This window comes from Paenibacillus sp. lzh-N1 (assembly GCF_002872435.1).
Lineage (GTDB): Bacteria > Bacillota > Bacilli > Paenibacillales > Paenibacillaceae > Paenibacillus > Paenibacillus polymyxa_C.
On record NZ_CP025696.1, the window covers coordinates 1422844 to 1480514 of the forward strand.

Annotated in this window: 41 protein-coding genes and 4 pseudogenes; 15 read left to right on the forward strand and 30 right to left on the reverse strand. The window is 44.1% G+C overall.

Annotated features, from left to right (window positions below):
• Window positions 1–51: 51 nt before the first annotated feature.
• The gene (locus tag C0638_RS06495; RefSeq protein ID WP_013368925.1) at window positions 52–987 is read left to right on the forward strand and encodes a bifunctional helix-turn-helix transcriptional regulator/GNAT family N-acetyltransferase; all 936 of its coding nucleotides are present in this window, start codon (window positions 52–54) and stop codon (window positions 985–987) included.
• A 123-nt stretch (window positions 988–1110) separates the two neighbouring features.
• Here the strand turns inward: C0638_RS06495 and C0638_RS25590 are convergent.
• Together C0638_RS25590 and C0638_RS06505 are read right to left on the reverse strand one after the other, a co-directional pair.
• Window positions 1111–1680: pseudogene (locus C0638_RS25590) on the reverse strand (IS3 family transposase); the annotation flags it as partial.
• A 23-nt stretch (window positions 1681–1703) separates the two neighbouring features.
• A complete protein-coding gene (locus tag C0638_RS06505) occupies window positions 1704–2585 on the reverse strand; it encodes a LysR family transcriptional regulator (protein ID WP_013368922.1) in 882 nt (293 codons plus the stop codon).
• 122 nt (window positions 2586–2707) lie between these two features.
• Between C0638_RS06505 and C0638_RS06510 the strand changes: the two genes are divergently transcribed.
• The 9 genes from C0638_RS06510 (at window position 2708) to C0638_RS06550 (ending at window position 15204) form a co-directional block, all read left to right on the forward strand.
• Window positions 2708–3667: an NmrA family NAD(P)-binding protein gene (locus tag C0638_RS06510; RefSeq protein ID WP_058711350.1), complete on the forward strand. Its 960-nt coding sequence runs from the start codon at window positions 2708–2710 to the stop codon at window positions 3665–3667.
• A gap of 153 nt (window positions 3668–3820) precedes the next feature.
• A complete protein-coding gene (locus tag C0638_RS06515; RefSeq protein WP_058711351.1) occupies window positions 3821–4342 on the forward strand; it encodes a ClbS/DfsB family four-helix bundle protein in 522 nt (173 codons plus the stop codon).
• Between the two features lie 75 nt (window positions 4343–4417).
• Entirely contained in the window at window positions 4418–5053 is a 636-nt protein-coding gene (udk, locus tag C0638_RS06520; RefSeq protein WP_013368919.1) for a uridine kinase, read from the forward strand.
• Window positions 5054–5289: 236 nt separating this feature from the next.
• Window positions 5290–6855, forward strand: coding sequence for a response regulator transcription factor (locus tag C0638_RS06525; protein ID WP_058711352.1), 1566 nt, complete (start codon window positions 5290–5292; stop codon window positions 6853–6855).
• Between the two features lie 39 nt (window positions 6856–6894).
• Window positions 6895–8709 carry a cache domain-containing sensor histidine kinase gene (locus C0638_RS06530; RefSeq protein WP_058711353.1) on the forward strand — a complete coding sequence of 605 codons (1815 nt, stop codon included), beginning with the start codon at window positions 6895–6897 and terminating at the stop codon, window positions 8707–8709.
• Between the two features lie 290 nt (window positions 8710–8999).
• The gene (locus C0638_RS06535) at window positions 9000–10289 is read left to right on the forward strand and encodes an ABC transporter substrate-binding protein (protein ID WP_013368916.1); all 1290 of its coding nucleotides are present in this window, start codon (window positions 9000–9002) and stop codon (window positions 10287–10289) included.
• Between the two features lie 101 nt (window positions 10290–10390).
• Window positions 10391–11287 carry a carbohydrate ABC transporter permease gene (locus C0638_RS06540; protein WP_013368915.1) on the forward strand — a complete coding sequence of 299 codons (897 nt, stop codon included), beginning with the start codon at window positions 10391–10393 and terminating at the stop codon, window positions 11285–11287.
• Window positions 11284–12108, forward strand: a complete 825-nt coding sequence (locus C0638_RS06545; RefSeq protein ID WP_013368914.1) for a carbohydrate ABC transporter permease — start codon at window positions 11284–11286, stop codon at window positions 12106–12108. The genes C0638_RS06540 and C0638_RS06545 overlap by 4 nt, the downstream gene beginning before the upstream one ends.
• Before the next feature lie 51 nt (window positions 12109–12159).
• Complete coding sequence (locus tag C0638_RS06550; RefSeq protein WP_058711354.1) at window positions 12160–15204, forward strand: beta-galactosidase, LacZ type; 3045 nt, start codon at window positions 12160–12162, stop codon at window positions 15202–15204.
• A 172-nt stretch (window positions 15205–15376) separates the two neighbouring features.
• Here C0638_RS06550 and C0638_RS06555 read toward each other — a convergent pair whose 3' ends face one another.
• The 4 genes from C0638_RS06555 to C0638_RS06570 all read right to left on the reverse strand — a co-directional run bounded on the left by C0638_RS06555 (window position 15377) and on the right by C0638_RS06570 (window position 19680).
• Entirely contained in the window at window positions 15377–16993 is a 1617-nt protein-coding gene (locus C0638_RS06555) for a DUF4179 domain-containing protein (RefSeq protein ID WP_058711355.1), read from the reverse strand.
• Entirely contained in the window at window positions 16977–17495 is a 519-nt protein-coding gene (locus C0638_RS06560; RefSeq protein ID WP_013368911.1) for an RNA polymerase sigma factor, read from the reverse strand. Before C0638_RS06560 ends, C0638_RS06555 begins: the two co-directional genes overlap by 17 nt.
• Window positions 17496–17732: 237 nt before the next feature.
• Complete coding sequence (locus tag C0638_RS06565) at window positions 17733–18671, reverse strand: YwqG family protein (RefSeq protein WP_058711356.1); 939 nt, start codon at window positions 18669–18671, stop codon at window positions 17733–17735.
• Between the two features lie 115 nt (window positions 18672–18786).
• Complete coding sequence (locus C0638_RS06570; protein WP_040102363.1) at window positions 18787–19680, reverse strand: AraC family transcriptional regulator; 894 nt, start codon at window positions 19678–19680, stop codon at window positions 18787–18789.
• 130 nt (window positions 19681–19810) lie between these two features.
• Between C0638_RS06570 and C0638_RS06575 the strand changes: the two genes are divergently transcribed.
• Entirely contained in the window at window positions 19811–22066 is a 2256-nt protein-coding gene (locus C0638_RS06575) for a glycoside hydrolase family 127 protein (protein WP_082689645.1), read from the forward strand.
• Between the two features lie 117 nt (window positions 22067–22183).
• Here C0638_RS06575 and C0638_RS06580 read toward each other — a convergent pair whose 3' ends face one another.
• Both C0638_RS06580 and C0638_RS06585 read right to left on the reverse strand, forming a co-directional pair.
• Window positions 22184–23332, reverse strand: a complete 1149-nt coding sequence (locus tag C0638_RS06580) for an RDD family protein (protein ID WP_058711358.1) — start codon at window positions 23330–23332, stop codon at window positions 22184–22186.
• Window positions 23310–24182 carry a LysR family transcriptional regulator gene (locus tag C0638_RS06585; RefSeq protein WP_058711359.1) on the reverse strand — a complete coding sequence of 291 codons (873 nt, stop codon included), beginning with the start codon at window positions 24180–24182 and terminating at the stop codon, window positions 23310–23312. The genes C0638_RS06580 and C0638_RS06585 overlap by 23 nt, the downstream gene beginning before the upstream one ends.
• 134 nt (window positions 24183–24316) lie before the next feature.
• Here C0638_RS06585 and C0638_RS06590 point away from each other — a divergent pair, with 134 nt between their 5' ends.
• A complete protein-coding gene (locus tag C0638_RS06590) occupies window positions 24317–25306 on the forward strand; it encodes a zinc-binding dehydrogenase (RefSeq protein ID WP_058711360.1) in 990 nt (329 codons plus the stop codon).
• Between the two features lie 86 nt (window positions 25307–25392).
• Here C0638_RS06590 and C0638_RS06595 read toward each other — a convergent pair whose 3' ends face one another.
• The 3 genes from C0638_RS06595 to C0638_RS06605 all read right to left on the reverse strand — a co-directional run bounded on the left by C0638_RS06595 (window position 25393) and on the right by C0638_RS06605 (window position 30402).
• On the reverse strand, window positions 25393–26784 hold the full coding sequence (locus tag C0638_RS06595; protein ID WP_058711361.1) for an MATE family efflux transporter: 1392 nt from the start codon (window positions 26782–26784) through the stop codon (window positions 25393–25395).
• 276 nt (window positions 26785–27060) lie between these two features.
• The gene (locus tag C0638_RS06600; RefSeq protein WP_058711362.1) at window positions 27061–28431 is read right to left on the reverse strand and encodes a glycoside-pentoside-hexuronide (GPH):cation symporter; all 1371 of its coding nucleotides are present in this window, start codon (window positions 28429–28431) and stop codon (window positions 27061–27063) included.
• Between the two features lie 27 nt (window positions 28432–28458).
• A complete protein-coding gene (locus C0638_RS06605; RefSeq protein WP_058711363.1) occupies window positions 28459–30402 on the reverse strand; it encodes a glycoside hydrolase family 127 protein in 1944 nt (647 codons plus the stop codon).
• 193 nt (window positions 30403–30595) lie between these two features.
• Between C0638_RS06605 and C0638_RS06610 the strand changes: the two genes are divergently transcribed.
• Entirely contained in the window at window positions 30596–31471 is an 876-nt protein-coding gene (locus C0638_RS06610) for a helix-turn-helix transcriptional regulator (RefSeq protein WP_058711364.1), read from the forward strand.
• 99 nt (window positions 31472–31570) lie between these two features.
• On the forward strand, window positions 31571–32968 hold the full coding sequence (locus C0638_RS06615) for a phytase (RefSeq protein ID WP_058711365.1): 1398 nt from the start codon (window positions 31571–31573) through the stop codon (window positions 32966–32968).
• Window positions 32969–33047: 79 nt separating this feature from the next.
• Here the strand turns inward: C0638_RS06615 and C0638_RS06620 are convergent, their stop codons facing one another.
• From C0638_RS06620 to C0638_RS06655, 8 genes and pseudogenes are all read right to left on the reverse strand, one after another.
• Complete coding sequence (locus C0638_RS06620; RefSeq protein WP_058711366.1) at window positions 33048–36788, reverse strand: alpha-L-arabinofuranosidase C-terminal domain-containing protein; 3741 nt, start codon at window positions 36786–36788, stop codon at window positions 33048–33050.
• A gap of 260 nt (window positions 36789–37048) precedes the next feature.
• Window positions 37049–38041, reverse strand: a complete 993-nt coding sequence (locus C0638_RS06625; protein WP_040102382.1) for an SPFH domain-containing protein — start codon at window positions 38039–38041, stop codon at window positions 37049–37051.
• Between the two features lie 21 nt (window positions 38042–38062).
• On the reverse strand, window positions 38063–38857 hold the full coding sequence (locus tag C0638_RS06630) for a TPM domain-containing protein (protein ID WP_058711367.1): 795 nt from the start codon (window positions 38855–38857) through the stop codon (window positions 38063–38065).
• Window positions 38854–39888 (reverse strand): TFIIB-type zinc ribbon-containing protein, encoded by a 1035-nt coding sequence (locus tag C0638_RS06635; protein ID WP_058711368.1) that lies wholly within the window; start codon window positions 39886–39888, stop codon window positions 38854–38856. Before C0638_RS06635 ends, C0638_RS06630 begins: the two co-directional genes overlap by 4 nt.
• A gap of 26 nt (window positions 39889–39914) precedes the next feature.
• Window positions 39915–40573: pseudogene (locus tag C0638_RS06640) on the reverse strand (PspA/IM30 family protein).
• A 330-nt stretch (window positions 40574–40903) separates the two neighbouring features.
• Window positions 40904–41104: pseudogene (locus C0638_RS26135) on the reverse strand (aldo/keto reductase); the annotation flags it as partial.
• A 280-nt stretch (window positions 41105–41384) separates the two neighbouring features.
• Window positions 41385–43769 carry a phosphoketolase family protein gene (locus tag C0638_RS06650; protein WP_058711369.1) on the reverse strand — a complete coding sequence of 795 codons (2385 nt, stop codon included), beginning with the start codon at window positions 43767–43769 and terminating at the stop codon, window positions 41385–41387.
• 303 nt (window positions 43770–44072) lie between these two features.
• The gene (locus tag C0638_RS06655; RefSeq protein WP_058711433.1) at window positions 44073–44795 is read right to left on the reverse strand and encodes a GntR family transcriptional regulator; all 723 of its coding nucleotides are present in this window, start codon (window positions 44793–44795) and stop codon (window positions 44073–44075) included.
• Between the two features lie 316 nt (window positions 44796–45111).
• Between C0638_RS06655 and C0638_RS06660 the strand changes: the two genes are divergently transcribed.
• The gene (locus tag C0638_RS06660) at window positions 45112–46263 is read left to right on the forward strand and encodes a glycosyltransferase (protein WP_040102387.1); all 1152 of its coding nucleotides are present in this window, start codon (window positions 45112–45114) and stop codon (window positions 46261–46263) included.
• A gap of 211 nt (window positions 46264–46474) precedes the next feature.
• On the opposite strand, the gene C0638_RS06665 is transcribed toward C0638_RS06660, so the two are convergent.
• The 11 genes and pseudogenes from C0638_RS06665 to C0638_RS06715 form a co-directional block, all read right to left on the reverse strand.
• Window positions 46475–47425: a ring-cleaving dioxygenase gene (locus C0638_RS06665; protein WP_040102388.1), complete on the reverse strand. Its 951-nt coding sequence runs from the start codon at window positions 47423–47425 to the stop codon at window positions 46475–46477.
• Window positions 47426–47500: 75 nt separating this feature from the next.
• On the reverse strand, window positions 47501–47899 hold the full coding sequence (locus C0638_RS06670; RefSeq protein ID WP_013368890.1) for a DoxX family protein: 399 nt from the start codon (window positions 47897–47899) through the stop codon (window positions 47501–47503).
• 69 nt (window positions 47900–47968) lie between these two features.
• Window positions 47969–48196, reverse strand: coding sequence for a DUF896 domain-containing protein (locus C0638_RS06675; RefSeq protein WP_058711434.1), 228 nt, complete (start codon window positions 48194–48196; stop codon window positions 47969–47971).
• Between the two features lie 337 nt (window positions 48197–48533).
• Entirely contained in the window at window positions 48534–48950 is a 417-nt protein-coding gene (locus tag C0638_RS06680) for a DUF4280 domain-containing protein (protein ID WP_025677132.1), read from the reverse strand.
• On the reverse strand, window positions 48951–49469 hold the full coding sequence (locus C0638_RS06685) for a hypothetical protein (protein ID WP_058711450.1): 519 nt from the start codon (window positions 49467–49469) through the stop codon (window positions 48951–48953).
• Window positions 49470–49483: 14 nt separating this feature from the next.
• Complete coding sequence (locus tag C0638_RS06690; RefSeq protein ID WP_058711435.1) at window positions 49484–50734, reverse strand: pentapeptide repeat-containing protein; 1251 nt, start codon at window positions 50732–50734, stop codon at window positions 49484–49486.
• A 77-nt stretch (window positions 50735–50811) separates the two neighbouring features.
• Window positions 50812–52228: pseudogene (locus C0638_RS06695) on the reverse strand (hypothetical protein).
• The gene (locus tag C0638_RS06700) at window positions 52225–52899 is read right to left on the reverse strand and encodes a hypothetical protein (RefSeq protein ID WP_102163389.1); all 675 of its coding nucleotides are present in this window, start codon (window positions 52897–52899) and stop codon (window positions 52225–52227) included. The pseudogene C0638_RS06695 and the gene C0638_RS06700 overlap by 4 nt, the downstream one beginning before the upstream one ends.
• 415 nt (window positions 52900–53314) lie before the next feature.
• Window positions 53315–53593 (reverse strand): hypothetical protein, encoded by a 279-nt coding sequence (locus C0638_RS06705; protein ID WP_158657696.1) that lies wholly within the window; start codon window positions 53591–53593, stop codon window positions 53315–53317.
• Window positions 53594–53727: 134 nt separating this feature from the next.
• On the reverse strand, window positions 53728–54195 hold the full coding sequence (locus C0638_RS06710) for a hypothetical protein (RefSeq protein ID WP_102163391.1): 468 nt from the start codon (window positions 54193–54195) through the stop codon (window positions 53728–53730).
• Between the two features lies 1 nt (window position 54196).
• Complete coding sequence (locus C0638_RS06715; protein WP_102163392.1) at window positions 54197–57310, reverse strand: CdiA C-terminal domain-containing protein; 3114 nt, start codon at window positions 57308–57310, stop codon at window positions 54197–54199.
• Window positions 57311–57671: the final 361 nt, after the last annotated feature.

Sequence of the window (57671 nt, forward strand, 5' to 3'; positions counted from 1 at the left end):
GACATCTCCATTATCATAATATTCCAAATAGTAATTTCAGGAGGTACCTTTATGAATTCAACTTACACGTCAATAGTTCATTCCATTCGAAAATTCAATCGTTTTTATACAAATGTTCTTGGACTGTTAGAGCAGTATTTGCTGGATAGTGAATTTTCTCTATCTGAAGCTCGTGTATTATACGAACTGAATAATATCGAGAATTGTACGTCGAAAAAGTTAATCGAAGCCCTAAGAATGGATTCAGGCTATTTAAGTAGGATGATGAAACGATTTGAGGCATTTAACCTGACTTACAAAGTGCGGTCTGCTGAGGATGGGCGATTATATTTTCTCTATCTCACCGATAAAGGACGGGAGACGCTTGCCAGACTGGACGCGCTTTCCGACCAACAAATTTCCCAAATGGTTGACAAACTGCAAGTACATAACCAAAAAAAGCTTGTGGAGGGCATGGAGATGATCGAAAGTGCTCTCACTGACAACCCTGTTTCCACAGAAGAAAAAATTAGCATACGTTCAGAGATTAGAGCTGGAGATATTGGTTATCTGATTTACCTGCACGGCTGGATATATGCCAAAGAATGCGGATACAATCATGTATTTGAAGGCTATGTCTGCAAAACCTTTTATGAGTTCTTGGAGAACTATAGTCCGGAAAAAGACAGGATATGGCTTGCTGAAGCAAACGGAATAATAATTGGCGCTATTGCGATTATCGGCCATACATCAGAAAAAGCTCAATTGAGATGGTTTATTTTACATCCTGACTTTAGAGGAATGGGGCTTGGGAAAAGGCTGCTGAGTCAAGCGACACAGTATTGCAGGGAAAAAGGTTATCGGCAAGTTTATCTGGAAACAACGGAAGACCAAAAACATGCGATTCATATGTATACACAAGCAGGTTTCAGATTTAAGAAGGAATACCGCAGCAGTGCATGGGGCGTTGACCATGTTGAGCTTACATATGAGTGGAATTTGTCATAATCATTTGCGAGAGCTTAAAATAAAAACACCGCTTTGGTATTATCCCCTTCAAGTAGACAAGATAAAAAAACATCTAGTTGTTGGTCATACCCCTGTCAAGTAGACAGGACTAAAAAGACACTTTTAAGCAGCCGTTTCTCGGTATTCAACCGGGGAACGGTTGTTTAATTTTTTCTGGAATCTACTTTGGTTATAAAATGAGATATATTCACATACCTGTTGTTCTGCCTCAGCAAAGGTTTCGGGTTTGCTTAAATAAATCTTTTCTGTTTTCAGGTGAGAAAAGAAGGACTCTATGCAGGCATTGTCTAGACAGTTTCCTCTCCTGGAATGGCTTCCAAGGATTCCGAGCTTTTAAGCTTGCGGTTAAACGGTTTCGAGGTATACTGAAAACCCTGGTCTGAATGGAGAATAACCCCCTCTATATTTACGTCCTTACTTAGTGCATCTAGTGTTTCGTTAACGAGGGCAAGATCGTTTCGCTGTGAAAGACGCCAAGCGACGATTCCATTGTTAAATAGATCCGGATAACCGACTGAATTCCCCATTTTCTCATGAGTCGGTATACCTTTTTGTGGTTGACCAAGAAGCCTTCCTTACGTAAGGCAACTGCATACGCAGATAACCAAAATAGGGATGAAGACGGTGGATGGACAACATATGAGATTCCAGAAGTTCTTCCTTTTCTTTACGCTATTGTGAGCGAAGAACTTGGTTCAGGTGAGTAATTCTTTTAAAGTTGAAATCCATCGTTTTACTTCTAAGCGCTCTTCACCTCGAAGACAAGCAACGCCATAAATCACTTCTTCAGTGTAGCTTAAAGGAACAAACGAGATCTCGTTATCCTCAACAACCACAAAGTTCGGCAGAACCGAAACACCAAGATCACTTTTTATCATGGTGTGTATTGTATTTATGGTATCTCCATAGGTAAAACTTGACTCAGGACAATTCTCAATAATTTTCCTGTGCATGCTTTTTAGTGTTGGAGGGGATTGGTGCTCGTTAAATAAAATGATCGATTTATGATTTAATTGTTCGAAGGTTAGTTCACGTTCATTCGCAAGAGGATGATTTTGGGGCAAAACACAAACATACGAGCCTTTAAGAACGGGGTAAAAGCAAAAATCAATGTCCTTTCCTAAATTATCTTCTGTAGTAAATATAATATCAAACTTTTGGTTTAATAAGTCATCTTTTTCTCTAGTCAAATTGGATTTTTTTAACTGAATTTGAATCTGTGGATATTTTTCCTTAAATCGCTTAATAATATCCGGCAAAACTTTCTTCTCAAAAACAGTCTCCGTGTAGCCAATGATTAAGGTACTATCATATTTTTCCGAAAGTCGTTTTGCTTTCTTTATGGATTGGTCTAATCTAAATAGAAGCCCTTCAATATCTTCATAAAAACTATTGCCGGCTACAGTCAAATTGACAGTTCTTTTGTTCCGAACGACTAAAACGATTCCCAATTCATTTTCTAAGCTTTTGATGTTGTGACTCACAGCAGGTTGTGTCAAATTTAATTTATTCGCAGTTGTTGAAAAGTTAAGTGTCTCAGCAAGAGAAACAAAGCATTTTAGTTGTTGAATATTCATTTGAAACACCCTTTTAGTAATAAATGTTTTTTATAAATCATAACATAAGGTAATTACACACTTGCGTCAACCTATGATATTCTTTCCTTGTGAAAATTATCACTAGGGAAGAAGGTATCAAAATGCGTTATATTATTACAGGAGTAGATGGTCAATTAGCAAGTCGCGTAGCAGAAACTGTTCTTGAAGAAGTAGATGGTCATAATCTAACTTTCACTTGCATGAAAAAAGATAGAATTCCCAAAGCTAGGGTTCAACGTTGGGAAAATGCAGGAGTAAAAATCTTTGAAATCAATTATGATGACATTCCATCAATGGAACGAGCATTCAAAAATGGTGATCGTATCTATATTGTCTCGGGTCTTGAAGTAGGCAAAAGAGTACAACAACACAAAAATGCGATTGATACGGCAATTAAAGCAGGAATCTCTCACATCACATATAGTTCTTTTATTGGTGCAACGGATCCAAAATATGCTCACGTTTTTGTAACTCCAGACCATACAGCGACTGAAAATTACTTAAAGTCAACAGGTATTGCCTATAATGCAATGAGAAATAATTTATATTTAGAGAACTATCTGACCATGTATCCTATGTTAGCACTAATGTCTGATAATAAATGGTTAAGCACTGCTGGTGAAGGCCGAGCCACTTTAGTTCACAAAGATGACTGTGCAAGAGCCGCAGCCGCAGCTCTCCTTGGAAAAGGCGAAGACAACAAGGCTTATAACATTGTAGGGTCAGAGTCTGTTTCTGTAAGAGATCTTTGTAACCTAATTAAAGAAATTTCTTGTAAAGATCTTGAGTACATTCCTGTCAATCCAGAGCAATATTATGAATACCTGAAAAAGTTACACATTCCCAAAGAAATTACGGGAGATTTCTCTCAATCACCTGTTCCATTCTGTGGCGAAGATCTCATGACCACTGATGCTAGCATTAAAGAAGGTCTTTTAAACGTCGAATCTAATGCAATTGAATTATTGACTGGACAAAAGCCAAAGACAGCTAAAGATATCGTCGAAAAATATAAATATATTTGGGAAGAAAATATCCAAAACTGGCGAGACATGAAATAAAATCTTTAAACACCATCTACACCGTCGCCAGGTATGAGCCCGCACAATGCGGGCTCAATATTTTTATTTTTGAATAAGACATACGGTTGTCATATTGAGAATGGTACATATAAAGGAGTTAGTATCACCCATATCATGTAAAGGAGCGATTAGATGTCTAGCTACGAATATGCTTCCAAATCAGAGTTAAAAGAAGCCATTCATGCCTCCTATTTACGGTTTGACAGTGAGTTCCAAGAGATCGACGAAAGCCATAAGGATACTCGAATCGACGAAGTCGATAAAACACCCACAGAGATGATTGCCTACCAGCTCGGATGGCTTCATCTTGTCATGAGTTGGGACAGAGACGAACGGGAGGGAAAAACCGTCATCATGCCCGCCCCGAATTATAAGTGGAATAGACTAGGCGAACTATACCAATCATTCTACAAGACCTATTCAGACCACTCTCTATATGAATTACGAAATATGCTCAAGCTGGCTGAGCAAACGTGGCTGGATTGGGTGGACACACTCAGTCATGAAGAGCTCTTTACCCAGGGCGTTCACAAGTGGACGGGCACCAATCCGAACTGGCCTATGGCGAGATGGATTCACATCAACTCTGTAGCACCGTTTAAAACATTCAGAGCCAAGATACGGAAATGGAAGAAATACAACGCGCAACAGTGATGAAAAAAAGTGTGCATTGTGCTACAATACTTTAGTTGTATCGGGATACATTTAGGGAAGGGTAAGTGAAACGCCATGCTTATTATTGGTATTGCCGGCGGTACAGGTTCCGGTAAATCGACGGTCGCACGCGCTGTCGTTGAACGTCTGGGATCTAATAAAGTGACTTTCATATCTCAGGATAACTACTATAAAGACCATTCACATCTGAGTTATGACGAACGTGCTTTGGTCAACTATGATCATCCGTTTGCCTTTGACAACGACTTGCTGATTGAGCATCTCCAATGTCTAAAAAAAGGACAAGCGACTCAAGCGCCCGTGTATGACTTTACGGTTCATGCACGCTCCACGGACGAGACGGTAGAGCTTTTGCCAAATCATATCGTTATGTTGGAAGGTCTGCACGTACTGTCAGACGAAAAACTCCGCAGCCTGCTTGATATTAAGGTGTTTGTGGATACGGATCCTGATGTGCGCATTCTTCGTCGGGTTCTTCGCGATATTGAGGAACGCGGTCGCACCATCCATTCGATCCATGATCACTATTTGACGACGGTTAAGCCAATGCACGAGGCATTTATTGAGCCTTCCAAGAAATACGCCGACCTGATCCTTCCTGAGGGAGGACATAACGAGGTCGGTATCCAACTGCTGTCTATTTTGACTGAAAAATATTTGGCAGGAGATCGGACATGGGGTACTGTATAAAGTAATCCCGGTTGTTCAGGCTGTCGAGATTTTCTCGGCAGCCTTTTTTGTCTTTTATATGCCATTTGAACTAAATTATCTTTGGAATCACCGTGTCGTTTATGTTAGCATGTAAAGATTGAATGCATTCGTTTTTAGTTAAAGTTGGAAGCGTTATCAACTATGTCCGTCAGGTGATTAGGCCCTCGCCTTAATGGCGTCTTTTTTGAATAGATATAATTATGGAGAGTGCTGTCATGAATGAGCTATGCAACATTTTGATTGTAGATGATGAGATATTGGTACGACAAGGGATCAAGCATCATTTGTCGTGGGAACAATACGGATTTCGAATTGTAGGTGAGGCCTCCAACGGGAAAGAGGCGCTGGAGCTGATTGAAGCCTTACGTCCTCATATTATCATTACGGATATCGTGATGCCGATCATGGACGGCGAGGAGCTGACACGCATAGTCAGACAGAACTATCCAGATATCGAGGTCATTGTGCTCAGCAGCTACGGCGAGTTTAATTACGTACGCTCCACCTTTCAGCAAGGTGTGGCTGACTATATTTTGAAGCCCAAGCTAGACACAGATGAGCTGCTTCAAGTGCTTCAGCGAACGGCTCGCAAAATCCCATCCATTCAGTATCAGGAAGATGCCGGGAATAATCGAATTACGATAGATCATGTGATCGAAAAATTGATCTCCGGCTATAGCATAGATTATGACGCTGAACTGCTGAAGCAAGCATTTCCTTATCCCCGTTTTGCGCTCATAGGTATAGAACAGTCGGTACAGCAAGATAAGGGGCGCTCTACTACTACCTCTGCTTCGGACCTATTTTCCAAGCTTACAGATCGGTTAGCCTCTGCCTGTGAACATATGGTTCTGCGACAACTGCCATCTGATGTCTATACAGCTGTTTTTTTAGCCAGTTTGGAGCCACGGGAATTAGACGCCTGGATGGCTACGGTTAGGGAAGTTGCTCAAGAGACGAAGCTGGTCGAGCCACAGACAGGCTGGGCGGTCAGCCATCTATTTGATGATTTTAACCAGATTAGCAATGTCTATCAGGATGAGGTGCCGAAGCTGCTAAGTTACAGGTTTTATTTCCCAGAAACGGCGCTACTGATGGAAGATGAACTCCCTCAGCCTGTTCAGGTGAATAGTTCGTTTAACCTAAAACAGTTTACGGAAGAGATGAAGCGTGAGCATTTTGATACGGCTTTTCAGGATTTGAGGTCCTATGTAGCCGCCATGTCCGGCAACTATACCTCTACCGCTTTTGAATTCAAATCGCTGCTCGGAAATATCGTGTTCAACATTACAATTTTGCTCGGGAATCAGGGGTATGATATGAAGGAGCTGGATGCGGCGAAATATTCGTATTTCAAAACAATTAATGATGCTCCTCATGTACATGAAGCCGTGCGGTTGCTGGAGACTTTTTTGGAGGAAGCGAACCGACAGATCCTGGCCAAAACACAGCAAGGAAGTAGTGCAAGCATGAAAAAACTGCTGGAGTATATTGAGGAACATCATGCTGAAACACTCAATTTGACGACCCTTGGGCAATATTTTCATTTTAACCCCTCTTATTTGTCCAGTTATTTTACGGCACACCATACAGAGGGATTTAGCGAGTATCTGAACAAAATCCGGGTTGAGAAGGCTGCTGAATTACTGCGATCGGGGACGCTGCCCATTTCAGATATTAGTAGTACAGTAGGTTATTCGGACCCCAGCTATTTTACTAAAGTGTTCAAAAAAGTGAAGGGCTACTCACCCAGCCAGTACCGCCGGGAGCATCTCCATTAGAGAGCAAGCGCATATCTGCCAGCAGAAAAGAGATTAAATATGAAAAGATATATCCACAAGATCAAATATCAAGGTCTGTTCTTCAAAATCTTTATTGTTATGGTGGTCAGCATCACTGCGGTGTCCTTGCTGACCTCTTTGGTGACGATTCGAATGTCTGAACGACTATTCGCTGAGACATTCAGTATTACGAATGCCAAGGTGCTTAGCCAGATTCAATCCAGCTTTGAATCCTTCAATGACTCTATCGTGAATGCTGTAACCCATGCTTCGGAAAATGGAACCGTCAAAAACTATTTGACTGGCGGCCAATCTGACTCAATTAACTCGGCAAGGATTTACTTTGGTATGGCACAGCAAATGAAGCAAATTAAATCGAACGTCGATGCTTATGATGTCGGTGTCGCTGTAACAGGGATGAACGGTCGGAGCTTTTACTCCGACTCGTCCTATTGGCCTGTAACTGCGGAACAGCTTAAGAGCAGTGCCATTACAGCCCGAAGCGTGGCACGACCAGCACAGCTTATGTATCAAATGGATACGGAGTTGTTTCATCAACAAATGAATAGCACTGCACAGAAGCCAACTCCCTATATTATTGCCTCCAAAGTATTTATGGAGCGAACGAGCGGCACCATGTACGGTATGATCTACATCGCTATCCGAGAGCCGGAATTTCGGCGTTTTTATAACAATTTCACGAGTAATGGTAATGATGTGCTGATTTTGGACAAATCAGGACTGATTGTATCAAGCAACCGCCAGGACCTGATCGGACAACGCTCCAGTGAACTGCTGGGCTATGCCACCAAAATCAATGAACAGGGACTGAACTATATTAATGCAGATGTGATGAATAAGGAGAGTATCGTTCTTTCCAACTATATTCCTTCATTTGATTTTTATCTGGTGAACATGATCGATAGACAAACGGCGGTTGGGCAAATTATTGACGTTAAATCTGTTGTATGGATCTGTATCGCCATCGTACTGATTGCTTTGGTGATTGTTTTCCTCATTTCCCGTCGCCTGATCCGTTCACTGACTCGGCTGGTCAAGCAAATGTCGACGATACGCGAGAAAAATTTTGATAATTATATCCCGGTCACAGGCAGCTACGAGGTCAGACAATTAAGTCATGCTTACAACTACATGCTCGATGAACTAAATGATTATATTCATAAGCTTTTAGAAACGCAAAAAGGCCAACGAAATGCAGAGCTTGCTGCACTACAACGGCAGATCAATCCACATTTTCTGTACAATACATTGGCTTCCATCAAAATGCTAGTGCTCAAAGGAAACAAGGAAACCGCCGCCGAGACGATTAATGCGCTCATTTCCCTGCTGCAAAATACAATCAGCAATGTGAACGAAACGATCACCATCGAGCAGGAAATGGCCAACATGCAAAATTATGTATTTATTAATCATGTACGTTACGGGCAACGGGTACAAGTGAATTATTTTGTATCCCCCGATTGTCTGGAGTACCATGTGCCCAAACTCATCATTCAGCCTTTCATCGAAAACTCCTTTTTCCATGCGTTTAATGAGAAGAATGCAGGGCACATCTATATATTGGTGTCTAAAACAGAGGATACATTAATCTGTGAAGTGGTCGACGATGGAGACGGTATGGATTTGGATGGGCATACAGTGCAAGACGGACTGCCGAATCCCAAGAGCAAACGCCAACTATTTACGGGCATCGGCATCCAGAATGTACACAATCGCATTACCCTTCTGTATGGAGAAGAATATGGCGTAACCATCTCTAGCAAGAAGGGCGAGGGCACCAAAGTAAGAATGACCCTGCCACTGATCCTAAAACCCGTCCCTCCTACCCCATAAAAATATAGGCTGAACTAAACAAAGAAGGTGAAACAAGAACGGAGTGGGCGGAATGATGCTTCGTGAAGAACTTTAGTTCAGTCTATAAAAAGTACCTAAAACTAAAGAAAGTACAAATGTAAGCGGTGCCTTTTTAGATAAATCATAATAATAAGACCAATCTGTATAAAGATATTCCTAACTGCCAGCAAAGCAAGGATGATAAACTAAATTCATAAACAAGGTAACCGCTTTCAAAAAAAGTTTTACATGATTAGTAACATATAAAAAAAGAGTAGGGGTTGAACAAAATGAAAAAAATGTCTTTCCTTCTGCTGATCGCAAGCTTGATCTTGCTATCCGCGTGCTCCAGCAATTCCGAGAAAGCAGCTACGACCACAGATTCAGGCAAGAAAGAAATCACAGTCTGGGCTTGGGACCCGAACTTTAATATCGCAGCCCTGAAGCTGGCAAAAGATCGCTATGTTGCCAAACATCCAGATGTAACCGTAAACATTGTTGAATATGCTCAAAACGATATCGTACAAAAAATGAATGCCGGCCTCAACTCCGGTTCTACTAAAGGATTGCCGAACGTGGTTCTAATTGAGGATTACCGGGCACAGAACTTCCTGCAAGCCTATCCCGATTCTTTCCATGATATGACTAATTCGATCAAAGCATCCGACTTCGCGGATTATAAAATCGGACCGACTAGCTACAACGGCAAGCAATACGGTGTTCCATTCGACTCCGGTGTTATGGGACTGTATGTAAGAACGGATTATCTGGAACAAGCCGGCTACAAAGTAGCGGACTTGACCAATATTGATTGGGACAAATTTATCGAAATCGGTAAAGCTGTAAAACAAAAAACAGGCAAAGATATGCTGACTCAAGATCCGAATGACCTGGGTCTGATCCGTGGCATGATCCAAACTGCAGGTTCTTGGTACCTGAAAGAAGACGGTAAAACACCAAACCTGGCTGGTAACCCAGCTCTGAAGGAAGCACTCTTGACGTACAAATCCTTGTTCGACGCTAACATTGTTAAAATGAATGCCGACTGGAGTCAATTCTTGGCCGCGTTCAACAGCGGTGCAGTTGCTTCCGTACCTACAGGTAACTGGATTACGCCTTCGATTAAAGCTGAAGCTTCGCAATCCGGTAAATGGGCTGTAGTTCCTTTCCCTAAGCTGAAAAATATACCTGAATCCGTGAATGCTTCCAGCCTCGGCGGCAGCTCCTGGTATGTCCTCAACTCGGACGGTCAAGATACCGCTGCTGATTTCCTGAAAGAAACATTCGGTTCAGATCCAGAGCTGTATCAAGATATGCTGAGCAAAATCGGAATTGTCGGTTCATTGAACGCTGCTTCCAGCGGTAAAGCTTATGACGTGGAAGATGCTTACTTCGGTGGCGACAAAGTATACAAGAAGTTTGCTGATTGGACTAAACAAGTTCCAAAAGTCAATTATGGCCTGCACACTTATGCCATTGAGGACATCATGACCGTTGAAATTCAAAACTACCTGAACGGGAAAGATGTAGACACAGTTCTGAAGGACGCTCAAGGACAAGCGGAAGCACAGCTTAAATAAGACAGTCCATCTAGCCAAGGCTAAACAATAAAACGATAAGCACTTAAAACCTTGGGCTTGCGAGTTCAAGGTTTTATTGCTGCATAGGGAGTTGACATGGTATGAAGACAGCCGCGCCCAAAATGACTACAACACGTCTCAAAGCAGGTATGACAGGATGGTTGTTCATATCCATCGCAGTGATCATGATTGCCGCCTTTTATTTTTATCCGATGATTCAGGCGCTGATCTTATCCTTTAAAACGGGTACAGGGTCTAATCTGAGTTTTAACGGCATTGATAACTATAAGCGCCTGTTCACCGACAAAATGTTCATCACCGCCGTAAAGAATACGTTTATCTACTTAATTTTCCAGGTACCTTTAATGGTCATTCTGGCTCTGTTCATTTCCGTATTGTTGAACGATAAAAACCTGAAATTCAAGGGCTTTTTCCGCACTGCCATCTTCTTGCCGTGTATCACATCTCTTGTAGCCTATTCGGTTGTTTTCAAGTATCTGTTCTCATCTGACGGTTTGGTAAACTCCTTGTTGCTGAATCTGCATGTGATTGGTACGCCAATCCAATGGATTACAGATCCTTTCTGGGCCAAAGTAACAATTATTATCGCGATCACATGGCGCTGGACCGGGTACAACATGATCTTTTATCTGTCGGGTCTTCAGAACATTGACAGCTCTATCTACGAAGCAGCCCGCATTGACGGAGCTTCCCCGATTCGGCAGTTTTTCAGCATTACCGTTCCACTGCTTAAGCCGATTATCCTGTTCACCTCGATTACATCGACGATTGGTACACTCCAGCTCTTCGATGAAATTATGAATATTACGAAGGGTGGGCCAGGTAACGCGACATCTTCTATTTCGCAATATATCTATAATCTGTCCTTCAAGTATTCATCCGACTTTGGTTATGCGGCGACCGTATCTTATTCCATCGTCATTATGATCATTATCTTGTCGATTATCCAGTTTAAAGTGGCAGGTGAGAAAAAATGATGAAAACAAAAAGAGCATTTACGTACGCCTTTCTGATTCTTGTATCATTCATTTCGATTTTCCCGTTCCTGTGGATGCTATCCAGCTCCACGAACCTGTCAGTCGATGTGACCAAAGGCAAACTTCTGCCTGGCTCCCATCTGATGGATAACATGCACAATCTGCTGGAACAAGTAGACATCGTTACTGCACTCAGTAATTCTGCAAAGGTTTCCATCTCAACGACGTTGCTAGCTATGCTCATTGCATCACTGGCTGGCTATGGCTTTGAAATTTACAGAAGCAAAGCGAAAGACGTTGTCTTCAATATCCTGCTGATGTCGATGATGATTCCGTTTGCGGCAATCATGATCCCGCTTTACCGGATGTTCGGCAGCATTTCTAATGTCATACCATGGATCGGCATTGATACGCTCTCTTCTGTCGTTATTCCGACTGTAACTACGGCGTTCCTGATCTTCTTTTTCCGTCAAAGCACCAAGATGTTTCCCAAGGATCTGCTGGAAGCTGGCCGGATGGATGGATTATCCGAGCTGGGTCTGTTCTTCCGGGTGTATATGCCTACGATGAAAACAACCTATGCCGCTGCCGCAATCATCACATTCATGTCCAGCTGGAACAACTACCTCTGGCCTCTGATTGTACTGCAAACGCCAGAAAATCAAACCATCCCGCTGTTGATCTCGAACCTCGGCTCCAGCTATGCACCGGACTACGGCGTTATCATGATCGCCATTGTCCTGTCCACACTGCCGACTGCACTGGTATTCTTCCTAATGCAGAAGCACTTTGTCGCAGGTATGGTCGGCTCGGTAAAATAATAGATTTCTGTGTACGATCTTCATTCAATTTAAAAATAAGGAGTGTTCGCCTTGACCATTCATACCCCTAGTCTGGACTGGCTCACCGATGTGACCAAGTTCGCGGTAAATCGCTTGCCTGCCTATTCCGACCATAAGTATTACGCCACGCTTCAGGAAGCAGAGCACCAGGCCGATATGGCCTGGCGTCACAGCCTGAATGGGAGCTGGAAGTTCAACTATGCGACGAATCCGGCCACTCGCCCAGTAGAATTCTATGCCCCTGACTTTGAGTATGGCGGCTGGAGCGATATTCAGGTACCAGGTCATATTCAGACACAAGGCTTCGGCCAAATGCAGTACGCCAATACGATGTACCCGTGGGACGGACATTCAGACGTTCGTCCACCCCATATTCCAGAAGACCACAATCCGGTCGGTAGCTATATCAAAAGATTTGTTTTGCCCGAAAATATGGCTTCTGACGCGCAACCTGTGTTCATCTCTTTTCAAGGTGTCGAGTCGGCCTTCTATGTATGGCTGAACGGACAATTTGTCGGTTACAGCGAGGACAGTTTTACACCGTCTGACTTTGAGCTAACACCCTACCTGCAAGCTGGTGAAAACAAGCTGGCGGTAGAGGTATATCAAAGAAGTACAGGAGCTTGGCTGGAGGATCAGGATTTTTGGCGTTTTTCCGGCATTTTCAGAGACGTATATCTGTACACGATCCCTACTGTTCACGTACGCGACCTGCATGCCAAGGCGGATCTGGATGCTACCTACACGCAGGGTCTGCTGGAATTGAAACTGACTTTGGAACAACCGGCAACGGCCCATACAACTGTCGATGTGAAGGATGCCGCCGGTCATATCGTAGCTTGTTTAAAAGCTGACTTTACAGACGGCATCGCCTCGCTGTCGGCAACCTTGGAGCAAGTAGAGCGCTGGAGCGCGGAGAAACCTTATTTGTACACGTTGTTCATTCAAATTTATGATGCTGATGGATCACTTGTCGAGGTGATCCCACAAAAGGTCGGCTTCCGCAAATTCGAGATGGTCAACAAGGTCATGCATCTGAACGGCAAGCGCATCGTCTTTAAAGGTGTGAACCGTCATGAATTCAACGCTCGTACCGGACGTGCGATTTCCCGTGAAGATATGCTGTGGGATATTCGGACACTCAAGCAGAACAATATGAACGCTGTCCGTACCTCTCATTACCCGAATCAGACACTGTGGTATGAGCTCTGCGATGAATACGGGATATACGTGATTGACGAAATGAACTTGGAAACACACGGTTCCTGGCAAAAACTCGGCGCAGTCGAGCCTTCGTGGAATATTCCGGCCAATCTGCCGGAGTGGCAGGATATCGTTATGGATCGTGCCATTTCCATGCTGGAACGGGACAAAAACCATGCATCCATTCTGATCTGGTCTTGCGGAAATGAGTCGTATGCAGGTGAAGTGCTGCGCAATGTCGCTAACTATTTCCGGTCCACCGATCCGAGCCGTCTGGTACACTACGAAGGCGTGTTTCACAATCGTACGTACGATGATACCAGCGATATGGAGAGCCGGATGTACGCCAAGCCCGCAGATATTGAGCAATACTTAAACGACAATCCACAAAAGCCGTATATCAGTTGCGAATACATGCATGCAATGGGCAATTCCGTAGGCGGCATGCACAAGTATACCGAGCTGGAGAACAAATATGAGCTGTATCAGGGCGGTTTCATTTGGGATTATATCGATCAGGCGGTTATGAAAAAAGATCGCTACGGACGCGAGTACCTCGCGATCGGCGGCGACTTTGACGACCGTCCAACAGACTATGGTTTCTGTACAGACGGAATTGTCTATGCAGACCGGAAGGTTTCACCGAAGATGCAGGAGGTCAAATTCCTGTACCAAAATCTGAAGCTCATCCCGGATACCAAAGGTGTGACCATTCGCAACGAAAACCTGTTCGAGGGTACAGGGGAATACGAGCTGGTATACAGCCTGCTGCATGAAGGTCAAGAGATCGCGCGAAATGTGAGTCATGTGGATGTGGCGGCTCAGACCGAAGCCTATATTCCATTGACGTTCCCAAGCACAGACGAGAAGCCTGGGGAATATGTCATTCACACGGCGCTTGTATTGAAGGAAGCGACGCTCTGGGCTAAGGCTGGGCATGAAGTGGCCTTTGGACAACATATTTTCATTGTGGAAGATCCAAATCCGCTGAAAGCTCCAATAGGTGAAGCCCTACGAGTGGTGCATGGTGATGTAAATATTGGCGTTCACGGTACAGATTTCACCATCATGTTCTCCAAAGGAGCAGGCAGCCTGACTTCACTTCGCTACGCTGGACGTGAGATGATCGCTACGCCTCCTGCTCCGCTGTTCTGGCGAGCGACCACAGACAATGATCGGGGAACGGCACTGGGTTTTGAAGCTGGTGGCTGGTTCGCTGCAAGCCTGACGCGTAAATGTGTGGGTATTGAGGTCACGGAAGAGCAGACAGACCGTGTGACCATTACGTTCCGCTACACCCTAAGCATTCATGCTGACGTACAGGTAACGGTAACCTACACCGTCCTGGCGGATGGCAGTTTGAACGTAAAATCCACCTATGAAGGTGTATCAGGGCTGCCTAACCTGCCGATCTTTGCCCTTTCGTTCAAGGTTCCAGCGGACTATCGCCATCTGGACTGGTATGCGATGGGACCGGAGGAGAATTACATTGACCGAGCCCTTGGTGCTAGACTCGGCGTATTCCGCAACGAAGCTGCGGATAATGTGTCCGGGTATGTCGTGCCACAGGAATCCGGCAACCGTACAGGCGTGCGCCGGGTCGATATTACCGACGATTCCCAGCGAGGCATTCGCATTACAGCACCTGCCACCGCACCAGTGGAATGCAATATTTCGCCGTATACAGCGTTTGAGCTGGAAAGTGCAGGCCATCTGTATGAACTGCCCAATGTGTATTACACCGTTGTCACCGTAGCTGGCAAGCAAATGGGCGTAGGCGGCGACGACAGCTGGGGTGCTCCGGTACATGAGGAATATCAAATTCCGGCTGATCAAAAGCTGGAATTCGAGTTTACCGTGCAGCGGATATAAATAAACTCTCCGTATAGACAAGTATATGTAATAAAAGCCCTTCCGCTGCTTCCCTCATGGAAAGCCGGAAGGGCTTTAATATTTACGTACCAAATAGTTGTACTTATCCTAATCGTATGGACTACTCTTCCTAAATTGACCTTATCTGTAGAATAGGCGGTGAACACCCTATCTATTTCAAAACAACTTCAATATTACGTCCAGGATCGCTGTACTTGTAGAGGCCAGGATTTAGTTCCAATTTTCCGTCTAATTCAATATCTTTATAACGGTCAACATTAACTCCTGTGGATACCATACCCTTCGCAATGATCTCAGGTACTACTTCTTTGTCGTTAATTCGCATCGTTGTTTGGTTGACACCTTTGAAGCCAGGGGAAACGGATTTCGATTCGACAATCAAATCTTTTCCCTCTGTATAGTATGTGAAATCAATTTGATAACCGTCTACATTAAGCTCAGCGAACTGTTTTTCTTCTTTGGGTTTATGAAGAGTAATCCAATTCTTGGAAGTATCACGTTTCTGGATGACAGCATCTTTCAATATAAGTTTCATTGGAACATCAGACCAGTCCTTATACCACTCTGAGGATTCAAATTGATATAAGTGTTGATAATTTTCAGGACCAGCCCCTTTAAGATTCCATCCTCCGTTAATTTTTTTATCACCTATAACCAACTGAGCCGTTTTATAATGGACATTTCCTTTTTTAAGTGAATCACGCTCTGTTACTAGAATTTCAATATCCAAGGGGGTAATAATCAGTTGGTCTAAGGTAGCGCCTGTATTTTCCCGGAATTCAGCGCTGCTATGCAGCTTCTTAGAATAAATCGCTTCACTTGCTTTTTTTCCATCCGCTTCAAATTCGAACTTCCAAGTACCTTCAATTCGTTTTGCTTCCTCAATGTAACAGAAATGAAGGTTTGCCTTTCTCCAATCTTGTGCAGTCATGTTGAATACCTGCTCAATATGCAACTCTGGGCTGTCACTAGGTAGAATGGTTGGGATGGCGTCTATTTCTTTGTCTCCCACTTTCATTACCAAATGCGGGTTCCCACGTCCTAAATCGGATGGAGCTGCAGCAACTCTAAAGCGGACAACAGTCTTGTTATTGGTTTGTCGAACGGATTCTATATATATGTTAGGATACTGCTTGGTCCCCGTAACGAGGGTATCCCCAGCTTGATGATTCGTCTTTAAAGGAATATCCTGATTACGATAAAAAATTAGATTCTGTGCCTCAAGTGTATAATTTTTTTTACGATCCTTTAATGTATCAACAGTTTCATAAATGCCTAGGAGTTTCTTGCTTTTAGGATCGTAATTCAAATATCCGTGTGCTCGTTCCTTGTTATTAGAATTGCTAGTTACCATAGTTTTCTCTATAGCAAACCCAATATAACTGCTTGGGTCGGTTCCCGGATCCAGAGAGATGAGCATTTTCATTTTTTCGCCATCTGTTACAACACCATTCAAATTCATCGTAATGCCTGCATTGGTTGCTTTTAGATCATACCGCTGGCCAATACCATTATTTATCGCATTGGTTACACTACGTCCGCCTATTCTATCCCAATTGATAGTCACACTAGCGAATACAGGGATGGCAATGAGCAGAAAACATGAGAATACAATACTCGCAGGAACAATTTTTGTTCTATGCATAGGTGCTTCCTGTGACTGTTGCAGAGTTGCTTTTCGTTTGGTTGCTTCCTGTTCTATATTTACCCACATTGCATCATATTCGGGTTGAGGAATGTGCTGTTCTTTCTCAAAATACCGACTCACTGCTATTCATCTCCTTTACTTGGGATACCACCATTTTTTTTAGCAGTTTAAGCCCTCGATTTAATCTGGATTTAGCTGTTCCTTCGGGTATATTTATAACTCTAGAGATCTCCGGCACAGTCAATTCGTTTACATAACGAAGGACCACGACCATTCGAATTTTATCTGGAAGCTTGTTATATAGCTGGTGTAGCTCTGTCTTAGTTTCTCGATGATATAAGCTCTCTTCCACCGGATTAAATGAATGAGGACGTGACAATAAAAAAGTTCGTATTTCCTTCATCAGCCCAGTTTTTCGCCTTCTAAGCACATTGCTGCACTCATTGGAAGCAATTCGTAAAATCCATGATTTGAGATCTTGTACTTTGGACCTGTCGGCCAAGATTGCTTTGACAAATACCTCCTGGCAAACATCTTCTGCATCTGCTTGATTTTGCATCAGATAATAACAAAAATAATATATCTGTTCCTTATATAGTTCAAACAGCTCTCGATCAGTCATATACGTGCACCTCCCTTGTTGTGGTCTCATCTATTAAGACTATTAACGGAGTACAATCGTTCATTTACATCGAAAAAAGGCAGTCCTATATAGGACCACCTATTATTGATCGTTCAATTCCCAACGCTCGGATACTGTGCCACATGCTCAATTCACTTCTTTTATCAATCAAAAAAACCACCCTGCTCTAACCCCTGTCATTAGCCTCCAAAATAAACATGAGTCCTGGCGACCCGGCTAGCTTGTAGCCAGATTAACATATGTTCGCGAGAAATCAAGGTTCTTCAAATCCCTTTGATCTATAAAAAACTCCAAATACCCTGCGTCCCACCAGCACATACCAACCTCATTCAAGGATGATACAGAGAGCAAAACATGCCAATTTTCCGAAGCTTGATCGTGCTTTTCCCGATTCGCCTGGTATTCTTGCAGCTGAGGCAGCACTTCGGATCGTAAATGCTCCGCATACTCCGTACTTCCCCTATGCATAGCTTGCTCGGCTTCCTGATGGATCTGACCCTCACTCTTATGCCAATTAAACAGAAGACCCTTTAGCCCGTTACGGCACAGATAAGCATCCCGACGAGTGTTCCCGGCAAAAGACTGATGCTGCCCCCACACCGTGTCGCTATGTTCATATAAAAGCTCATAAAGCTCTTCGTACTGATCTAATAGAATATCTCCTAGCTCACCCTCCGATGGTAGCGTCAGGATCGGATGAAAAGAAATTGCATACGCAGTGAAATCCCGTTGATCCGCCGACACCTCTACGCGCCCAGCGGGCGGTAATGTTTTCTGCAAAGCACTGCTGTCGCCGTTATAATAAAAGATTTTATGCTCAATATCGTAAGCTGGCTCATCCAGCCCAAGAAAAAAGTATAGTATACCTTGATGAGGCAATCCCTCAAATGGTGAAAAAGGCAACTCGCTTAGATTGATTTGCGCAATAAACGTATAATATTCTCCATCTGAATTACACGGCCACTCGATCGAAGGAGGTAAATCTGGATAGCCGGCGATCCGACTATTTCCAACGTGTTCATAGTTTTCCTCATGCTCTAGCTGAAATTGTATAGTAGCTTCGGCTTCCTGATAGATCTCTTCTTTTAACTCATCATCAAGTGAATGCTCTTCGAGTATTCGAGTCAGTTCTTCCTTTAATGGTGGTTGCAGCATCTCACTCGCCCCTTTTGACAAAGTATTATGTATTGATTGCTCTCATTCAATCTCTCTTAAATCAGATTATCAAATTATAGTCTGATAAGCTATGCTGCCGTGAAGCGGAAATGGACTAGACATTGTTCATAAATGTTTTGTGATAGGCATTCCGATACTGTGAAGGAGTCATATGTACTCTCTTTTTAAACAACCGCATAAAATACTTCTCATCCGTGTATCCTGCTTCTTCCGCTACCTGCTTAATGCTCATATCTGTACGAGAAATCAATTCCTTAGCTTTGTTGATTCGAATACTGTGAATGAACTCCAATGGACGCATGCCCGTATTCTGCATGAACAAACGGGATATATAATCCTTATTGTAATTGAACTTCTGAGCCAAATCGGTCACGGTCAGCGGTTCTCCAGCATGAATTCGAGTCCACTCAATAATCTTGTTCATGCTCACATTCCCCTGTGAATGGACAGGATTGGAGATCAAGCGACTGAGGGCCAGTTCGGATATCTCGATCAGCAGTGAGGTGAACAAATAGTTAGCACTGTGATACGTAAGATAATGCGAGTTGGCGACATGCAAGATTTGATTGACGATAATATGAATCCGATCTCCGTTATCTGCCTGTACACTTTGCGGCAAATAGATATCGCGTATCACGCCATGACGCTGTACAAGCCCGTCCATTGCACTTGTTTCCTGCTTCATTTCCTCACTAGATAATACATTCGGGGTCGCAGGTACATCGAAATGAAACCAATAAAATTTAACCCCAGGCAACGATTCCCGGTATCCTCGATGCGTACAACCGGGGTACAGCAATAGAATATCTCCTTCCCCTACTTCAAAATCCTCCTCTTCCTCCCGTATATATACCGTCTCTTGGACTCCAAGGATCAGCTCAAAGTTCTCAATGGAACGGCTCATATGTTTCCATGGCACCTCGGAAACGAACTCGCCTGCCGAGATCAGTTGGATCGGAGCATCTACATTCACTTTCAGATAGGTCATGTTATCGCCTCTTTAGATTCATGTTCGGATTTGTCCACCTATTGTATGGTTAAGCTACTGACATACCGCGACTCCAATGCTAATGTAGTGGAGAAATATACACTTTCATCTTAGCTAAGGAGCGATGATTTTGAAAGCACAAGCTTTTGACTTGCATAAAGTAAGCATTGATTCCGGCCCACTTTACCACGCCATGGAGCTGAATACGACCTATCTGCTGAGTTTGGAACCTGACCGTTTATTGTCACGTTTTCGTGAATATGCGGGATTGGAGCCCAAAGCGGCTCATTATGAGGGCTGGGAGGCACGCGGCATCAGTGGACATACACTTGGTCACTACCTGTCTGGTTGTGCACTAATGTTTGCCTCCACAGGCGACAAAAGACTACTGGAACGAGTAAACTATGTGATCGACGAGTTGGAAATATGCCAAAATAGTCATGGAAACGGATACATTTCCGGCATCCCGCGTGGGAAAGAGATTTTTGAAGAAGTCAAAGCCGGAGATATTCGTTCCCAGGGCTTTGATCTTAACGGAGGCTGGGTTCCGCTATATACGATGCACAAGCTCTTCGCAGGCTTGCGTGATGCCCACCTGCTCGCTCATCATCCCAAGGCTTTAGCGATGGAAATCCAACTCGGCGACTGGCTGGAGGATGTATTCCAAGGACTGAGCGATGAACAGGTGCAACAGGTACTCCATTGCGAGTTTGGCGGCATGAACGAGGTGCTGACCGATCTGGCGGAACATTCCGGAGAAAAGCGCTTTTTGAACCTGGCGGAACGCTTTTATCATGGAGAGGTGCTGAATGATCTGGCAGACAGTCGCGATACGCTGGCAGGACGACATGCTAATACGCAAATTCCTAAGATCATTGGTGCAGCACGGCAGTTCGAAGTGACAGGCAAACCTCTATATGCGGACCTTTCCCGATTTTTCTGGGATCGGGTGGTTCACAAGCATTCCTACGTAATCGGCGGCAATAGCTATAACGAACATTTTGGCGAACCCGGCAAGCTGAATGATCGTTTGGGCGAAGGCACCTGTGAAACCTGCAACACCTACAATATGCTGAAATTAACAAGACATATGTTCGAATGGGACGCGTACGCAGCCTATGCCGACTACTATGAACGAGCAATGTTCAATCATATTCTGGCTTCACAGCAGCCTGTAGATGGACGTGTATGCTATTTTGTATCGCTGGAAATGGGAGGACACAAGTCCTTCAATTCTCAATATGAGGATTTTACATGTTGTGTCGGGTCCGGTATGGAGAGTCACTCCATGTACGGCACGGCGATTTATTTTCACACGGCAAATACAATCTATGTCAACCAATATGTCCCTTCTACCGTGACGTGGGATGAGATGGACATGCAGCTCAAACAAGAAACCCTCTTTCCGCAAAATGGGCGGGGAACGCTTCATGTCATAAGCAAGGAGCCCAAGTTCTTCACGATTAAACTAAGATGCCCGCACTGGGCGGAGCAGGGAATGAAGATTATAATCAACGGAGAAGAGTATGCCGCAGAGGCTTGTCCTACCAGCTATATTGTAATTGAACGAGAATGGAACGATGGGGATACGGTCGAGTACGATATTCCTATGACAGTAAGAGTTGAGGGAATGCCGGATAATCCGCGTCGGATTGCATTCATGTATGGCCCACTTGTGCTGGCTGGAGATCTGGGTCCTGTTGTACAGGAGTCCAACGAGGAACGTCTGCTGGCATCTGTTCTGATCGGATCAGCTGATTCCCTGACAACCAAGCTGATTGCTGACGGGAACGAGACTAACACATTCCATCTAAACGACCTGGGCTATATCGGGGACTTGCAGCTTCGTCCGTTTTATCAGATATACGATCGTTCTTATACCGTCTACTGGGATCTCTTTTCCAAGGAGGAATGGGCAGCAACAGAGGCAGAATACCGTACCGCGTTAGCGTACCAGCTAGAGCTGGAACGACTTACAGTGGATGTTGTGCAGCCTGCCGAAATGCAGCCTGAACGGGATCATGCCTTCACTGGAGAACACGTTGGCCTGGGGTCCATTTATAATCGCAAATATCGCGACACATGGTCTGGGGGCTGGTTCTCTTTTGTCATGAAGGTGCTCCCTGATAAGCCTGTCCAATTAGCAGTGACCTATCTGAAGGACTCCGACCGCTCTCATCGTGACTTTGACATCACTGCAGATGGTCAGAACTTAGGAGAAGGCAAGCTGGAATCCGAAGAAATGAATAAATTCGAGACGTTTATCTATGAGCTGCCTCTGTCTGTGACGAATGAAAAGAATGAAGTTACGATTCGATTCACAGCCCAGCCACAAGGCAAGGTGGCGAGGGTGGCTGGATTGCGAGTGATCAAAAGTCATCTATAGCACCATTCCGTAGCACTATCCCGCCTATATAACAACAAGCAGACGCTTCTATAAGCTGTCTGCTTGTTCTGCTTACCGTCTTATAATTTGAATCATCGTTATTGCTCCATGTTCACTTTACATCATGTTCATTTCACGGAAACTGTCTCTAATCTTGCGCAGCTCTTGCTGTGCCCTGCTGTATCGGGAAGCGTAGGTCCAAGCAAGCACCTGATGATAATGCGAAGGTGTTTCAATTGTGGTCACGTTATACATGGCCAGATTTCCGTCTATTTCTCCTTTTAGGGTAAACTCAATGGCAGGATATCCGTTCACCACCATATCTGAAGCAGTCCCCAATTCAGGGTCCGTAATTCCTGACACCAAATGATCCTCAATGATTCCTTTATATTCTTGAAGGGTCATACTGCTGTCAAAGTCGCTTTTCGGTTCAGACAATACAATCAAATATCTATCGGTAAATTCATTTTTAATGGAAATATCCGCTTCCTCATTAATCCTATTATCTCGTGACCAATTCCACGGAGCCGTAACTGCAAACTGATTATCCTTACTGGTAAATACCTCAGGCTTCACGATTTGAGTAATGAGCGTAGAAATTAAGGATACAGCAAAGACAATCGAAGTGATCGTCATCAGGATGATTGCTCCTGCAATAATCCCGGTTTTCTTTTTGCTCACCTTCCCCAAATCCCGTGTCCTAACTACATATGTATTGGCGGCCATATCTCCAATTCGTTGTTTCCGAGGTGTCACCAGCACACATATACCGGCGGGCAGCCCCCAGAAAAGCAGCGGGTTCGTATCCACCAGATGTATGAGCGTACGGATCAACGATTTAATCATGCCTGGCGGCATTCCTTCTCCATTCACGACCTGAATGCGAAGTACAAACTTGCCCAGCGTATAGCCTGTAAGTCCTTCCAGCAACAGATAATAGCAGAAAGAGCCAATCAAGAAGAGTATCACTATCATACCCATATTTGGGATTTCCGCTTCAGCTACTTTTTTCGCTATAAAATAGACAAGCCCACCATACCCAAAGACGATAAGAATGAAGTCAATCATCCAGGCGGCCCATCTCCTGAAAAAGATAGAGGCTCCGTATGTTTCTGATAATACCGCCATCCTATCTGGTTCTTGTCGTTGATAACCGCCATTCCTCACAAATTCTCCCGGAGCTACTGTAGATGGATTTTTCGATAAATTATGTTCTTCCAAATGATACACCCCTGATGTCAATTTAATCCCAGTTAAGTATAACATCCTTTTTCATCCAGTGGAGCAATCCTGACAGCGCACTGGAGTAAACCGAGTCCCGCCGATGAACAAACCACACCTCTAATTTACGATATGTTTCGGGTAAACGATGCGAAGCAATACTTCCCTCCTTTTTCGCCTTTACAATTGACGAGTGTGGCAGCATGGACACCCCCAGACCAGAGGCTACACCGCCTAAAATGACTTCCAATGTTCCGAATTCCATAATCTGATACGCATCCACACCTGCATCGCTCAGAAAACTTTCCGCTCTTGCCCGATGTGTGCAGCCTACATCGAAGAACAGCATAGGCTTGGTAAGCAACTTGCTCATATCACTTTCTCCCGGTTCCGAAATAAGCACCAACTCCTCTTCAAACGCCGCAACATGCTCTATATTCGGATCATCGACAGGGCCATAGACGAATGCCCCATCTAATTCGTAATTTAATACCTTTTGTACAAGGGCATGCGTCCCCCCGGTCATCAGCGATAGCTGCACATTAGGGTATTCAGCGTAATATCCCGTCAATAAAGTCGTTAGATGCGTAACCGCAGTCGTCTCAATCGAACCCAATCGCAACGGTCCTGCAGGCTGGTCCGAATATTGAGTAGACTTCTCTGCCTCGTCGAGCAAAGTCAATATGGATTCCGCATACTCCAGCAGATTCTCTCCTGCCGACGTTAGTGTCATTCCGCGATTAGATCTGCGAAATAGCGGTACGTTCAATTGTGCCTCAAGCTGCTGAATCCGTGAGGTCACATTGGACTGTACATAGTTCAACACTTGCGCAGCCCTTGTGATGCTGCCCTCGCGAGCAACCGCCCGAAAAATTTTCAAATCACTGCTTTCCATATATACATCACCTGCTTGGTATGATCATTTATGATACTGACGTTCGATTTTGTTCATTTTACCGGATGCTTGCCACTCTGTACAATTCAAGGTACATGCAAATGCATCTAAAATCGACCACAGGAGGCTTTAAAATGAAAGCTGTAATACATACTGTCAAAAATGGCCTTGAGGGCCTGATGTATAAGGACGTTACGGACAGACAGCCGGCGCAGGGCGAAGTGAAGGTCAGACTCAAAGCTGCAGGCTTGAACCATCGGGATCTGTTCCTCATGGCGGATCGAACCGCCAACGATGCTCCACTCATTCTAGGATCGGATGGAGCAGGCGTGATCGAGGCTGTGGGCGCTGGCGTCCCAACCTCACTGGTAGGCACTGACGTAATCATCAATCCATGTATCGGATGGGAGAAGACGAACCACGTTCCCTTGGTTCCTGCCATTCTGGGCGTTCCTTCAGACGGGACATTGGCCGAATCGGTTATCGTTCCCGTTCAAAATGCCGTCAGCAAGCCAGCTTACCTGTCCTGGGAAGAAGCAGGGGTACTGCCTTTGTCTGCCTTGACCGCTTACCGTGCTCTCTTCACTAGAGGCCAATTACAGCAGGGTGACCATGTCCTTATTCCCGGTATTGGCGGTGGGGTAGCCACGTATGCCATGCTTATGGCCTTAGCGGCGGGTGCACGAGTCAGCGTCACATCACGTAGCGAAGCAAAAAAACAGGCTGCCCTCGCCCATGGCGCTCATCATGCATTCGACAGTGATAGCGATTGGAAAGAAAGCATGAACGGAGACACCGTGGATCTGATCCTTGACAGCATCGGACCCGCTACGTTCGACAAATATCTGGATGTCATCAAACCGGATGGCCGGATCATTACATTTGGCGCAAGCTCAGGAGATCACATAGAGATTCCGCTGCGTTCTATATTTTTCCCACAGATTAGCATCATCGGTACCTCTATGGGGAGCGGTGAGGAATTCGCAGATATGCTCCAATTCATGGAGCGCCATTCCCTTCATCCCATTATAGATAGCGTCTTCCCTCTACAAGATACAGCGCAAGCCTTTTACCGTATGCAGCAGGGAGTGCAGTTAGGCAATATAGGGATCAGAATAGAATAAGGCGTACGTAACTTTAAACGTCTATAAAAAAATCCACTACTATAAAGTGCCTCATCCCGAGGTCAATTTTATAGTAGTGGACCTATTCAGTCGATCAAACGATGCTGGACCCATTTGTTGCCACGGAAGCGCCAGAGGAAAACGATCCCCCGCACACCCCATTCAATATCCATGGCCAGCCAGACACCAACAATCCCCAAGTTGAACACAATGCCCAAAACATACCCGAGCACTACCCGACACAACCACATGGACAGCATCGAGGTGAGGGACGTAAATTTGGAATCACCTGCTGCCCTAAGCGCAGAGGGGGTAATAAAGGCGCTGGACCAGAGTGGAATCTGGGCCAGCGTATTAATCAGCATGACCATAAAAATGTCATCTACAATTTCAGCAGGTGGATGAAACAACCCCACCATCGGCTTAAACAAAGGCATTAGGATTAGCCCCATTACAATAAACGAACCGGACGACAGCCAAATAAACGATTTGGTAAACTTGCGGGCATCGTGTACATTTCGCCGTCCCATGCATTGACCCACCACGGTCACAATCGTAAGAGCCAAAGCATTCGCAGGAATTTGGAACACGTTAGCTAGGGATGAGCAAATGGCATTCGTCGCCAATGCATTGGTCCCCAGGTTCACAATGAAGATTTGCGTTAAAATTTTACCTCCATTAAAAAACATCTGTTCCGCTGCAAAAGGAAGACCAATAAACAGGATCTTTTTAAGCATGGCTAGATTAAAATAAAGCATATCTCTAAGCTGAACACGCAAGTCGTCATCTACCCTAACCAAATAAATCAACGCGCAGGCAGCCCCTGCATATCTGGACACATTGACTGCAATCGTCATGCCCAGTACACCCATATCTAACAAGTTAATAAATACGACATTCAGCAGCACATACGAAAGGTTCATGATGAGCGAAAGAGCCAGCGACGCCCTCGTCTTGCCGATCCCTCTCAGCGCTCCACATACGGCCTCAACGATCGCAATCCCCACGAAAGACATACAGCTTCCCAGCAGGTACACCTTGCCGTTAGCCAATACATCAGCCGAGGCAGAGCCAAACAGGACGCTTAAAATGGGATTGTACAACAGGATCATAAACAGACTGATACATAAGGCCAGCAAGGAAACGGAGGATATAGTACCGGATGTTGCTTTAGAGACCATAAGATCGTTGCCGCTCCCCTTATACTGCGCTACAACAACCGTACCCCCGGTAGACACTGCCACAAACACATTAATTAGGAAAATATTTAATGAATCAATCATATTTACGGCACTGACCGCCGCCATCCCTGACGAGCTAATCATTGCTGTGTTCACCAAATTAAGACCCACGATAAAAGCCTGATCAATTAGAAGCGGGATAAACAAGGCAATCATCTGCCGATAATCAATAGACTCTCCAGAAAAATGCCGATTCAGAAAGCCGTGCGTTCTCATCCTTACACTCAGTTGACTCATATCATCACATTCTTTTTATCAAATTGAAAAAAACCCTTCAACAGAAGAGTCTTTCATGGCGAAAAAATGTATAAAGTTGCAAGGCTAGATGTCTCTGGCTCTTGATTCTGTACACTTTTCTCTACATAGAAGTATCACTCCAAAAGAAAATTCTGTCAATGCGTTTGCTCACATTTGAATAGAAAAAAGGTGAAAAACCTGCTCAGCTCGGTGAACAGGTTTTGAAACAGGATTATACCATCCCTCGGTATGCATAACATCTTGTTAAGAGAATATCTATGATCTTCTCGCAATTAAGTCTTGTTGAATAGAAGCTTCATTCTTTTCGAATTTCTTATAGAAAAACATAGGGATAATTCCGATCAAGAAGACGATAAACGGCAGCCAGATGAAGCTGAACTGAATGCCAGACAAAGCAGTCGGGGTCTGAACCTTTCCAGCAATATAGCCCGTGCTACCCATAACCCATGCTGGCAATAATCCGCCAATTCCGCTACCTGCTTTAATACAGAATGCGCTTCCAATAGAAGTCAGGAATCCACTTGCCCGAATTCCATTTTTCCATTCCCCATAATCAACCGTATCGGACAACATGGCAAATGGCATAGAACACGCAAAGCCTGATCCTAATGCACCAATGATCCAGCCAGCAATAATAAGGGTTAAGTTTGTACTTCCCATTAAAATCACAACTTGACCTAATGCAGCTAATATCAATCCGATAATCATGATCGTATTTTTAGTTAATTTTCTGGCAAACAACGGAATCAGAACCATAGAGATTAATTGCAAAGAGGTCAGTCCGTTGATTAAAGGCACCAAGTCCTTACTGTCCAGATTGTATTGCAGATAAAAGATAAGCGTGGCAGAACGAATATTCAAACCGATCCAGTAACACAGGTTAGCAGCTACAACGAGCATCCAGGGCCAGTTTCGCTTGATGGCTGTAAAGCTTTTAGCAATGGGAACAGATTTCGTTTTCACTGCCGCATTTTCACGCAAATCGGCGAACGCTATGAAAAACATAATAATCGCCATAATTCCAAATAAAACGAGCGTTAGAGAAAATCCTTTTTGGTCATTCCCCTGTCCAAAGAAGGCGATCAGAGGTAAGGTGAACGTGGTGGCGATGAAGAAGCCCACGTTTCCCCCGACCATACGGAAAGAGTTCAAGACCACGCGTTCATTGGAGTTGGTGCTCAGGTTAGGCAGAATAGACGTAATCGGTGTACTGATTCCCGTATACAAAATACCCGCTATGATATAAGTGATGGCCGCATATGCAATTTTCCCCGATTCACTCCAATTGGGCGTCGTAAACGTAAGGACCATGAACACGGCAAACGGAACAGCTAGCCATAGAAAATAAGGTCTGCTCTGGCCGTATTTTGATTTGGTTCGGTCAATCAGGATACCCCAGATCGGGGCATCAATGGCATCGATAAAACGGGTGATAAATAGTAATGTCCCGGCAATCCCGATAGAAAGACCGAATACATCCGTATAAAAATATAATAGATAACTGGAAATAACACAGTATAGTAGATTGCCTGCCGTATCCGTTAACGAATAGCTGATTTTACGATGAAAAGGAACGGTACTGGCTGCTTTTTCGGGTGGTTCCGTACTCACAATTCTCGTACTCATGATCTTTCCTCTCCCCATGCGAATGAATTATGATTCATAAACCCATACACGCATTTCCCCTTTGGCCCTGTTGCACCAGGCGTAGTAAGGAATGGCGGTAATTTGTTGAGGAACAAGTTCAGGGGGCTCCGAGCTGTATAATGCATTTGAACCTTTTACCCGATATCCCTCTATGGTCAGCTTTACAATGCCACCCAGCAGATTTTCGCTAAATTCTTCTGTAACGGGATTATCCTTTGGTAATCTTAATCCTGCCAGGTTCGCCCCATTATCCGCTTCTTCCAGACAGTACACAACTGGACCACGTTGAAGAGCAACTTGCTGCTGGTTCATGGAGACAAGCGGATTGCTCCGAATGCGCTCCACCGGCATAGCCAAGTGCAAAGTTACCATATCGCCATCCTTCCAAGTGCGCTGAATCTCGACATAGCCTTTTTCAAGATGGTCTAGTGATATGACTTCCCCATTCACCTTTACCTCTGCCTGCTTGCACCACCCTGGAATTCGCAGTGCCCATTTAAATGCAGTTGGCTCTGTTACATGGATCGAAAGAGCAAGATCCGCATCCCACGGATAATGATGGGTTTGTGTAATTTCAATCTCTTGTCCAGATAAAGTCATGTTCACCTTGCTGGCAATATACAGATGCGTATACAACGTATCCTCGGTCTGGGTGTACATATTGTCCTCCACCGATGCAATCATTCGCGCCAAATTGGGTGGACAGCAGGCGCAGAAGAACCATTTTTGCCGCTCTGTTTTTACATGTTCCTGATCTTTTCTCGATTTTTGGAAACGATTGACTTCCAGCGGATTCACGTAGAAAAACCGTTTCCCATCCAGATCCATCCCACTGATCGTTCCATTGTAGAGCGCACGCTCCAGAACATCGGCATATTTCCGGTCCGGCGCTAAGCGCAGCATACGATTGGCCCAGAAAGCCAGCCCTACAGAGGCGCAAGTTTCGCAGTACATGCTGTCATTGGGAAGATCATGATGGCAAGTGAATGCTTCCGCGTTCACCGTAGATCCGATTCCGGCAGTAATGTACATTTTGTGGTTCGTGACATCATCCCACAGCGTTTCACAGGTTTGTAGCAGAGAAGCATCTCCCGTTTTTGCAGCTAGGTCCGCCATCGCAATATACAGATACACTGCTCTTACCGCATGACCAACGGCCTCTTTTTGTTCTCGCACAGGTTGGTGTGCCTGCTGATATTCGAAGCCTAGGCCAAAATTAATATTGTTATCATCATTCCAGGTGGGCTCTGTTTGAATATGCTTTCTCTTTTCTTGCTCCTCCACAAAATAAATAGGATACTGTCCCCGCTGTTCGATAAAATATTGCGCTAATTTGAGGTATTGATCCTTAGCCGTTACGTCGTATAATTTGATCAAGGCCAACTCAATTTCTTCATGCCCCGGATAGCCTTTCCGCTTCCCTTCTTCTGTACCAAATATCTGCTGAATCAGGTCTACGTATTTCTCCATAATGTGAAGGAGTTTCGTCTTGCCCGTCGTTTCGTAATAAGCAACAGCCGCTTCTATAAAGTGTCCTGCACAATACAGCTCATGATTATCTCTTAGGTTCGTCCAGCGATTGTCGGGTTCCTTCAGCAGATAATACGTATTCAGATATCCATCCTCAGCTTGTGCTCTTCCCAATAGATCAATGACCTCATCAGCCCGCTCTTCAAGCGCAGAATTTGGATGATCCCTTAAGCTAAAAGCAACCGTCTCCAACCATTTGGCAAGATCACTATCTTGGAAAACGGTTCCATAATACTCTCCACTAGATTCCCCGGCCGCAATTCTAAAGTTCTCAATCGCATGGCTGGGTTCTGTATCTGGTAATTCATCATTTAATGCTTTCCACTGATAAGGAATAACCTCTTCCGCCACAACCTGCTTATACTTTTTCCAAAATGAATCATCGACGATGACATGCTTCACTGGTTTTGCCGTTTTCATTGGATAAACATCCCTTCCTGAAAATAGAACGCTTTCATTTTTGAAAAAATAAGGATAAAGTAATGATAATATCGAACAAGCTAACCTGAGCTCCCCTTGCTACAGTCCTTATTTTATCAACCTGAATTTATAAAAAAAATCGCGATCTTTAACTAAAACTTATACGATTTCACACACAAAGGAGCTGACTTCCATGAGCAAAACAGACTTTCTATCTTTCCTTGTCCCTCCATTGCCTTATTTCATTGAGGGGAATTTTACTACATACCAAAAAGGGGACTGGCATCCGAATCGCTATAACTTGGGATATTTTGACGTAATTATTATTAAAGAAGGACTACTGCACATCGGTGAGGAGGATGAGTCGTGGAAGATAACTGAAAATCATGCACTTATTCTTGAGCCGGATAAGCACCATTTCCCCATAGAGGCATGTACAGAACAAACCTCCTTTTACTGGTTTCATTTTCAAACCAATAGCATGTGGTGCGCCCAATCCTCGCCTGATCTTATTATCCCTAGCACCCCCATTCCTGAGTTGCATTTTCATTCAGAACATACCACCATCCATCTCCCCAAATATCAAAAACTAGTTAATCCCCATGAGCTGTTCTCTAAATTGGACTATTTACTAGCCTCTACTTTAAAAACTCGAAAGCTGGCTCTATGGGAGACTCAACAAACATTTGTGAATATTTTTCAGAGTTTGGAATATGATGAGAATTATAAAAGCAGTTCCTCAAAGTTAGCTGAACAGATCGAAATATTTCTAAAGCAAAACTACAGAAATGCCATCACGAATAAAGACCTGGAGACACATTTTCACGTACATCAAAACTATCTTGCCAGATGCATGAAGACCACCTTCCAACGCACGCCGCTAGAGTATTTAATGGACTACCGCCTGGATCAGGGACGCAGTCTTTTGCTGCAAACCGACTGGTCCATCCAACAAATTACAGAGGAAACAGGATTCTCCCAGGCCAGTTATTTTTCTAAGTGTTTCAAGGAAAGGTTTGGAATGTCACCGAAGAATTACAGACAACAATACTGGAAACCAGCCAATTGAATGTTTACGTCTCTTTTACATTTTGATTGCATTCTTTTGATACTGTCACTTTATACTGAGTCGGTTATATCATTTTCGCTTCAGAAAAGGGGCTTACATATGAAGGTAAATAAACTAGCATTATTAACCATGTTAACAGGGATTCTGGTATCACCAGAACTGATCCATGCGGCAGACACTCAGCCATCCGGGTACGCATCACTACGAACACAGGCAGATAAAATGGGGGCAACCATTACATGGGATAGTGATGACCATTCAGTATTGATAAAGCTGAAAAATGGCATTGTCGGGACTTTTACAGTCGGTGAGAAGCAATATCGTCTAGCTGGCCAAAGCGGAAAAGCAGACCGAGAAATTAAGATGATCAATGGAAATGTATATCTTCCTACAAAAGTGATTACTACGCTTGAAGCAGAGAACAGCAAATATACAGATCCCAAGGACGCAGTCCCCACCTATAAAGTGCTCCCCTCTGTCGAAACAGAAGCCGTGGAGGATGGAGAAGATGCAGCTGACGACCCTGCAATCTGGCTTAATCCGGTTAATCCAGATAAAAGCAGAATTTTAGCTACCAATAAGGGCGGCGGAATTTTAGTCTATGACCTGGATGGCAAGCAGCTGCAAAACATGAAAGTCGGAAAAATGAACAACGTGGATCTTCGTTACGGTTTCACATTGGGCGGTAAAAAAGTCGATATCGCAGGCGCAACCAATCGCACCAACAACACGATCGATATCTTTACCATTGATGGTGTATCAGGAACGTTGACCAATGTGGTTGACAAACCTATTAAAGCGACTATGAAAGAAGTATATGGATTCAGCTTGTACCATAGCCTCAAGACAGATAAGTTTTATGCGCTCGCTTTGGGCAAAGAGGGTGAATTTGAGCAATATGAGCTGACGGACAATGGAAACGGCAAAATTGCTGGCAAGCTTGTCCGCCAGTTTAAGCTGGCTACGCAATCCGAGGGCATGGTTGCTGATGATGAATATGGTACGCTCTATATAGCTGAAGAGGATTACGCCATTTGGAAATATAGTGCCGAGCCAGACGGTTCATCCAAGCCGCTGCGACGTGTTGATATTGCAGATGGACGTAGACTTCACGATGACATAGAGGGACTCACATTGTATTACGGCAAAGACGGCAAGGGGTATCTCATGGCCTCCAGCCAAGGCAACAGTAGCTATGCGATCTATGAACGACAAGGCGACAATGCGTATATAAGCAACTTCACAATCGGCGACAGCCCTACCGTAGATGGTACGTCTGTCACAGACGGTATTGATGTTCTGGGTTACGGATTAGGCAAGAATTTCCCCCATGGTATCTTCGTTGCACAAGATGACGAAAATCTCCAAAACGGCAAGAAGTTAAATCAGAACTTTAAAATGGTACCTTGGGAGCGAATTGCTACAGGTGCGGCTACCCCGCTAACGATAGACGATGGCACCAATCCGCGTGAACTGGTGAACAGAAGCACGAAGTAATGCCCGTCAGGGAAATAAAATCAACAACATTCTGACTTGATCCATAGAAAAACCCGCTCAATGAGCGGGTTTTAATTGTTTACGCTTTAAGATCAAGTACGAGTACATTTACCGAGTTAGCTGGTAATTGTAAGAGGACAGAATCCGTATGCAGCGTAATCTGCTGTTCGGTAGGCACTACCTTTTCATCATTTTTCTTATTCACGTTAGGTACATGAACAAGCGAGGAATCGCCGGTTAGTGTAATCAGCTTGGCACTGGATTCAACATTCAAATCTTCCAGATTCAGCTGTGTTGCCTTATCTACGTTATCGGCATTCACAAGCTTCACATATACATGTTCAGCATCTTGGGTCACCGAATTAAATACGTCTCTGTTGTAAGCCTCCAACTTGTAGTCCAGCACTTTACTGGTAGTTTTGCCGTCGGTGTAGGAGCAAATCAGGTTGTTGCCCGTTTCTCCCCCATAGTTCACCGTGATGGTGTAGTCGGTGTTGTCGGCCAACTCTTCATAGCTCGCCGCTCTCAGGTTGCCCGCCGCTGTACTGGAAGAGTAGTCACCCATGGTATAGCCTTCTATACCTTGCTTGTAAACCTTCACGCCGGTAGCATTGCCGCCATAGCCAATCGCGTATTCGATGACGTTCTTTTTCTCAGTGGTAATATCCGTGAGGCCTATACCCACATAAAAACCGTCCGTGCCGGAAAGGCGAGAAGCAACCACCTCTACCTTGTAGTTGTTCCAGCTGTCGTTCAAGATGTACAAGCCATTCAGACCGCTATCTTGGGCTTTGAGGACAAGCCCCTTGCCTTCCTCCAACGTAGATCCTACGGAACCAGGAATAACTTTCCATAATGAATTCAATTCCTTAGTAAAATCTTGATCCAGCAGTACACTGCCGTCCTTATTGGAGGTAACGGTCACACGCTTAACTACAACCTCGGCGTTGCCTGTCGCGATTTCGATTCCACCCTGAGGAATGAGGTCGATCGGCTTGCCATTTTTGTAAGTAGAGAACGAAGTGGCCAATACTTTATCACCCAAATATTGGGCATACATTTGCTGCACATAATAGTTTGGTGTAAACCACACGGTTTCGTCATCGAACCAGATACAATCCGGTGTCCATCTGTAAGTTCCGTCCGTCAGGACTTTGTTAAACAGCGGCGCATAGGCAGCCAACCGGACGACATCGGCATTATTTTCGAAGCCCGTCATCACTGCTGCTTCTGCTACTGCGCCTGCCAATGTATTTTTATCTGTTGAGGCATATTCCCCAACAAAAACCTTCGACGTTTCTTTCCAGTTGACACTGCCATCCGCGTTATAAGCTCTATAGTAGTAATTATAGCGGTCCACATTATTCAACAGATACTCATTAGAACGGTAATAGTGTTCATCGGCAATGGTGTCCATATAGTCTTTTTGCTTTTCATACCAGGTTACAGTCTCTTCCGTCACCTGGTTACCGTCTGCAAAAGCAACCTTGGCTGAGCCCTTCATATTACCGCTCAGGAACTTCCAGCCCTGCTGATAAGCATCGTCGTCTGCTTGAGCGCCAACCGTGGAGATGATATGCAGTTCATATCCCGGATAATTTTTCTCCATGTACTCATCAATTGATGTCTTGAATACCTCAAAGTTGGCGAAGAACTCTGTACCCCAGTTTTCGTTGCCCACGCCCAGATAACGCAAATCGAACGGTGCTTCGTGGCCCATTTTTTTACGCATGGCGGCCCATTCATTATGTTCAAAATCAACGCTGATCGCAAAGTCGATCAGATCCGTAAAATTCTTGATATAGTATTCTCTTAGTGCACCTCCAGCCGGATGAGCATAATCCGAGCGGGCTTGGCAAAGCACACCACAGGCCATAACCGGAAGCGGAGCTGCATTGAGGTCTTCTGCCAACTGGAAGTATTCCATATAACCAAGACCCATGGTCATCATATAGCCCCATACATTAAAGTTTTCCTTGCGCAGCTCGATATCCCCAATGGATTCCTTCCAGTCGTATACATTTTCCCATATAAACGATCCTTCGGAAATACAACCACCTGGAAAACGCAAAAACTTCGGATGCATGCCAACCAGTGCGTTCACCAGATCTTTTCTCAATCGGTAGTTAGGGTTGCCCTGATAGTTGGCGTGTGCCGATGGGGACTGCTCTTCCTCTCCTGCTCCCCATACATCTTGTGGGAATAAGGAAACCATATCAATGGAAATGTCCCCTTCAAATGTAAGTGCCAGCTGTCCCAGCACCGTAGCTGTACCTGTCAGCACCAGCTTGGAGTCGACACCGTATTTTTTCCACGTGCTGCCACCTTCCACCTGTACGGTTACCGAATCACTGATGTCCTTTTCCTTCGAGTCTTGAAGTTGCAGTGTGATGGTACCCGTCGAATCGGCCTTTGCCCAGATGGTGAACTCATACTTGGCCCCCTCTTGGATGGACATGGCACAATTCTGGTTAGAATCGGAGAAGCCTTTGTTCCGGATCGTTGCCCCATCCGCTACCGTCACATAATAAGAGTTCACATCCTTATCCTTTGCGCCCAAAAATTCATTCAATCCACCGCTATGTTGTGGATTCATCTTGTCCGTATCACCAGACCAGGCGAACAGCGGATTGCGATTCCGTCCTGTAGAGCAGCCGCATTCACCCGAAGCATGGGAATACGTATCAAACTCGAAGGATTCGAATGAGCGATTTTGTACAAGTTCTGCATATATCCCGCCATCTGCGGCGTTATTGATATCCTCATAGAATAAGCCGTACATCACTTCGCTGACATCCACAACTTCTTTATTCCCATGAATGGTCAGCGTGTATGGAGGCAATTGTTCTGGGAGAACGGATACTTCAAAGCTTTCTTCAATCCGGCTCGAACCTCTGGTCAAGAGAGCCGTAACGGTGACCCCCTCTGCGGAAGTAATCGCCTGAACCTGTCCATTGTCAGAGAGTATGCTAGGTTGGCTGGATTTCCAGGTCACTTCTACTCTTCCACCCATCAGAACCGTTGGTAGAGATATGTCTTTGGTTATAATCGTCGTCGGAAATGATAAATACTTATCGCGGGCAAGCTTCACAATCTCCTCATCTGTCAATGAATCGCACATGACCTCAATGACTTCATCCGCCGTCAAGCCTGCTTTATAAATTCGGAAATCCGAAACCAAGCCAGCAAAGTCAACATCCGCTGCATGTTGGGAACGACCAATAAAATTGTTGCTATAGTTGGTCGAATCTGCAAACGTTTCGAACCATTTGCGCAGCTTGGCATAGTTGCCGCTGGAGGTTTGGCTGATGGAACCGTCTGCTGCCACTTCACCATTGACATATACCACCGGGCCCGCACTACTTAATGTGCCGCCTTCCGTGCCGATTACAGACAGGGCTATGTGCATCCATTCATCTCTGACAAAACCTCTTCCTGGGTCTACGGATAAGTCAGCCTCAGTGAAAAGAGTTCCACGCAGATTCCGTGTCATAAACATATAAGGACCCGTGTGGGATTTACCAAAGTCAAAAACACGTTCCCACATATCCGTGAATCTGCCGAAGTTTACCCAAGCCGTCACTGTAACACCAGTGTTATCGCTTACATCTTTAAACAGATCAGAAGGTAGCTGAATATAAGATGTTCCGTTGGGACCTCCCTCAAGTGCCAAAGCCGCTCTTCCGGTAGTATGGGAGATCTTAGGTGCTGCTGTGCCTGAAGCAATCCCGTCATTACCTTGTCCAGAGCTATCCTTGCCGACATTCTCTGCATCATCAAACTTGTACCGCGCAATGATTTGATCTTGGAATTTGGTCATCTTTATGGCTCCTATATCTATAGTTTATTAATGTAATGCCTAATTAGTTAATATAAATACGTACTATATAGCTATAGTACCTTATCTTGTGTACCTTTTTCAATCCAATAAATCTGATTTATAAAGAAAATGCTTGAACAATCTACATTAAAAAAGCAGTCATCACAGAGAATACTCTGCAACAACTGCTGTTTGGTTCATAGAATTACTTAGCCAGTCGGCAATTTCCTGAAAGGAAACAGTTCAGCGGTTAGCTATGGCTACCCGTTCAATTTCTGTCCACAATTCGGACAAAAGTTAGCTCCCTCGTTTTTTGTGCCACAATTCGGACAAAAATTAGGTCTTTTACCTTCACCAGAAGGAGTGGGAGCATCGGATGCAGGCTGAGTCTCAGCCGGGGGCTTCTGGCTTGGGTTCAAGTTTTTCATCATTTCATTCGCTATATTCATGCCCATCATCATACTCGCCATATCTGAAGCAGCACCGCCGCCTTTTACATTCCCCGATGCAATACCGTCGGTCATCGTCACTTGTTGGTACTTTTGTAGATTACCGATCATTTCATGAGAAGCTGTCTTTGTAATCATATCCTGGATTTCTTGAGGATAATTGAAGCTCATCACATGAAACCCTGTAATCGTCATACCGTTGTCCATCACTTGCATATCCAGATCTTCCTGAATGCCCTTCGAAATATCAGAAGCATTTGCCTGTAGATTAAACATATCCTTGCCTTCTCGGCTGATCCACTTCATCAATAACTGATCCAACACCGAAGTAATCCGTATTTTCACATCCTCAACAAGATAACTGTCCTTTACCCCGGCAATCTTATCAATAAGCGTAACATAATCATTTACTTTAAAATTAAATGTGCCGTTGGCACGAATCGGCATCCCGCCTGGCAGTTGGGGAGTAGGGATCAAAACCGGGTTTTGTGTTCCCCATTTGACCGTAAACTCCTTCGTATTAACGAATAAGACCTCCACCCGCATGCCACTGTTAAAGCCGAATTTAAATCCTTTTAATGTCGATAGAAATGGAATAATATCAGAGTCCATGTTATATGACCCTTCATTCTCAAAAATGCCCTCGATCTTGCCGTTATTTACAAAAATGGCGTCCTGACCGGAGCGAATAATCAATTTACTGCCTTTTTTAATTTCACGATTGCTCCACTTCCAAAAAATCATATCATCCCTAAATTCTTCCCATTCAACAACATTTGCAAATTGATTCCTGAAGAACCCCATGTGCTGTATCCATCCCTTCCATTAAAATGATCCTCTGCTGCCGCTATGCGAATGACCGCCGCTGGTGGTTCCGCCTCCTCCACCTGATGAGCTGCTGCTACTGCTCTTTTCAATCTTCCGCTTCGTTGTCGTTGTGTGAGTGTACAGATCTTGATGTGCCAGAACCCCTGACGTGCTTGCATCCTCGTAGGTCTGCCGATTTACCGTAACCCGACCGCCGGAACTCGAAACCATCTTACCTACAATAATAGACGCCAATCCCAGCGCAACCGCCAAATGAAGCCAGCCTTTGAAAAATATGCTGTCCGGATTCACACCTGGGCGGATGGCCAAATATTTGTGCGCGCCCAGAATATACTTTTGAAATGCAAGCCCATAGTTACCGTTCGTCAGATCCGGGGTAATCTCATGGCGGATTTTAGTAAGCCTGTCGTCATCCAGATACCGTTCTGCTTTGTAAAAGCCAGCTAAATAAACCTCTCTATTCCTCATATCCATCGTTAAAATGACTGCATTCCCATGGGACCTGTCATACCCCGGGCCATGGTCATCATAAAAATCCTGCGTCATTTTCATAACATCCATATTGTTGGGGTTGTTGGTCGTATAAACAATAATGTCTGTTTCTCTTTCGGCTCCGTATTGGTTAGCCATCGTGTTCAACACATCATACTCTTCCTGATTAAGCAGCCCCGCCTCATCAAAAATCAATGGCTTCATTTCTGTCGTTGCTGCTTCGCCCTTCATTTCCATAGGAACCGCTAGAAAGGCGGCAAAGAACAACAAAACAGCCACAATGGCTCTATATTTTTTCAATAGAATTCTCCTCCCATGATTAGCCAAGTGATTAACCTTAATGAAAAGAGAGTTATGCCGAAAATGCCTGCAAACCAAGCTGTCACTTTGAACTTGCTAATCGGAGGTTTACCAACTACCTTGCCCGTCTGACCGTTCATCGCAAACGTATGCTCCAATTGATTGTAGTCATAGTGTATGACCCATACCGGGAGCAGGACATAATCCGCTTGTTTTAATGTAGTATCAATTTGCTTTTCCGTGTAACTCACGGACGTATACTCTGACACCGTAGACTGAATATAAGCATCAATATATTCCTTCACTTTGTCTTTTACTCGCGGGAAAAGCTCTTCTTCGTTATAACTATACTTTTCCGTAATATAACCCGCTAGATATGGTGTTTTAAAAGGCTTGAGCTGATCATAGGGAAAAGGCTCCAATTTATCCATCAGCTCGTCATTCATTTTCTCCGCAGCATCAATCGGAACCTTCACATAATTCAAACGGATTTTCCGATATACATCAAAATGCTTCGTTTCTGTATATTCGTAATCTCCGCTCGTATAGGTTCTCACTTGGGTACCTTCACCTTGAACCTCAATTTGATTATGTAATTCATATAACCAGAAGGGGACATACATACCGGTTATTCCCTTGATTCGGTCGGCCATCATGAATCGGTTCGGTGACAGACGGCCATTCTTGCACCATTTTTTGAATGCAGCTATGGCTTCTTCCTTGCTGATCGAAAAAGGAATAACTTGCGCCGGAGCTAGCTCTCCGGTCAGTCGATCACCCAGCACCACGGCAGAACCACAAAAGCTGCACACCGTTGCACTCGTCTCCACTTCGGTCATAATCACTGCTCCACAGTTATTGCAATGATACTCATGGGCTTCATCTTCTGAAAAAATACGATTAGTCAGAGGATCAGGAATCGTATCGATGTTGTCCTCTCTTCCGCAGCTATGGCAAGATAACATTCCTGTCTCACTGTCAAAGACCATGCCGCTGCCGCAGTTGGGGCATTTGTATTCGATAACCGGCATCTGCTCACCTCTTCATGTAGAAACTATTATGATTCTTTGGGATTGATTTTCTTCTTGATTGCAGCCAGCTCATCTTCTGGATTGGTACTCTTCTCATATTGTGCGAATAACGCATCCAGGTCGTCCTTCATCCTGTTCGGAGCTCGGCTATCGCCATCGCTTCATCATATGCCCTGTTCACCTTTTCTTCCAAGGCCTCGAAAACAGAATCATGGTCGCCCATAGAATTCAAGGTTTGCTGTGCTTTGGCGATCGCCAGCTTCCCTTTAAGTTCGGCACGCCGCAACTCCAGTTGCCCTATATCGGACACCAATTTCTCCTGCATTTGTTTCATATGTACGGCGTTTGCCGAAGCTAAGTCATAGGATGTCTGTAACGATTCCAATTTCTCCGCCTGCAAACCTTTACGCTCCAAAAACTTTCGGGCTTCCTCTTCATTGCCAGCTTCCACAGACTTACTTGCATAATGCTGGAGCTTTTTGATCTCAGTTCTACATTCATCCAGTGCTCTTTTCGCCCTTTTCTCATCAGCCAGCACTGAGGCCGTTTCCGCTTTCACCTTGCCTAGATCACTATTTAGATTTTGCATATAATCATCAATCGTCTTCTCCGGATCACTCGCCTTATCCATTAAGGCGTTGATATTCATCTTCATAATATCCCTAAACCTTGACAAAATCCCCATGATGACCTCCTTCGAAAGGACTACATTCCCCCATATCATACATCAAATCCGATTAAAAATGTTCATCATTCATCATATCTATATACGGACCTATCGCATGCTTTCGGTTATTACTAAAAGCGAAGGGTTCAAAAATCTTCCACAGATTTTTGAACCCTTCTCATTCATTCTTATAGATTATAGCTCTTCATAGGAATTGGGGTCCTGCCCCCATAGCCGTCCATCTTCCCTGCTAAGTGCCGAGATTACGTTCATTTCCTCAGGCGACAACTCAAAATCAAAAATGTCCAGATTTTCCGTCTGATGTTTTACAGAAGAGGCCTTAGGAAGTACAGAACTCTGCCGGACAGCTTTCCCGACAGCACCCTCATTTTCATAGTTGAAAGCTGTGTCAATCAGACGGTAACCTGCATCAATCGCGCTAGCTATCGCTGTTACTCCATCTGCACCCTTCAATCCAGCAGTTCCAAACCCAATGACAGGCACCTTAGTGCCATCATTCAATACCTTCTCCGGAATTGGATGGTTCATATTAACAGCCTCCTCTCCTATTCTCTTATACCATAACACCTCTTCAATATTCAGACAAAATGCAGCGAACCATTCAGTTCCCCATATACTTATTACCCACTTGCTCGTGACTTCCCTATTAAATTCTCTGTGTGCTGCATCAAAAAATGCCTGATCCCCGTTGAAATCATACTTGAAGTCAAGGGGCCAGGCACTTCTATTCTGCTACCAAATCATATATTTCACTTCATGCTAGACTGCTTGGTTGTCCAACACAAAGCTGAAATGTACTGTACTTTTTTTATTTCAGGCCTTCCCATACCCAGTTCTCTACCTCTGGCAAGTCAATGCCTTCTTCGCGAATGAATTGATGATGCTTCTTAACCATTGCATCCATTTCATCCGCAATATTCGCATACTTTCCAGCGTCAGGTAAGTTTAGAACAGCTTCCTTCACTAAATCAAAACGGTCCATTTGATTCAATACACGCATATCAAATGGTGTCGTAATATCGCCATTTTCACGGTAACCATGTACATGCAGGTTATGGTTGTGACGATCAAAGAACAGATCTTTGATCAGACCTTCGTAACCATGGAAAGCGAATACGACTGGTTTGTCCTTTGTGAAAAATTGATCAAACTCAGCGTCAGATAATCCACGAGGATCTAACTTTTGGCTTCTCAGCTTCAGTAAGTCTACTACGTTGATGTAACGAATCTTCAAATCAGGCAGTTTTTTATGCAAGATAGAGATCGCAGCTAAGCTTTCAATCGTTGGCTCTGTACCGGCAGAAGCGATAACAATATCAGGCTCTCCACCTTGATCTGTACTTGCCCAGTCAATGATCTTTAACCCTTTGTCCACCAATTCCTTCGCTTCATCAGCAGAAAACCATTGTGGGCGTGGGTGTTTGGACGAAACAACCAAATTGATCTTTTGACGGTCATTTAAAATGGTGTCAAAAACAGCTAGCAGAGAGTTGGCGTCAGCTGGCAGATACTCACGAATAAATTCTGGTTTCTTATCAGCCAAATGACCTAACAAACCTGGATCTTGGTGTGTATACCCATTATGATCCTGTTGGAAGACCGTTGAAGTAGCTACAACATTCAATGATGGGATGTCTGCACGCCATCCTTGATCCGTTGCTTTACGCAACCATTTGAAGTGTTGAGTGATCATCGAGTCAACCACACGCAGGAAGGCTTCGTAACTTGCGAAGAAACCATGACGGCCTGTTAACACATAACCTTCCAGCAATCCTTCAGCTTGGTGTTCAGACAATTGGGAATCAATGACACGACCATAAGATGACAAGAATTCATCATTAGGCTCAATAATTTGATCCATCCATTGGCGTTTGGTTACTTCAAAAACAGGAGCCAAGCGGTTAGACATCGTTTCGTCAGGTCCGAAGATTCTGAAATTGCGATTCTCTTCATTTAATACAACCACATCTTTAACGTATTTGCCCAAAACCGACATATCTTGCGCAATCACTTTACCAGGCGTGGAGTTATCCAGCGCATAGTTACGGAAATCTGGCAATTTCAGGTCTTTAATAAGGTTACCCGCATTCGCAACAGGGTTCATTCCCATTCGTTTATCGCCTGTAGGCAGAATTTCAGCAATCTCAGCTTTTAAACGACCGTTTTCGTCGAACAATTCCTCTGGTCTATAGCTATTCAGCCATTCTAATAAGGCAGGTGCGTGCTGCATATTTTTTTGATCAACCGGAATTGGAACCTGATGGGCACGGAACGAATTTGTATTCGGCACTCCGTCCCATTCCTTTGGACCCGTCCAGCCTTTAGGTGAACGGAAGATAAGTACTGGCCACGCCGGACGAGTAAGGTCATTATTTTCACGTGCATTCTTCTGGATAGCTTCGATCTTCTCGATGGCAGTATCCAATACTTTCGCCATTTCTGGATGCATGTGATCAGGGTCTTCACCTTCAACAAAAAACGGTTCCCAACCCAAACCTTTAAAGAACGAAGTTAACTCTTCTTTCGATTGGCGAGACATAATCGTTGGGTTACTAATTTTGAAGCCATTCAAGTGTAAGATTGGCAGCACTGCGCCATCCGTGATTGGATTGATAAATCTGTTAGAGAACCACGAAGCGGCTAATGGTCCCGTTTCAGCTTCACCATCCCCAATAACAACAGCCGAAATCAGATTCGGATTATCTAGGATAGCACCTACACCATGAGAAAGGGAATAGCCCAGCTCTCCACCTTCATGGATAGATCCAGGTGTTTCAGGAGCAGCATGCGAAGCAATACCGCCAGGGAACGAAAATTGTTTGAACAGTTTCTTCATGCCTGGGATATCTTGAGTGATTTGTGGATAGATTTCAGTGTAGCTTCCATCAAGATATGAATTTGAAACCATAACCTGGCCGCCGTGACCAGGACCTTCAATATAAAGCATGTTCAAATCATATTTATTAATAACACGATTAAGATGAGCATAAATAAAGTTTTGGCCTGGAATCGTGCCCCAGTGTCCAATAGGCTTCACCTTTACATCCGAATCTTTCAAAGGTTCTCTCAACAAAGGATTGTCTTTTAAATAAAGCTGACCTACTGAAATGTAGTTGGTTGCACGCCAGTATGCATCAAGTTTTTTCAAATATGTTTGAGATGAGTATTCTGCTAACACGGGTGTTAAGGCCATGGTGTCCACTCCCTAGTAATTTGGTTTGTAATTTGGTTTGTAATTTATTTCCGGAAATTTCATCTACATGTACATCATAACGCTACGCTAAATTAATTCAACCTTTTTCACAAGTGATACGGTCCAATTTTGTGAAATCTTGAACATACTATGAAATATAAATTAAAAAGACAGTAAAAAAGCTCTTACATTAAAATATATAGAAAGATAAACCAATAAAATTTGTGATAAATGAAAGGTTTGCAGACTCTAATTCTTTTTCAAAACCATAAAAAAAGACCGGAGAATTCTCCAGTCTTTTCGTTAGTGTACCGATACAAAGGTATTAAATTTCAAATATTTGTAATGAAACCGCATATGTGAAAATTCAAATGGCGTGCCGTTATCTAAAAAGAAAACCCCCTCCATAATGCCTACCGGTTCATTTTCTTTCAATTCTAGTAGCTTTTGGTCATTCTCTTGGGACGGTTCTGCAAAAATGGATAAAAAAGATTTGGTGACGGCCAGGTTCCGCGAGTCTTCCAAATAATTAAAAATGGAACCCTCAATAATCGTCTGATTTAAATCTTGGACAATTTTAATGGGGATGTAGCCCGTTTCAATCATAAAGGGATCGTCATCAAACAGGCGTAAGCGAACGATTTTATAAACAAAATCATGGGTATCCAAGAACAAATCGCGCTGTAGTTCTTCTGTCGGTGGAATGACCTCGAAACTCAATACTTTGATTTTTGGCTTTTTGCCATGCATTTGAAAATTATCAGTAACTCCTAGATTAGAGCCTTCATAGTTAAAGATAGATTCATTTCTTATGTATAAGGGATTAATAAATGTCCCGGAGCCTTGTTTTTTGAAAATAATTCCGACACTCTCCATTTTAGTCAGAGCGCGTTTAATGGAACTACGACTAACCTGGTAAGTCTCACTAAGACTACGTTCATCTGGCAATCTCATATCTGCAAACTTTCCAGCGAAAATTTTCATTTTAAGATCGTCAATAATTTGCTTATAGACAAATTGTGTCATATAGTACTCCTCTTTCAGGTCTTCTATAACTCCATATAGTTTACCATAAACATGTCCATTTCATCTCATGTTTGTTTGTATCTCTTTTACTTTACATCCTTATGCGTAATGCTGCCATGACATATACATCACACCACTGAAAATACCTGCAAAATAGCAAAAAATACAGAACCTCCACCTTAACATTCTCAATATGACCAAGCCTGTTTCGCACCTTGAGGGGTGTTTGACCAGACCAGGCTAAAATCCTTGAATACATTGTTATTATTTATCTTGTTCAAACGTGTTCTAATAAAAGTGGTGGGGGGAGATCACATTGGCTATCCGCTACAGCGTCATCATTCCAACCTATAATCGAGCCCAGCAGCTGCTGCTCACACTCGCCTCATTTGAAGCGCAAACCTATTCCAAGCAACTATTCGAAGTGATTGTAGCTGATGACGGCTCTACAGATGGAACGAAAGAAATGGTTGAAGACTTCAAAGCATCCTATCCTCTTATCTATGTGTCACACCCGGAACAACGTGGTCGATCTGCCGTTCGAAATTTGGGACTGCGCCAGGCAAAAGGGATATATATCATTTTCTGCGACGCTGACTTTTTGGTGCTACCTCATTTCATTAAAACCGTGAGTCGTTATCACCGCAAGTATCCCAAATCCGTGCTTTCAGGCATTCCTCACTCGTGGGACGATGCATTTACCCATTATCACCCTGACTTTTCTGTGGAAGAAAAAGAACATTGTCGGAGCATACTTACACAATCAGGCTTATGGAATCCCGACTTTGAAACAGCGAATGAAATTATCCCGATCATCACCCCTCATGATGTCCTGCATCAAACGGGTGCATTGTCTAAAGTCGTTAGCCCCACCAGGGTTCCGCCCAGTACTCAAAAACAATTTGCCTCAACGGACGTAGCTCCCTGGATGATGCTAGTAACTCGTTGTGTAGCCATCAGACGCAACCACTTGATTCGTATTGGAGGTTTCAATGAACGGTTTGTGCTGTACGGACTCGAAGACTGGGACTTGGGCTATAGACTGCATCGCTTAAAAATCCCTTTTTATTGCATCAAAGAGGTGGTCGGATATCATCAGGAACATCCAACCCATCTTAGAGGTAACGTTTTAAATACGGAAAATCTGAGAATCATGTATGAAACTTACGGGTTCAATGACTCCTCGTTAAATTTATTCGCTCTAATTCCTCCATCCGAGGATTTTGAGACCTACAAAAATACGCTGCGCGTATTACGCAGGGGACTCCGTTCTAGGTTAACACGTTCATCGGCTATGTTGTTGAGAAGGACATTACGCATTGCTGCCAAGCAGTTTTATTATCAAAACAACAACCCAGCATACCAGCAAGCATTACGGGTGATAAAAAAGAAAGCAGAGAACCGGAAAAGCCGAGTCGCCCACGTGTTACGAGAAATGCTGGTAAAGTCTGAAAAGCTGTTGGAATAACAAGAGGACGGTAGCACACGAGACACATACCTGGAAGCAGATTCTGTCCTGGATAGATAATGTCGTATATTAGATTAGTCAAATCATAAATATAGGTTAATTGCGGAGGATTTCATTTTCAGGTGGTAACCTATCAAATGAAAAATCCACAATCGAATGAGATTGTGGATTTACGTGACTTCATCTGGATGCAAAACAGCAGCCATTTCATTTACTTTTGTTTATCTGTTAATGTTCTCACTTCAATAGGATGCAGGTTTGCCTCGATCTGAGCCCGCTGTGGTTCATACCACTCTGGCAGCATTAATTTCTGCCCCAAAGATTCAGCAGGCTCATCGTTAGCAAATCCCGGTGGATCAGTAGCAATTTCAAACAGTATGCCGCCCGCTTCTCTGAAATATATTGCATTAAAATATTGGCGGTCGATGATTGGAGTTGGCTGATAGCCATAATGCTGAACTGCGCTTCTCCACTCTTCATGTTGCTCGAAATCTTTTGCGCGCCATGCAATGTGATGTACCGTACCTGCTCCACCAAAGCCTAAGCCCATTTTGACGAGCGGAACATCCACAATGTTGCCGATTTCTCCAGCAGATTGATAACGAGCATATTCGGCGTCTTCGTAGACTTTCGTAAATCCGAGTATGCTCTCCAATGCATCCATCGTTTTCTGCGGGTTGACACTAAATAGCACGGCACCTCCGAAGCCCTTAATCGCGTTATCAGCCGAAATGCCATCGTAAGACCAAGTACTGCTCGCTCCCTCTGCACGTTCAACAAGCTCAAGACGTAGGCCCTCATTATCCTCGAATTGAAGATATTGTTCATTAAACCGGCTTGTTTTCGTAACTTGAATACCAAAGCTTTGCAAACGATGCTGCCAAAAATCAAGCGAACCTGGCGGTACCACATACGAGGTTATGCCCACCTGACCACCTCCGATGCGCCCTTTGGGAGTTCCTGGTGCAGGGAAAAAAGTAATGATCGTTCCGGGGCTTCCTGCCTCGTTACCAAAGTACAAGTGGTAAACCTCGGGGGCATCGAAGTTGATGGTTTTCTTCACTAACCGAAGTCCAAGAATACCTGCATAGAAATCGACATTAGCCTGCGGATTACCGGCAAAAGCTGTAATATGATGGATACCTGTCGTTTGAAGTGACATATAAAACCCTCCTTTAAATCGTAGAAATCCTTATTTTCCATTATCGTTCAATTTTTAATGATCTAAGTTCATGTATTAATGAAGTATTGCATCAATGGAATATGAACCTGCACCTGTCAACGCAATCCCGATTACGACAGCAATAAGAACCAGTGGATATTCATAGCCATTAGCGGTTGCCCAGATTCCGTTTTGACCATGCACTTTGACAATCGCTCCGAGCATCGCCATCGTAATCAACAGTGCAGCCAGTGGAGTGAGCAGTCCTACAGTAAATAGAGCCCCTCCCAGCAATTCCATCAATCCAGCGGCCACAGCCATCAATACCCCAGGCTTGATCCCGATTGATTCCATCCAACCACCGGTACCTTTTGGACCATAGCCGCCAAACCAGCCAAAAAGCTTCTGAGCCCCGTGCCCCACGAATAGCAATCCAACCACCAAACGTATCAACAACAATCCACTCGCCAACATAAAATCACTCTCCATATTATATTTATTATTTAAAGATTTTTTAATTTAAGATATTAGGCAAAATTAAATTCATGGCTTAACGATTTGCGCCTGTTCTTTTCTTAATTTTTCAGGAGTAACATCATCTCCATTCGGATCATAAATCGTAGCATTCAAAAGTATGCTTTTGATAGAGCCTCGAAAGATTTGAAGGTATTCTTTGCGAAGATCCATTTGTTCCGTTTTTTCAATTTCAGTTAACCCAACTTCTTTTGCTTTGTTTGCCAACTGGTTAATTCTTTCTAAAATCGCAAGCATGTGTATACCTCCCTATTCAAAATTTGCTGTTGTTTTATCTTTAATTGATTTATCTTGATATAAAGATATAATATTTTATTGTTCTTGTCAACACTTTATTAAAGAGAGGAGAAAATGAATCCTTGAGTTGCTTCTCCCCCTAATATCAATGCTATCTCCATGCTGGTAATACTGGTATTTTTGTACCATCGCAGTGACCAGATCATCGTAGGTCAATGGATATCCTGATAAGATCGTCTCTTCATCTGGATATCCATCTAGTACGAATGCGAAGCACCCTTCAGTTCAACTGTATACACGTCCCGAATCCAAAACCCAACGGCTTTGAAACAGACTCTTAATCCAGCTCCTGTCCATCATTTTCAATTTGGATATGACCACAATACAGACACTGATGGGTACAGTTTTGTGTCAAGGCCGGCTGTCCCTCGATCTTCACATCACTTTTCCCATTCAGCCACGGCATGGTCAGAACTGGAACACACGGAGCCTTTTTCACGCCATAGATGTCCACCATCTCACTAGCCTGTACAGCCGGATTTAAAGGACTGGAGCAATTTCCAAAAGACTGAATGTTCACTCCTGGAACGTAATCTCCAATGTTCATTTGTGCTTTGTTTTTTACGTAGACACCATGGCTAAAAGGTCTTTTCAAACGGGTAGGTTGTGTGCCATAACTACAACTTAAGATCGCTCCTGCCACGACATAGCTTTTTTTTGCGCCCGTTCCCGGTTTCACTTGGGCTTCTTCCACTTACCCCATCCTCCTTAGTGCTTCCATCTCGACTCTTTGCACTCGAATGCCTGTAAAAGATCGGCGCAGCAGGCTTTCTGCCACAGCCAAATGGATATAGATATGAGGTTCGATCAGTCCCTCAATCCGAAAAACAGGGGGCTCTATCTCCCCCTGTCTCAGTATCAAACGCTTCAACGTACCATTGGGATACCATTCCGTTTGTGCGGACAAACAGTCCACCATCGGCGGACGAAGCACCCAGTATACCTCCTGTCTGGCCTGCTGGAAATCGGTAAGGATGGCCGCTTTCCATTTCAGTCCCGGCATATATTTCTCCAATAATACTTTCATCCGATCAGACACCAGCGGCAGGGGAAATTCCAGAAAATCCGGGTACACTGTTCGTGGATCGGTATGTACAGCCAAAAAAAGAGGATCATCCTGCTGCTCTCCCTCGGCCTCCGTCAGGATATCTTCTACTTGCAAAGGAGACAGCGCAGCAGGCTCCACCTGATGTTTTACCCGCTCGTCTATCATCAGTCGTAAATATCTCAATGCAGCCACTCCTTTTTGCTAGCATCATCCCTTACCTGTGTAGACCACTCCAAACCAATGGCTCCTCTACGCTGCTCATCGGTAAAAATGACTCCTTGTACGTTTGCACCCGTAAAATCGGTTCCAATCAAACAAGCCCCTTTAAAGGATGCACCTGCCACATCTGCTCCAACAAAGCAGGCATCCGTGAGGTCTGCCCCGTCCAAGAACGCTTTTTGTAGTAACGCCTCTTTAAATATGGCACTCCGCAACTGTGCATCTTGAAAACGGGCTCCTTGCAAGCTCGCCCCTGTGAAATCTACGCCAGCAAAACCCAATGGCTCCCAATCCAATGAAGCATCTGATCCATATCCGGCGTTACCCATAACGACATCCAATATGGCCCCTTTCATCGAGCATCCGCTAAAATTGGCTCCATGAAGCAAGCTGTATGTCAAATCGATTCCATTTAACTGACTTTCCTGCCACACCGTTCCTACCAGGACACAGCCATACAAGCGACTATGTTCCATTTCGATTTGGTGAAAAGCCGTATAGCGGAAATCCAACCGACTATAATCTCCGTCCGACAAATGAACTTGGGTCAACGCCTGATAGCTGTACGCATGTTCTTCTTTTTCCTCCAACCACGACCGAATCTCATTCGCCTCCATGGCTCTGTGATCTTCTCGATACACCGATACACTATGATCCAAATATTCACCCACACGAATCTCGAACGTCTCTTCTCGCTCCATCTCTTGAAACTCCGGTAAGCACACAGCCTGTTTCATTGCCAAGCGCACCACATTCACAACGAGCGCATGAATGTGTACCGCTGCTTCCAACATAACCTGCTCCCATTCAAGCTCTGATAGAGAAACTTGCTGCTGCTCTACCTCCCTTCGCAATTGCTGCTGCAAATCGGTCCAGTAGGAATATGCCCAGCTTGTGTTCCATTCAAAATGGATCGGCTGTGGATCAAGCATCCATAAAGCATCGGAAGCCTCTACGAGATAAGCAGGTCGCTCTTCCAGCCATGTGGTACGTAGCATAGAGTACATGATATAACCGATCCTTCCCTTTCTTCCTTGAAGCTGCTCTCGCCGAATGTGCTGGCAATATCCTCGGAACTCTTCGACACAAGCCTGAACCCGCTGCTCCTGCGTCACATTGAACTTCAGCGCCCAGTCTCTGCGGATGAGAAGCCACGCCTGATTCAAAATGGCATGCCATTGCGGTTCTAACTCATCAATAGACTTTTCCATTTGTACCTAACCACCACCTAAAGCTCTTCATAAATTCATATCTTCAGGCTGACGCCATTCACCCGCTGCCCTATAGCCTAATTCGATTTTACTTCACTGCCCTTCATGTCCGCTGATCCACTCAATTGAATATGACTGCCATTGCAATCCATACGCAGCTCGCTGCCTGCCGACAAATTCATCGTTTTCCCTGCCGACAAGCTCAGATTACCACCCGCCGAGATACTTACCTGTTTATTGCTCACAATATGAATGCCTTCCTTGTCGTCCAGCTTGATAAAAATAGCACCATCCTTACCCGTCACGACCAGTTCATCCGGTCCCAAACGAATTTCTTTTCCATGAGGTGTTCGCCATATTTTCATCTGCGGATTGGAAAGCTTGTTATGTCCGCTCCCTCTGTCTGCACGTCGGACTGCACTGCCTGCTACACCATCTTCTTCACGGCTGCCCGGAAAATAAAGTGAAACCGGGTCCCCTTTTTCCGGCATTACGTACCAGCCTGTATGTCCCCCGCCGCTATATACCGTCGAATAATTGAACCAATGCGCCTGATCGACCGCCTGCTTCTCGTCGCAATCCAGATGGATACGTACCTGATCCTGACGCACATCCACGACTACTCCGCCTAATGAAGCGCCCGCCAGCTTTTCCTGATAGTAGCCTTTCTGCCGTAAGCCTTTGTACGAGGCAAGTACATATTGATGCCGCAACAGCCCCTGCCTCATCTCCGTATAAGCCTCAATGACATACAAACTGTGTCCCTGAAAGGTCAACTGAGCGCCCAAGTCCAGCACCTCGTCTGTTTCCACCTCATAAAAAATTAAAATCATTTTCGTTCACCTTTGCCTGCTCATTCTCCTGAAAATAGCGGAAAGGGAGCATCTGCTTGCGTACCGTATAACGGGTATGATCCAGTACTGCCTGTGCAGGGCTGTCTTCAATGCCAAAATAAAATTTGGGACTGTCAAAACGGGACACAGGCATCAGGCTCGTATGATAGCGGGAAGCCATGCGTCTTAAAAAAGCCCAATCCGTCTCCTGATACTGGATGGCAATCCGTCCGATAGGCTCTCCACCGGTCGCTCCATCAATCACATCCAACCCCTCATAATCCTTACCAATCTGCTCCAGCATCTGAGGAATTGTCATTTTTGTATATTGAAAAGAACGGGTGCGTTGCTGAATATCCATCCGATAAGTATGGGAAATGGCCTCTACCTCTAGATAATACACATCCCTTACAACCTTCACTTCGACCGATAGCGCAATCCCGCTGAATAGCGGCTTACTTTCACCCGATTCATTGCGCTGGCTTACCTCAATAACCGTGTTCTTTTCCGTCGTTTCCACATAGCTGTCCTGCATTTCTTCCGGGATGATTCCTGTAAAATAGAGCCGAGTATGCTCGTTGATTTTCTTCGCGAGGGTAAGCTGCTCCAGCTCAACCAGCTCGTAAGGCTGGATTTGGATATTATCGTAGCCCAAACTCATAGCAAATCCGCTCCTTTCTCAAGTGAAGATTGTAAGGGCAATGAAACTGCATGGAGCGAATGTACTGTATTTTCCGCTACAGGCAGCCATGCCTCCATGTCCGATTCCATACAGTTAAACGTCCCCATCATCACCTGTCCTGCATGGGTGAACAGCAGGATTTCGTTGTACAAATTCGTATCCACGCCTGCAGCAACAAAACGGATCAACCCAATGGACAGCCCGGCATGATTTGCGATCACTTGAGTGCCCAGCCAGTTACGGATTGGTTGTACAGATCGCAAAACGTCCGCCATTTGCTCCACAAACTCAGGAAGCTCCTCATCTGCCAAAGTGGATTCTGTCCGATTAAAGGTGATATTCACCGTTCCATCCTCCGAGGTATAAATGACCTCTGGACGATGCACCGAAGGATATTTAAATTTGGCCTGCTCCAGTGGCATCAAGCTAAAGGATTTCGGCACGCTAACCTCAATTTCCCCGTCCAAAATCACCCTTAATTCCAGCGGAATGAGCTCATCACCTAACCGTAACGCCAAATTTTTCTCAGAAACGGAGTGATCCTGTTCGGAAATAACAGTTTGAGAATGACTCGTATTTACGTTATTAGATGCAACATCATAATTAAGCTTATTTTTAAGGCTTAAAATATGCTCGTCCATATAATTCATAGGGTTAGTCCCTTCTTCTTAAAAAAGATGAGTATTTAATTCAAAATATAAAAGCAAAAGGGCATATTTAACAATAACCCATCTTATGTATGTATCGGCCAGAATAGATATTTTGTTTACAGAAAGAACCATAGCATGCGTTATTTTCAATGTGTATTTCTTAAATCAATATAGAGAAGAGGATTGATCGGAACGGACTATGGATCGAATTGAATCCATCCTTGCTCAGAATGAAAGCAGGTATCATGACTTGGAAAGGCTGTCACTATAATAAAAACGATTTTACTAAGTGGTTGGATGATCGGAGTTTGTTGAGTTAAAATTATACTTGGTCCGGATTCGAACCTACTAAAAAGCAAAAACTGCTCATAGTGCGGGTTTTCCAAATGGAGGAGAACCGTGGCACGGTAAATCCTCAATTCGACGCACTGTGATGCCAGGATTTTTGGGGCGATGACTTAGAATAAATTGATTTTTCTAGATTACTAGGATTAAGTCCAGAGCGCTCAGATTTGAATTTAATAAAATCTTCTTCTTGTAACAATTTATCAATGTTTTCAAACATAATTCTGTCTCTGTAAATGAAGATATCATACTCTCTATCAAGCATATATAAACCATGTTTTAAATCAACAAGCCTGCTTGTTCCCTCTGAAATAATCAATGTTTTATAATCTATATCTTTTAATGTCACAAAATACATTTTCACTCGGATACTTTTGTTTAGCTATATACTTTTTAAACTCTTCGTGGGAATGAAATCCATAATTGGCTATACCTTTATTAGGCTCATTGATAATTTCCTGAACCGACATTATAAGATCTATTTTAGTTAGATAAATCCTTTTCAATATATGGATATTCTAGCGAATCAATTATTCTAATAGATAGATAATTCTTTTGATACTGGTCTAAATTTGTGTTTACAATTACAGTATCACCTTCTTTTCTAAATAGTTGATCTGTACCATTTTCCAAAAACACCATATCAGGATTGAAGCTCTTTAAAATCTTCCCAATAGTTTGAAATAAGACCTCTAGTCCTTCATAAAATGTTTTCCCAAACAATTGAACACTAATTTCTGTATTTATTTCCATGTCGTATTCATCTCTTAAAAAATCAATGCTAGTAATATCTTCTGTTTCAATATCAATTGTGAAATATCTACAGCTAAGACGAGAAAAGTTTTCGTAATTAGTTACTTTATCTTTAACTGTCTCGCTTACTATGTTATAAATTGTTCTCTTTAATGCTTCAGGTCCCAAATTTGAAACTAAAAGTAATTCACAGTCCATCTTACTTCTCTCCTCCAAATACTTTTGTAATTGTGCCATCTTTAACACTAATTAATTCTTCAAGTCTTTTTAAATCACCATTCGGATTTGCTTTTCTTAAAATTGTTCCAGTAATTTCTGAAATTTTTTCATCTGGGAAGTTGTCTAAGTTGAGAACAATCCTTCCAGATTGATTTTTTGTCTTTCCTGCTATTTCTTTTATTATACTTTGTACCTTACCATCTGGCTTAGGCGCATAACAATCAAATACTTTTCCTTCGATTAAAAAATCTGGATTCGATCCTTCTTTAATTCCATAGCCATTTCCACCATCAATTTCATCCAACATCTTAATGTCATAACCTTTGTCAGCCAAGAAATCGGCTGTTTCATTTTGTTTCTTTATTCCATGTGAATCTCCTGCTCCATAATTACCTTTAGGTTTACTACCCTTTGGCAATGAAGGTTCTGTCAGTTTAATATTACTAACAACGTCACCAGTCCCCTTAGTTCCGGGCGGCTTCTCGTTTGGTTTGCTCGGCTTCTGTGAGCCAGGTGTTCCTTCGTTCTTGCTTGACTTTCCGCCAGAAGGTTTAGACGGCGTTGAACTATTTGGACCCTCGCTTTTAGACATTCGATAAAGATCCTTAGCACTTTCCACACTATTGGATGCTCCGGTATACGTTACCGCTGTCCCATGTGCTCCCAAAAGGGCAGATTGTGCCATAGCCAGGACGCCTACAGGTGCCCCTACTCCTGAAGCTGTTACCAAACCACCTAAGAATCCTTCCGTCACAGCACCAACCGTTTCTACAGCTCCAGCTACAGTTGTTAAAGAATGTCCGATCACTTCACCTGTTTTACGCGCCATCGGATGATCTGAGGTATATTCCTTATTCATTAATCCGAACGAATAATCTTCTACAACCGCTGCTGCTGCTCCTAGTACAACTTCTCCACCCACATCTGCGGCATACTCCAACTCATTCGCCATCTGCTTCGCCATAATGGCTTCATTTTCCGCATTCTGGAGCTGGACTGCCGCCATAAGATCCCACCAGGACTGAGATTCTTCCTCTTGCTTCGGCTGCGGCTGTTGAGCCATGTAACTGTCGTAGTTCGCCCTCCAGCGTTGTCTCAACTCGGTGGGAATTTGCTGATAAGCATGAACTATAGTGTTCGATTCTTTCAGCAAGTTTTGAACGAGCTCTAGGGGACCACCGGAATGCGCTACATGACGTGCACTCGTATATACTTTGCCTAAAATCCACTTGCTATAATAGGCTTGTTTCGCTTGCTCATGCTCATACTGAGTAATCAATCCTTGAAGCGCCAAACCTGCCCAATGTTTTAACGGATGTATGCGTGCTTCTTTAGACGCTCCCAAGGTAGGCGTTCCTTTGCTTCGGATAGGGATTGCTGCGGATACTTGTAAAACCGTTGCCGCCACTTTACCTGCTAGTCCACCCGATGTATTCAACATCACATTGGCTACTTTCCCGATTGCTGGAATGGAACCTAATAGCTTGGATACTGTACCCAGTAAAGCATTGGTCTGTTGAAGCGCCGCTGGACTTGTAACCTTTGCCGTAGGAGCAGAAGTCGCACTACTGGAAGAAGCGTTGGCTACGGCAGATTGCGCGGCCTCATACGCCTTAATATTCATCAATGGCGGCTCGGGTACAGGAGGAAGGTCAGCTACGAAAACTGGAGCTTTTACCGTACCTTCCTGATTAATCACTGGCGCTTTGGTGTCCATCTCACCATCTAGCACCATAGTGCTGGCTCCACCTTTTAAATATAGTGCGGTTCCAGCTTCCAGTGATAGTTCCTGACCTGCATCCAGCTTTACATGACCGCCCTGAATCTGTACATCCCCCAGACTGTTTACGGTGATGCCTGTATCATCATGCAGTGTAATCGAAAGCCCATCGGAAGTGGACAGGATCAGTTCCTGCTCAGACATTTCTATACCGCTACCTTGTACGTGTTTCCATGCCTTCACATCTGGCTGTCCATTGGCGTGGCGATATTGTCGCAAGGAATCTGCCACATACGCTTCCTGTTCACGGTGTGTAGGCAGATACAGTTCCACTTGTTCCCCAACTTCAGGCATGTCGTACCAGCCACTATGTTCTTCCGCGACATAACGGGTAGCTACGGGAAACCAGCAGGCTTTAGCTGGGTCTTGCTTCGGATCAATTTCCAGTTGAAGTTGTACGAATTCCTGTTGTACCTTTAGCACCGTTCCCGTGAGTGAAATCCCGATAGCTTGATCGTTTTCATACCGAGCATACTGAACATCCTGTTCAGCTTGGAGATCATAACGAGTTTGAAGTAAACCGTCCTTTAACTCTGTCACTGCCCGAACAACAACCAGTTCTTTGCCTTGTCCGATGGGTAACGTAATCAAGTCTCCCAGTGCATAGTATTGCAGATTTTCAATCGTATAGGTGACATACACACCAGCACGTTCCCCCAGGTTCCCTCTATCTAAATCATGGAATGTTTTCCGTACTCTATAAAATACATCTCGCTCCACCTTATACTGCTTGCCTTCTGGCATCCCAAAGAAAATCTTAGGTGATGCAGCCGTAATCTCCGGTATAAGTACCGAACCAAAGCGAGAGACAAGACGCTTTAAAAAGGCCCAGTCGGTTTCTTCATATTGTAAAACAAAAGTACCTAATTTAGCATAATTGGTCACCGTATCAATGGCATCTCCATACATGTACTTCCGAACCATTGTAGTGACCAGATCATCATAAGTACGGTGAATATCCTGATAGGAGCGCCTTTTCTTCTTGATATCCATTTGATAGGAATGCGAGGCCGCCTCCAGTTCAAAGGTGTATACTCCCCGTATACAGTGTACGGACATGCGTGTAACCAGCCCGTGAAACAATCTTCTGATCGACTGTCCTTGCTCATCCAACTGACGTATGACAATCGGTTCCTGCTCCATGTCCTGTCCAACACAGGCGGCTCCCTGTTCTTCCGACAGCATGCCGCTCACATACAGGTATGCATGATCGTTAACAGCCCTGGTAATTCGCAATTGTTCCATATGCTGAGGTTGAAAGGGACCGTATAAGCGCAGACTTTCATATCCTATTCCGTTTTGAAGTAGGTCCAAATGCTTTCATATCTCCTTTCCAGCGGCACAAGGCATGTTCGCCAACTACCTTGTGTTTACATGTGTTCGTAGCTACCACAACATTCAAGCATAAGTTTAAGAGGTTATTTTTAACAGCAAACCATTCTTATGTATGTATCGGATAGAATAAAGATTTTGTTTACAGAAAGACCCATCCATTCTGTTATTTTGAATTAACATGGCTAACGAATGAATGCATGAAGCTCCCCAAAACCGTCTTGCCCCTAAAAGATCAGAGATATTAAAATAGCGAATCACATTCACATTGGTTCTACCCTAACCCAAAAGAGTGAACTTATTGAAGACAAGTATTATTGCCTTGCTTCAAAGCATATTGTTG

What these genes read in the sequence shown, in the direction of transcription:
- C0638_RS06495 (WP_013368925.1), top strand. Translation starts at nt 52, where the DNA reads ATGAATTCAACTTACACGTCAATAGTTCATTCCATTCGAAAATTCAAT.
- C0638_RS06655 (WP_058711433.1), bottom strand. Translation starts at nt 44,795, where the DNA reads ATGACACAATTTGTCTATAAGCAAATTATTGACGATCTTAAAATGAAA.
- C0638_RS06560 (WP_013368911.1), bottom strand. Translation starts at nt 17,495, where the DNA reads ATGACTGATCGAGAGCTGTTTGAACTATATAAGGAACAGATATATTAT.
- C0638_RS06585 (WP_058711359.1), bottom strand. Translation starts at nt 24,182, where the DNA reads ATGGAAAGCAGTGATTTGAAAATTTTTCGGGCGGTTGCTCGCGAGGGC.
- C0638_RS06580 (WP_058711358.1), bottom strand. Translation starts at nt 23,332, where the DNA reads ATGTTATACTTAACTGGGATTAAATTGACATCAGGGGTGTATCATTTG.
- C0638_RS06675 (WP_058711434.1), bottom strand. Translation starts at nt 48,196, where the DNA reads ATGCTTGCGATTTTAGAAAGAATTAACCAGTTGGCAAACAAAGCAAAA.
- C0638_RS06530 (WP_058711353.1), top strand. Translation starts at nt 6,895, where the DNA reads ATGAAAAGATATATCCACAAGATCAAATATCAAGGTCTGTTCTTCAAA.
- C0638_RS06710 (WP_102163391.1), bottom strand. Translation starts at nt 54,195, where the DNA reads ATGGACTGTGAATTACTTTTAGTTTCAAATTTGGGACCTGAAGCATTA.
- C0638_RS06610 (WP_058711364.1), top strand. Translation starts at nt 30,596, where the DNA reads ATGAGCAAAACAGACTTTCTATCTTTCCTTGTCCCTCCATTGCCTTAT.
- C0638_RS06670 (WP_013368890.1), bottom strand. Translation starts at nt 47,899, where the DNA reads ATGTTGGCGAGTGGATTGTTGTTGATACGTTTGGTGGTTGGATTGCTA.
- C0638_RS06685 (WP_058711450.1), bottom strand. Translation starts at nt 49,469, where the DNA reads ATGATAGACGAGCGGGTAAAACATCAGGTGGAGCCTGCTGCGCTGTCT.
- C0638_RS06595 (WP_058711361.1), bottom strand. Translation starts at nt 26,784, where the DNA reads ATGAGTCAACTGAGTGTAAGGATGAGAACGCACGGCTTTCTGAATCGG.
- C0638_RS06635 (WP_058711368.1), bottom strand. Translation starts at nt 39,888, where the DNA reads ATGCCGGTTATCGAATACAAATGCCCCAACTGCGGCAGCGGCATGGTC.
- C0638_RS06665 (WP_040102388.1), bottom strand. Translation starts at nt 47,425, where the DNA reads ATGTCACTTCAAACGACAGGTATCCATCATATTACAGCTTTTGCCGGT.
- C0638_RS06625 (WP_040102382.1), bottom strand. Translation starts at nt 38,041, where the DNA reads ATGGGGTTCTTCAGGAATCAATTTGCAAATGTTGTTGAATGGGAAGAA.
- C0638_RS06515 (WP_058711351.1), top strand. Translation starts at nt 3,821, where the DNA reads ATGTCTAGCTACGAATATGCTTCCAAATCAGAGTTAAAAGAAGCCATT.
- C0638_RS06700 (WP_102163389.1), bottom strand. Translation starts at nt 52,899, where the DNA reads ATGAATTATATGGACGAGCATATTTTAAGCCTTAAAAATAAGCTTAAT.
- C0638_RS06570 (WP_040102363.1), bottom strand. Translation starts at nt 19,680, where the DNA reads ATGACCTATCTGAAAGTGAATGTAGATGCTCCGATCCAACTGATCTCG.
- C0638_RS06620 (WP_058711366.1), bottom strand. Translation starts at nt 36,788, where the DNA reads ATGACCAAATTCCAAGATCAAATCATTGCGCGGTACAAGTTTGATGAT.
- C0638_RS06505 (WP_013368922.1), bottom strand. Translation starts at nt 2,585, where the DNA reads ATGAATATTCAACAACTAAAATGCTTTGTTTCTCTTGCTGAGACACTT.
- C0638_RS06510 (WP_058711350.1), top strand. Translation starts at nt 2,708, where the DNA reads ATGCGTTATATTATTACAGGAGTAGATGGTCAATTAGCAAGTCGCGTA.
- C0638_RS06545 (WP_013368914.1), top strand. Translation starts at nt 11,284, where the DNA reads ATGATGAAAACAAAAAGAGCATTTACGTACGCCTTTCTGATTCTTGTA.
- C0638_RS06690 (WP_058711435.1), bottom strand. Translation starts at nt 50,734, where the DNA reads ATGGAAAAGTCTATTGATGAGTTAGAACCGCAATGGCATGCCATTTTG.
- C0638_RS06650 (WP_058711369.1), bottom strand. Translation starts at nt 43,769, where the DNA reads ATGGCCTTAACACCCGTGTTAGCAGAATACTCATCTCAAACATATTTG.
- udk (WP_013368919.1), top strand. Translation starts at nt 4,418, where the DNA reads ATGCTTATTATTGGTATTGCCGGCGGTACAGGTTCCGGTAAATCGACG.
- C0638_RS06615 (WP_058711365.1), top strand. Translation starts at nt 31,571, where the DNA reads ATGAAGGTAAATAAACTAGCATTATTAACCATGTTAACAGGGATTCTG.
- C0638_RS06525 (WP_058711352.1), top strand. Translation starts at nt 5,290, where the DNA reads ATGAATGAGCTATGCAACATTTTGATTGTAGATGATGAGATATTGGTA.
- C0638_RS06565 (WP_058711356.1), bottom strand. Translation starts at nt 18,671, where the DNA reads ATGCTGCAACCACCATTAAAGGAAGAACTGACTCGAATACTCGAAGAG.
- C0638_RS06535 (WP_013368916.1), top strand. Translation starts at nt 9,000, where the DNA reads ATGAAAAAAATGTCTTTCCTTCTGCTGATCGCAAGCTTGATCTTGCTA.
- C0638_RS06590 (WP_058711360.1), top strand. Translation starts at nt 24,317, where the DNA reads ATGAAAGCTGTAATACATACTGTCAAAAATGGCCTTGAGGGCCTGATG.
- C0638_RS06605 (WP_058711363.1), bottom strand. Translation starts at nt 30,402, where the DNA reads ATGAAAACGGCAAAACCAGTGAAGCATGTCATCGTCGATGATTCATTT.
- C0638_RS06600 (WP_058711362.1), bottom strand. Translation starts at nt 28,431, where the DNA reads ATGAGTACGAGAATTGTGAGTACGGAACCACCCGAAAAAGCAGCCAGT.
- C0638_RS06540 (WP_013368915.1), top strand. Translation starts at nt 10,391, where the DNA reads ATGAAGACAGCCGCGCCCAAAATGACTACAACACGTCTCAAAGCAGGT.